Raw genomic sequence first — 57,671 nt, forward strand, 5'->3', positions numbered from 1 at the left:
CGAAACGGCGGGCTTCCGGCTTGACCTTCAGAACGGAACCTTCCCAGCAGAACAGCCCCAGACGGTGCAACTCGTCCAGCTGTCTAAACGAGTCTTCCAGATCTGCAATCGGCGTATCATAAGCCGCGCAGAGCGACGACACATCAGCCTCGAAGTCCGTCATGATACGTTCAATCAGGGCCCCGCGCAGCCTGTCATCATGGCTGAACGCCTTGCCTTTGATGATCGGCAGGGTCCCGGCTTCAATCGACCGCATATAACCACCAATATCCGGTGCATTCTGAGCGTAACCCTGTGGCAGTTTGGAAATGGCAGACGCACCAAGGGCAATGAGAGCTTCGGCGTTATCCGTCGTATAGCCCTGGAAATTTCGTTTCAGAATGCCGTCCTTGTGCGCAATGGCCATCGGATCACTCGGATGAGCAAAGTGATCAAGGCCAATCGGCTCATAGCCTGCTGCCATCAGTTCAGACCGTGTCACTTCTTCCAGAGTGAACCGCATATCGGTATCAGGCAGAGCATCTTCTGTGATCAATTGCTGATTCTTCTTGAACCAGGGCACATGTGCATAGCCAAAGACCGAGATGCGCCCGGGCGCCATATCAGTGGTAATCGATACCGTTTCCCGGATTGTTTCAGCAGTCTGATAGGGCAGGCCATACATCAGGTCGAAATTGATATCGGTGATTCCAGCCTGCCGCAGAAGCTCGACAGCACCGCGCACAACACGGATCGGCTGAAGACGCCCAATCGCGTCCTGAACTTTTCTGTCAAAATCCTGAACACCCAGGCTGACGCGATTGATCCCTGCCTTGACCAGTCGTTCGACCAGTGGCGGGCAGACGGTGCGGGGGTCCAGTTCAATGGCATGCTCGGCATCATCAAGAAATGAGAAGCGGGCCTTCAATCGCTCAACAACGGACAGAAAGGCCTCATCAGGCAAAATGCTGGGCGTTCCACCACCCCAGTGCACATGGGATACAGGCATCTTATGGGGCAGGGAATCTGCAACCAGATCCACCTCGCGAGCAAGGCTCTCCGCATAGGCGAACAGCGGACCATCACGACGGCTGGCCTTTGTATGGCAGCCGCAATAGTGGCAGATCGTGCGACAATACGGCACATGAAGATAGAGTGAGACCGGTTGCTGTGGCTGCAGATCAGACAGCCATCCCGCCACCGTTGCGGCATCCACATCCGGCCCGAAATGCGGGGCGGTGGGATATGAGGTATAGCGCGGAACTGCGCGCGTCCCCAGTGCTTTCCATTCCTTGTTCATGGACGCACCATAGTCCCATCTACGCACAAAATATTTGATCCGTGTCAAATACGTAATGTCACGAATATGAGACAAGTTTGGAGGCGTTCCAAATGGGATGCGACGTTGCGCCACTACCGACTCAGGGTACAATTTGATTTAAGTCAACGATGCGACATCACGAACACCGTAGGTCGGCAGGATATTTCCCACAACGAGTCTCTAAGAGACGGGGCGGAGTATGACACACGCACAAACCAAAACATTTTCGCTCGAAGAAGGCGGCTTTGCGGCTTTCCTCGCGCTCCTGGCACTGGTCCTTGTGATTATGTCAGGAAAATCCGTAGACGGTGTGATGGGTTTCCATGCAGCACTTGGTGCTCTCATGGCGGCCATTGGTGCCTTCTACATCATCAAATCTCATTTCGACGGAAAACCGGATCTGTCGGGATATAATGAAGGCCCGATCAAGTTCGCAACACTCGCCGCCGTTTTCTGGGGCGTTGCCGGATTTACCGTTGGTTTGATCATCGCCTTGCAGCTTGCCTTCCCGGCACTGAATCTTGATCTGCCTTGGACCACCTTCGGGCGCGTTCGCCCGCTGCATACCAGCGCAGTGATCTTTGCCTTTGGCGGCAACGTTCTTCTGGCTTCGTCCTTCTATGTGGTACAGCGTACCTGTCGGGCGCGTATGCCAGGCCGCATCGCTCCGTGGTTCGTTATTCTCGGCTATAACGCGTTTATCGTAATCGCAGGCACGGGTTACCTGTTGGGTGCAACACAGTCCAAGGAATATGCAGAACCGGAATGGTATGCTGACCTGTGGCTGACCATCGTCTGGGTTGTTTATCTGCTGCTGTTCCTCGGTACCATCTGGCGCCGTAAGGAGCCACACATCTACGTGGCGAACTGGTTCTATCTGGCCTTTATTGCGACGATTGCCATGCTGCATATCGTCAACAATCTGGCGATTCCGGTTTCTATCTACGGCATCAAATCCTATCCGGTCTTTGCCGGTGTACAGGATGCACTGGTGCAGTGGTGGTATGGTCATAACGCTGTGGGCTTCTTCCTGACAGCCGGCTTCCTGGCCATCATGTACTACTTCATGCCGAAACGGGCTGAACGGCCAGTCTATTCCTACCGTCTCTCCATCGTGCACTTCTGGGCGCTGATCTTCCTGTATATCTGGGCTGGTCCGCACCATCTGCACTATACGGCTCTGCCGGAATGGGCACAGACACTGGGCATGACCTTCTCGATCATCCTGTGGATGCCGAGCTGGGGTGGCATGATCAACGGTCTGATGACGCTCTCCGGCGCATGGGACAAGCTCCGTACTGATCCGGTTCTCCGTATGATGGTGGTCTCCGTTGCCTTCTACGGTATGTCCACGTTCGAAGGCCCACTCATGTCTGTTAAAGCTGTGAACTCTCTCAGCCACTACACAGACTGGACCATTGGTCACGTGCATTCAGGTGCTCTTGGCTGGGTTGGCTACATTTCGTTCGGTGCCATCTATTGTCTGGTTCCATGGCTGTGGAAGAAGAAAGAGCTCTACTCCCTGAGGCTGGTGAACTGGCACTTCTGGGTCTCCACGATCGGTATCGTTCTCTACATCACCGCGATGTGGGTCTCCGGTATCCTTCAGGGTCTGATGTGGCGCGCTTACGACAAGCTTGGCTTCCTTGAGTATTCTTTCGTGGAAACAGTCGAAGTCATGTATCCGTTCTATGTCATTCGTGCTCTGGGCGGTCTGCTCTTTGTGCTTGGCTCTCTCATCATGGTCTACAATGTCTGGATGACAATCCGTTCTGGTGAGAAGTCTGAAGCCAAAGATGCCTACCCAGCTCTGGCACCAGCGGAATAAGGAGGGAAGAAACCATGTCTCTCTGGGTCAAACATAAAATCCTTGAGAAAAACTCCATTCTGCTGCTGGTTGGCATTCTGATTGTTGTGGCAATCGGTGGTTTGGTGGAAATCGCGCCGCTCTTCTATCTGAAGAGCACCATCGAGAAGGTTGAGGGCATGCGCCCTTATACCCCGCTCGAACTGGCCGGTCGCAACATCTACATCCGGGAAGGCTGCTATACCTGCCATTCCCAGATGGTGCGTCCGATGCGCGACGAAGTGGAGCGTTATGGCCACTTCTCACTGGCCGCTGAGTCCATGTACGACCACCCATTCCAGTGGGGGTCCAAGCGTACAGGGCCGGATCTGGCACGTGTTGGCGGTAAATATTCCGATGAATGGCACCGCGAACACCTGATCAACCCGCGCGCCGTTGTGCCGGAATCCATCATGCCGGGTTATCCGTTCCTGATGGAAGCGAAGCTCAGCGACAGACTGATCACCGATGATCTGAAAGCCAACCTTGCAATCGGTGTTCCGTATACCGAAGACCAGATCGCATCAGCCAGACAGGACCTTCGGGCCCAGGCCAATCCGGATGACGACAATGTGGATGCATTCCTCGAGCGCTATCCGAATGCGACAGTCGGTGATTACGACAACAAGCCTGGTGAATTGACGGAGATGGATGCCCTGGTGGCGTATCTCCAGGTTCTTGGCACACTCGTGGATTTCTCGATCTACGACGACAAAGCCAATCTGCGCTAGGAGGATATGATGACTTATTCAGACGTATCTGCTTTCGCACAGACCTGGGGTCTTTTCTATTTCGTCATCCTGTTTGCAGCTGTTGTGGCCTATGCACTTTGGCCGAAAAACCGCAAGCGGTTTGAAGATGCTGCACATATCCCGCTGAGGGAGGACTAATCATGGCAGATCAAAAAAAGGTCGACGAACTGTCGGGTGTCGCCACCACCGGTCACGAGTGGGACGGCATTGAAGAGCTGAACAACCCATTGCCACGCTGGTGGCTGTGGATGTTCTATGTCACGATCATCTGGGCATTCCTGTACTGGATTGCGATGCCATCCTGGCCGCTGGTTTCCAGCTACACCACTGGCATTCTGGGACACTCCCAGCGCGCCAATGTGCTGGAAGATGTGGCTCAGGCAAAGGCCGCCCGGTCAGAACTTGGCCAGGGCCTGATCAACGCGTCTCTTGAAGATATCCAGAACACGGCTGATCTTCTTGAGTTCGCTATGGCCAGCGGTTCAGCTGCCTTTGGTGACAATTGTGCGCCATGTCATGGTTCAGGTGCCCAGGGCTCAAGAGGCTTCCCGAACCTGAACGATGATGACTGGCTCTGGGGTGGTGATCTGGATTCAATCCATGAAACCATCCGTGTCGGCATCCGGTCCGGTCATGACGAGGAACGCTCCGGTGACATGACAGCCTTTGGTCGCGATGAAATCCTGGAAAAGGACGAAATCCAGACCGTCGCAGCCTATGTCCGCTCCATGTCCGGTCTTCAGACTTTGTCTGACGAGCAGAAAACAGCAGGCGAAGAACTGTTTGCTGACAATTGTGCCGCCTGCCACGCTGAAGACGGAACCGGCGAAATCGCTCTTGGTGCACCAAACCTGACAGATGGTATCTGGCTCTTTGGTTCATCCATGGACGATGTTGTTGAAACCATCACCAATGGCCGTAAGGGCGTTATGCCAGCCTGGGATACACGCCTGGACGAAGTGACCGTCAAGTCTCTGGCAGTCTATGTCCACAGCCTCGGCGGTGGTCAGTAAACTCTGCTATTCTCTCCCGGCGCGGCATCTGTTGCGCCGGGGGCAATAACAATAAGGCGATAGAGAGGAAAACCTCCGCGCCACCCAGGGGGAAACAGGGTCATTCAACCAAAAGCGTTCGGTGCAGCGAACGGTATGACACAGGAAGCCGGTTATGAGTGCGGATGCCCAACAATCCAGCCCCGACGATGATGATATTGTTCTCTACGAGAAACGAAAAAAAGTCTTTCCCCAAAGCGTCAAGGGTTTCTATCGAAACATTCGCTGGTCCTTGATGGCCATCACGCTGGGTATCTATTATCTCACACCGTTTATTCGCTGGGACAGGGGCCCCAATGCGCCAGATCAGGCCGTATTGATCGATTTTCCGGGCCGTCGGTTCTACTTCTTCATGATCGAGATATGGCCGCAGGAGTTCTACTACCTCACGGGCCTTCTCATCATTGCTTCTATGGCCTTGTTCCTGATGAACGCCCTGGCAGGCCGAATCTGGTGCGGTTATCTCTGCCCGCAGACGGTCTGGACAGATCTGTTTTATGCTGTTGAGCGCCTGGTTGAAGGCGATCGGCGTGAGCAGATGAAGCTCGACAAGGCTCCATGGACCATCAAGAAGGTCGGGGAGAAAGTCGTAAAGCACGGTCTCTGGCTGATGATTGCCTGGTGGACCGGGGGCGCGTGGGTGCTTTACTTCGCCGATGCACCAACGCTTGTTCGTGATCTCGCCACAGGTGAGGCACCATTTGTTGCCTATCTGTGGATCGCTATCCTGACCTTCACCACGTATTCCCTGGCCGGGCATATGCGGGAACATGTCTGCATCTATATGTGTCCCTGGCCACGCATTCAGGCTGCTCTGACAGATGAATGGGCGCTGAATGTCACCTATCGCTATGACCGTGGCGAACCCCGTGGCAGCCTTAAATCCGCTGAAAAGCGTCTGGCCAAAGGCGAACCGGCCGGAGACTGTATCGATTGCCGCCAGTGTGTGGCGGTGTGTCCTACAGGCGTGGATATTCGTGAGGGACTACAGCTCGGCTGTATCCAGTGCGGTCTCTGCATCGACGCATGCGACACCGTCATGGACAAGGTAGGCAAGGAACGCGGGCTTATCGCCTGGGATACGGACATCAACACCGAACGCCGCGAGGAAGGCAAAGAGCCGATCTATCGCCCGATCCGACCTCGGACAATCATCTATATGGCGATTATCGGCCTTGTCGGCGCGATGATGCTGGTTACCCTGTTCACCCGGTCATTTACGCATATAAGTGTTCTGCACGACCGCAATCCACTCTATGTGCAGCTGTCGGATGGCGGCATTCGGAATGGCTATACAATTCGCCTGATCAACAAACGGCTCCATGAGCGGACCTTTGTGCTCAGTGCGGAAGGCCTGCCGGGTCTCAGGGTGGAAGCTGTGGGTATTCAAAGCAAGGTAGGCGGCTGGCCTGCCATCAAGGTTGATCCGGCGACAACGCGAGAAGTTCGTATTCTGCTGTTCTCACCAACCAGCAACCTGCCAAAATCAACTGACATCCGCTTCCGTATTACAGATATTCAGCAAGCGGAAAGTGCAACAGCCGACGATTACTTCAAGGCTCCTTAATACAGAAAAGCGGTTCGGTTCAGGGGCTGCCGGGCCCCGAACCGCTTCGTTCCGAGGAGGGACACATGACGACAGTCAACAAGGTCAAAGAACCTAAACCGATCACCGGCTGGACGGTTCTATACTGGATTCTCGGGTTCTTTGCGGTCATTTTCTTGGCCAATGCAATCTTCATTTATCTGGCTCTGGGCAGTTTTCCCGGAGTAGAAGTCGACAGCGCCTACAAGGCAGGCCAGCACTATGATGATGATCTGGCTCAGGCTCGCGCGCAGGACGAGCTTGGCTGGTCGGTTGATGTATCCTTTGATCGCACCAGTAATGGCCGTGGTTCGCTGTCAATCAAAACGGCAGACAAAGCCGGAAAGCCTCTGTCAGACCTGCAAGGCACCGCCATCCTCAAGCATCCCACGACCGAGATTGCGGACAAGCCTATTGAGCTGACAGCAGCTGGGAATGGTGAGCTGTCTGGTATTGCCGAGGATGTTGCGCCAGGCAACTGGATCCTGGAACTGACCCTGACCGACAAAACGGGCAATCAGTTCAAGTCCCGCAACAAACTGTTTGTTCGTGAGCAGTAAAAGGCCGCTGTTCCATGTCGGATCACGTCATTACCCGCGATTGGTCTGCTTATACCCGTACTCCTGAGGCGGATATCAGCGAGATTGACCTTGCGGTAGAGGGTATCCATTGTGCTGCCTGTATCGCTCGGATCGAGCGCGGCATCGGCGCACTGGATGGCGTGCGCAATGCGCGGCTGAACTTCACCAGCCACAGGCTTACGGTTTCCTGGGATTCTGATCGTCAGCAACCGGAACAGTTTCTCACCACCCTGACGAAACTGGGTTATGAGGCTCAGCCGTTTGATCCGAACCGACAGAAAGACAAGTCAGACCCGGAATCCCGCCGCCTGATGCGGGCGATCGCTGTCTCGGGTTTCGCCGGCATGAATGTCATGCTGCTGTCCATTTCAGTCTGGTCTGGCAATGTCAGCGATATGCTGCCTGAAACACGGGCCTTCTTTCACTGGATTTCAGCCGTCATTGCCATCCCGGCAACGCTGTATGCAGGACGGCCGTTTTTCTCAAGCGCCTGGGCCGCTGTTCGCTCACGGTTCCTGAACATGGATGTGCCGATTGCCATCGGTGTCCTTCTGGCACTGGGGCTTTCTATCTATCAGACCATCCACCACGCCAAGCATGTTTATTTTGACTCAGCTCTGATGCTGCTGTTCTTCCTTCTGGTTGGCCGGTTTCTCGATCACAGCATGCGGGGCAGGGTCAGGGTTCACGCCGAGAACATCGCGGCTCTCCGGTCAGATGCAGCCAATGTCATCGGAGAACACGGTGAACTGATCGAACGGCCTCTGTCCAAAGTCTCGATGGGAGACCGCATCCTGGTGCGCCCGGGCGACCGAATTCCTCTCGACGGTCAGGTGCTCAACGGGGAATCGGAAATCGACCAGAGTCTCGTCACCGGTGAGACCCAGCTGGCCCGGATTTCTGAAGGCAGTCAGGTCTTTGCAGGCACTGTAAACGGGGCAGGGGCCTTGACCCTGAGCGTAACAGCAGAAGCCGGGCAGACCGTTCTTGACGAGGTCAATCGGCTTCTTGAGACAGCCGCACAGAACCGGTCCCGTTATGTGCGGCTGGCCGACAAGGCTGCAGCGCTTTACGCGCCGCTCGTCCATGCCGCCGCTGCACTGACCTGCATAGGCTGGCTCGCCATAGGTGCCGGGTGGGAGAAGTCTCTCATCATCGCAATTTCAGTTCTGATTATCACGTGTCCATGCGCTCTGGGGCTTGCGGTACCAGCCGTGCAGGTGGTGACGTCGGGTCGCCTCTTCCAGCATGGAATTCTGCTGAATTCAGGCGATGCCATCGAAAAACTGGCGGCTGTGGATACCGTGGTTTTTGATAAGACCGGTACGCTGACAAGGCCAAAAGCCGAAGTTATCAATCTGGATATGACGCCTCCCGAATACCTCGACAAAGCCATCAGGCTCGCCAAAGCCAGTCGCCATCCACTGTCACTTGCGCTGGCGGAATGCCGTCCGATGGATGAGGCCGAAGCGTATCAAAATGTCACTGAGATTACCGGCAAGGGCGTGGAATGCACCGTCGATGGTGAGATTATGCGGCTTGGACATCCAATCTTCTGTAATCTGGAGGCAGCGGGTCAAAGCCTTTCTGAGACGTATCCCAATGCATCCCTGATTGCGTTCCGGCACGGAGAAGAGACGGCCGTCTTTGCTATCGAACAACAGCTTCGTACCGATGCGCTTGAAACAATAAATGCGTTGAAGGAACGAGGATATCAGCTCGCGATTCTCTCAGGCGATCGCCAGAGCCCGGTTGACCAGATTGCCAATCACTTGAAGATTGAAAACCGGCATTTCGGCCTTGATCCGAAACAGAAGGTTGACTGCCTAGCTGAGTTGGCACGGGATGGCAGAACAACACTGATGGTGGGTGACGGTCTCAACGATGCGGCAGCACTTGCGGCAGCCCATGTTTCCCTGTCACCTGTGACCGCGACCGATCTGGCTCAGACATCCTCAGATGCCGTGTTTCTTGGAGAACGGCTGGCACCGGTCAAGCATGCGCTTTCTGTTGCGATCAATGCCCGGCATGCGATGGATCAAAACATGGCACTGGCTGTCGTGTATAATATTGTTGCTGTACCCTTTGCCGTACTGGGCTTTGTGACGCCTCTCGTTGCAGCTCTTGCCATGTCCGGTTCGTCTCTTGTGGTTACCGCCAACGCACTCCGGTTGAAGTGGAAACGATGAACGCTCTGATTTACCTGATCCCAATTGCCGTCGGTCTGGGCCTTCTCGGTCTCGCGGCCTTCCTCTGGTCTCTCCGGGCCAACCAGTATGATGATCTGGAAGGTGCTGCATGGCGGGCAATTATGGATGATGATGACGGACCTTCTGACGGCAAATAGAGCCTTTATTCGATGGCCCTGACTACCTATGTTGGACACACAACAGTCAGGCAGGGATATCACCGCAATGCGCTATCTACACACTATGGTTCGTGTCCGCGATCTGGATGAATCACTCGATTTCTATTGCAACAAGATGGGGCTGGTGGAAACCCGCCGCTGGGAAAATGAGGGCGGTCGCTTCACTCTGGTTTTCCTGGCAGCATCAGATGATGTGGATGCGGTGAAAAACGGTCAGGCTCCGGCGCTTGAGCTCACCTATAACTGGGACACGGAAGACTATCAGGGCGGTCGCAATTTCGGCCATCTTGCCTATGAGGTGGATGACATCTACGCCACCTGTCAGGGACTCATGGACAAGGGTGTTACAATCAATCGCCCGCCAAGAGATGGCCGGATGGCCTTTATCAAATCTCCCGACGGTATTTCCTTTGAATTGCTGCAGAAAGGCGATGCCCTGCCAGCCAAAGAACCATGGACCAGCATGGAGAATACCGGAAGCTGGTAAGGTTCAGACCGTGTCTCTCTGGAGCGTCAGCAAAGCATCATAGAGCGCCTGAGCGGGTGTCCTGCCGGACACCTCTTTCCTGAGTGAAATCGCAAGCTTGGACTGGGGCAGGGGCGGCAGGTCACCTGATATCACATCCGCTTCCCCTCCGAGCATGGATGCAGGTAGAGCTGATATCGCCATGCCGGACTGAACTGCGGTTCTTATGCCGATGTGAGAGGGGCAGGTCACGACCACCTCGTAGGCAATGCCGGCATTTTCCAGCGCGTGACTGATCGTTTCCCGGTAGAGACAGGGAACAGGCCCAACGGCGATGGGCACGGCATCATAATCCGCCTGTCTGAAGCCATCGGGCACACACCAGCTCAGTGGTTCAAGCAGAAGCGCTGGGCCGGAGGGCTCATCAGCCCGACAACGGATCAGAACCAGATCAAAGTCACCCGCTTCAAACCGGGCCTGTATCTGACGCGTCAATCCGATCTCGAAATCCACATGAACTTTTGGATGCTCAGCAGAAAACCGCTTCAATGCGGCTGCAAGAACATCATTGAAACCGTCATCGGCCGCACCCACACGAATAACGCCGCGCAACTCATCAGACCGATAACTCTGCCAGAGATCATCCGCCTGCCGAACAAGGGACGCCACATCCTTGTACAGACGATCACCTTCCGGCGTGAGGTCGCAAAATGCCCGGTTTCTGCGAAACAGGCGCGCGCCTATCTGATCTTCCAGACGTTTGATCTGATGACTGACCGTTGACTGGGTCAGAAACAGACGATCAGCCGCAGCTGTGAACCCACCACAGTCGACAATCGCAACAAAGGTTTTCAGCAGCTTGAAATCCCACATCGGCTTTCATGTCAAAAATTCATCTATCAAGGAAATATATTTCATTTTTCATCATGAAAAAAGCCATCTAGCTTCAAAAAGAACAAATCAAACACTCCGATACAGGATCGGAACAGATCTGCAGGATAGCGACAATGGCGACCAATACCGATGACATGCTGCACGTGATGGAATGGCATAATGGCGACAAGGATTACTCGCCATTTTCCGATGGTGAAATGAACCGTCGACAGAACGATGTCCGCAAATGGATGTCAGAGAACGACGTCGATGCCTGTCTTTTCACCTCCTATCACTGCATCAACTATTACTCAGGCTGGCTCTACTGCTATTTTGGTCGCAAATACGGCATGGTGATCACCGAGAAGGATGCCACCACCATTTCCGCCGGTATTGATGGTGGCCAGCCATGGCGCCGCAGTCACGGTTCAAACATTACCTACAGTGACTGGCGCAAGGACAACTTTTTCACCGCTGTCAGAAACCTCGTCGGCAATGCCAAACGCATCGGTATTGAGTTCGACCATGTATCGCTCGACTATCGCGACCAGATTGCTGCGGCTCTTCCCGGTGTTGAGCTGGTCGATGTCGGGCAGCCATCCATGTGGATGCGCACGATCAAATCACAGGAAGAACTGGTCCTTATCCGCGAAGGTGCCCGTATCTGTGATCTCGGCGGTGAAGCTGTCGCTGCTGCCGTAAACGCCGGTGTTGCCGAACACGAGGTTGCCATCGCCTCGACCAATGCAATGATCCGGGAAATCGCCAGATCCTTTCCGTTCGTTGAACTGATGGATACCTGGACCTGGTTTCAGTCGGGTATCAATACAGACGGCGCGCATAATCCGGTGACAAACAAGATTGTCCAGTCAGGTGACATCCTGTCGCTGAACTGCTTCCCGATGATCTTCGGTTATTACACAGCACTTGAACGGACCCTGTTCTGTGAATCAGCCACGGATGTAGAACTGGATCTCTGGGAAAAGAATGTTGCGGTTCATCGGCGGGGTCTGGAACTGATCAAACCGGGTGCACGGTGTTCCGACATTGCTTCAGAACTGAACGAGATGTACCGGGAGTGGGACCTGCTGAAATACCGTTCCTTCGGCTATGGTCACAGCTTCGGCGTTCTGTCTCACTACTATGGCCGGGAGGCCGGTGTGGAACTGCGTGAGGATATTCACACGATTCTCGAACCTGGAATGGTCGTGTCCATGGAGCCGATGATCATGATTCCGGAGGGCCAGGCCGGGGCAGGAGGGTACCGCGAACACGATATCCTGATCGTTCATGAAGACAATGCGGAAAATATTACCAAGTTCCCGTTCGGTCCAGAATACAACATAATCGGCTGAAATCCGGGCCTGAACAGACCACATTAACTGTTCAGGCCTTTTCTTTTCTCACAAGGTGGCCAAGGGGTGTTGAAAAGTGATCAAAAACTGTGTTGAATGCCCCAACAAGATAACAAATAACGATAAGAGGCTGAAAGCACGTCAAAAACACGGGACCTTCAAAACCATATAGATCTCGTAAGAATTAATTGTTTTGGCCGCAAACAAATCACAAAAGATCAGGCCAAACACGTGGGAGGTAATGCACAAGTATGACCGGCACTCAGCCGAATAATGATGCTATCGTTCGCTTTGAAAACGTTCAGAAAAGCTACGATGGCGAGATTCTCGTCGTAAAGAACCTCAATCTTGATGTCGCACGCGGGGAATTCCTTACAATGCTGGGCCCTTCCGGGTCGGGCAAAACCACCTGCCTCATGATGGTCGCCGGTTTTGAAACCGCTACACATGGCGAGATCGTTCTCAACGGACGTCCCATCAACAACGTGCCTCCACATAAACGTGGCATCGGCATGGTCTTCCAGAACTACGCACTGTTCCCTCACATGTCTGTCGGTGAAAACCTTGCTTTCCCGCTTCAGGTCCGTGGGATGTCAAAAGCTGATACCGAGCAGAAGGTAAAGCGCGCGCTGGAGATGGTGCAGCTGGGCGATTTCGTTGGTCGTCGTCCGACACAGCTTTCCGGTGGTCAGCAGCAGCGCGTAGCGCTTGCCCGTGCTCTCGTTTTCGAACCGGAACTGGTTCTGATGGATGAGCCGCTCGGCGCGCTCGACAAGCAGCTTCGTGAACACATGCAGTATGAGATCAAACATCTGCACGAAAATCTGGGCATCAGCGTTATCTACGTAACCCACGATCAGAGCGAAGCGTTGACCATGTCCAATCGCGTTGCTGTGTTTAACGATGGCATTATTCAGCAACTTGCACCGCCTGATGATCTCTACGAACGTCCGGAAAACTCGTTCGTGGCGCAGTTCATCGGCGAGAACAATACGCTGCGGGGCAAAGTGGAAAGCGTTGACGGTAATCAGGCCAATGTGGTTCTGGAAACCGGCCAAAAGGTTGCAGCTCTGGCTGTCAACTGCGGCGGAGTGGGTGAAACCACCCAGCTTTCAATTCGTCCGGAACGGGTTGTGATTGGCGACGACGCTGATCAGAACACCCTGTCCGGAACGGTCGTCGAGCTGATTTATCTCGGTGATCATATTCGTTGCCGGATGGAGGTAGCCGGGAACGAAGAGTTTGTCGTCAAGGTTCCAAACAATCACGCTCACACCGTCTTGAATGTCGGTCAGGAGACCAAGATTGGTTGGTTCACTGAGGACTGCAGGGCACTGGACGGATAAAATCCGTCCAGCGATCCGCATGCCCGAAGCGGATCCAAATCCCGAAAAAATCGGGTTCATTCATAAGGGAGAGAGTAATGAAGCTCACCAAACTTGTAGCCGGAACAGCCGTTGCCGCACTGATGGCATCGACTGCAATGGCAGAAGACATGACGATTGTGTCCTGGGGCGGGGCATATTCCAAATCACAGCTGAAGGCTTATCACGAGCCTTACATGGCGAAAAATTCTGGCGTGAACATCATCAATGATGAAAGCTCCGCTGAAGCCGTGGCCAAGTTGCGCGCCATGACAGAAGCTGGCAACGTCACATGGGATGTGGTCGATGTTGTTGCATCTGACGCCATCCGTCTGTGCGATGAAGGCCTGGCGCTTGAAATCAATCCGGACAAGGATCTGGCCAAGGCTCCGGACGGTTCATCCGCTGCGGACGACTTCGGTGATCTGCTTGTTTCATCCTGCTTCATTCCTCAGATCGTTTACTCAACCACATTTGGTTACCGGTCTGACGTTGCAGCATGGAATGGCAAAGAGCCACAGGATGTCTGCGCAGTCTTCGATGTTGAAAACTTCCCGGGCAAGCGTTCCCTTGAGAAGCGCCCGATCAACAACATGGAATGGGCACTGCTCTGTGACGGCGTCGAAAAAGACAAAATCTACGACGTTCTGTCCACAGATGAAGGTGTAGATCGCGCCCTCGCCAAACTCGGCTCCATCAAGGACCATGTCGTATGGTGGTCTGCTGGTGCTGAAACACCACAGCGTCTGGCTGACGGCGAAGTCGTAATCGGCTCCACCTATAACGGTCGTCTGTTTGCTCTCATCGAAGAGCAGAAGCAGCCGGTTAAAATGCTCTGGGACGCACAGGTATTCGACCTTGACGGCTGGATCATCCCGGCTGGTCTGTCTGAAGAGCGCAAGAAGCGTGCACTGGATTACATCCACTTCGCAACCGACACCCAGCGTCTTGCTGACCAGGCCAAGTACATTTCCTATGGCCCGGCCCGTAAGTCGTCTGCACCGCTTGTCGGCAAGCACGCTGACCTCGGCATCGAAATGGCACCACATATGCCAACCGATCCGAACAACTCCAAGAACACCTTCCTCTATAACTACGAGTGGTGGGCGGACAACCGTGACGATCTGGATGCAAAATTCCAGGCTTGGCTGTCCAAGTAAGTCTTGATCAAGACGAGAGAGAAGGGCGGTTTCGCCCTTCTCACCCCAATAAGAAACTCCACCTTACGAGGATCGGATGACAGATACGGCAACGCCTGACGGGCCGATGCTCGCCGCAGATGGCACACCTCTCAAAGCAAGTCTGGCCCGCGCTCTCAGACGAGAAAAGCTGCGCGCCCTTATGCTGATTGCTCCGCTGCTGGTTTTTGTTGCAGTGACCTTTATCGCTCCAATCGGCAATATGCTGGTGCGATCAGTTGATAACTCCATTGTCCCGGAAACTCTGCCGGAAACCGTTGTCGCGATCCAGAAATGGGATCCGCTGTCTGGTGAATTGCCAGATGAATCTGTTTTCGCCGCCATGATTGCTGACCTGAAGGTCGCATCAAAGGCAAAGACGCACACACGCGTCGGCTCCCGGCTGAACTATGAACAGCCAGGCATTGCCAGCCTGTTCCGCAAGACCGGTCGTAGGGTCAAGAAATTTGACGACAGCAACGCAAAGGATCAGTTGCTGAAAGCCGATAAGAAATGGGGCAATATCGAGGTCTGGCAGACCATCCATCGCTTCTCCGGAGAATACACATCCGGCTATTTCCTCGCCGCTGCTGATGCGGAAAAAACAGCGGAAGGTGTCCAGTTCCTCGATGAGGATGATCAGATTTACCTTTATCTGTTTGGCCGGACGCTTTTCCTGTCCATCACGATTACGGTAACCTGCCTTCTGCTCGGCTACCCGATCGCCTGGATTCTGGCCAATCTGCCGCTGAGAACATCCAACCTCTTGATGATTCTGGTCTTATTGCCGTTCTGGACCTCACTGCTCGTGCGGACCTCCGCCTGGATTGTTCTTCTCCAGCAGCAGGGTGTGATCAACAACACACTGGTCTGGCTTGGCGTGCTTGATGATCAGAACCGGCTTGAAATGATGTTTAACCAGACCGGTACGATCATCGCGATGACGCATATTCTGCTGCCATTCATGATCCTGCCGCTCTACTCCGTGATGAAATCGATTCCACCCCATTATGTCCGCGCTGCCAAATCTCTCGGTGCAACGGACTGGGTGGCCTTCTGGAGAGTCTATTTCCCTCAGACCGTACCGGGAATCGGAGCGGGTGCGATCCTCGTATTCATTCTGGCCATCGGCTACTACATCACACCGGAACTGGTTGGCGGAACATCGGGTATCTTTATCTCGAACCGGATTGCCTATCACATTTCCTCATCCCTGAACTGGGGACTGGGCGCAGCACTTGGCTTGATCCTGCTGGTTGCTGTTCTGATCCTCTACGCCGCTTACGACAAGATCGTTGGCATCGATAACGTGAAACTGGGATAGAATCATGTCTGGGCTTCCTCCATATGCATCGACAGGACAGCGCGTCTGGTACTACACGTTCCGTGTTATCTGTGCTTTCCTGTTCATCTTTCTCATCACACCAATCCTGATCATCCTGCCGCTCAGCTTCAATGCGGAAGACTTCTTTACCTTCACGCAGAAGATGCTGACGCTGGATCCGGAGGGGTATTCTCTCAAACACTACAATGACTTCTTCACGAATTCCGACTGGCAGCGTGCCATGTGGAATTCGCTGAAGATTGCGCCTCAGGCTGCTATTTTGTCGACCGTACTCGGCACATTGGCTGCCATTGGCCTCTCGCAAAGCCATGTGCCTTTCAAAGGGCCCATCATGGCCATTCTGATCTCGCCAATGATCGTGCCCCTGATCATCTCTGCGACTGGCATGTTCTTCTTCTACTCATCCATCGGCCTGCAGGGTACGCAGGTGGGCGTGGTTCTCGCCCATGCGGTGCTGGGGACGCCATTTGTGGTGATCACGGTGACGGCAACCCTGGTCGGTTTTGACCGCTCTCTGGTCCGTGCCGCGGCCAATATGGGGGCAGGGCCTGTCAGAACCTTCTTCAAGGTTCAGATGCCGCTGATTCTGCCGGGTGTGATTTCAGGTGGTCTGTTTGCCTTCATCACCTCATTCGATGAAGTGGTGGTGGTGCTGTTTGTCGGTTCTGCCGGCAGCAAGACCCTGCCATGGCAGATGTTTACCGGGCTGCGTGAGCAGATTTCACCAACGATCCTGGCGGTGGCGACCATCATGGTCACCCTGTCCATCATCCTGCTGACCACGCTTGAAGTTCTCAGACGCCGGTCAGAACGCCTCCGCGGGTTATCCCCAAGTTAGGCGATTATCAAAGCACCATTTAAAAGCCGCCGATTTCGGCGGCTTTTTTCGTTTCATAAGCGTCTTGAGTAGCTTACACGGCTATGAAATTGAGATCAGATCTTCCGAGTGGTGGAAAACTATCGATTTCCTGGTTGACGAGACCGGCAGAAGAAACTAAACAAACGCTCACACGGCGCGGGTGCCCTTAGCTCAGCCGGTAGAGCAACTGACTTTTAATCAGTAGGTCGAAGGTTCGAACCCTTCAGGGCACACCATCCCTCCCTTAAAAATTCAAGCACGTTTGGTAATGCGTCAGCGCTCGGCCATATGCTTACCTGCGCTCAACGACGTTTGGGAAATGTCGCCAGAATAACTCCGCCCATCACCAGGCAGATACCAATAGCATGGTAGGTCTCGAAGGTTTCTCCCAGAAACAGAACGGCCATTAAAATGCCGTAGGGCGGCAGCAGATACATAAAAATGCCCGTGGTCGACGGTCCCACCACCTTGACGCCAATCTGGAAGGTCAGAAAGGCGAGAATGGATGATATGGCGACAATGCCAGCCAGCAACAGCCAGGCTGTCCCGTTTGTCGGCAAGGCAGCGGTATAGACCAGCTCCATCGCCATAAATGGTGCAAGGGTGACGAATCCGGCAAGGCAGACTGCCACAAACAGTGGCACGGTCGGAATATTCTGCAGACCATCACGCTTGAGAACAAGCGAGTACAAAGCCCAGGACAAGGCCGTCAGCACAAAAAAGAGGTCTCCTGCATTGAATTGCAGGGCGAGGAGGCGGGCGAACTCTCCATTGAGGACAATATAAAAGACACCCAGCAGCCCAAGGACAATCCCGATGACCTCGCGAACAGATATGGCACGCCCCCGCAAGAGCCAATCCAGCAACAGGATCATCACGGGAGAGGCTGTATAGATCAGGGTACCATTTGTGGCGGTCGTATAGCGCAGGGCGTAGTAGACAATCGCGCCACAGATCCACATACCCAGAAAGCCGCCAAAAAGCAGCCAGGGCCACTGAGCCTTTAGCTGATCCCTGTTTGCCTGAAACCAGGGCCAGGCAAGAGGCAGCAGGACAAGACCGGTTATACCCCATCTGAGCGCGGCCAATGTCCACGGCTCGAAATAGGTGACCGCAACACGACCGAAAATCACATTACTTGAGAAAAACAGCGGCATAAGGACCAGAAGCCCATAGACACGCCAGCCGGACGCGGTGAAAGACATGGAAAACTCGGTGGATCTGAACAAAAGACAGACGGCTAGGAAGCCGCGTTACTCGCTGTCTGTCAACCCGGCTGTTCTGGTGCCCTTCAGAGCCTGGCCATGATAGATGGTGGCCGCACAGGTCAGGCCTTCCTGACGCAGTCGGGCACAGACGGTCGCAGCGGTTACAGCATTGCGGAACGGTCCGGCAAGAAGCCGCAGACTAAGGCGGCTATCTGTATCTTTTAATGCTGCACGAGGGGCAAGGTCCTCAAGCGGCGCCAGTTTCCGTTCAGATAATCGCTTCCACTCGTGCTCAAGAGAGGCCAGAGACGAGAAACCACCCAGATCAACGGCAAACTGTGATCGCCCGGCAATCACATCGTTGTCTGGAAGGTCATTCGTGCCACTTGATGCCCCGGGAATGGATGCCGCATCAACGGTTTCAGGCGGATTGATCGGAAATGGCAGCTCTTTCGAAACAACATCTGCCTGCTCGCCACGGCCGGACGTCGCACGTGGCAACCGGTCTGTTGTTGCGAGGTTATTTGATGTTTCAGCAGTCGGCGTCCTTGAGATCGAACCCGTAACTTCGCCCACAAGAGATTCGAGCCGCGCAATCCGCTGGTTGAGAACCGTATTCTGCTGCCGGAGAGATGCACTTGTCCGTCTGAAGGCTGCGATTTCACGTTTCATCTGTGCCGCCTGCTTCTCAAGTGCTGAAATCACATTTGAGGAATCAGTCGGGATGGACCCGGTCTGGATCGTATCAACAAGACCATCGGGAGGAATCTGGACAACAACCCGCTCGAGCGGAACAGAACGGACAAAGGTCTGATAAGCGCCAAAGGCAGCTACAAGAGAAAGGCCAGCGGCAAGCGTCCATCCGGTCACAACAAAACCAGACAGATTTGCAGGTTGGCTGTCATCCCTGCGTCTGTTTGATTGCGCCATCCTGTTCGCCTTCACACTTTGCGATTCTCATTGAACTTAGAATAGAGAATGCAAAGGCATCTATTAAGGTCCAATTAACGATAAATCGAACTTTTGACGCCCAGTGCATTCTTTTCTGTCATCACCAATATGAAAGGATCACTTGATCTGAAACCGCTTTCGGGCCAATGAAAACCCAGCATCAAGGCCCAACACCATGGCAAGGGAACGCTCTCACATGTCAACCAGCCGCAAAACCCTCGCAATTGTTCTGGCCGCGGGGCAGGGAACCCGGATGCGATCCGAAAAGCCGAAGGTCCTGCATCAGATCGGTCATTTGTCCATGCTGGGCCATGTGCTGAAAGCTCTTTCGGATGCCAGCGTCGACAAGACAGCTGTGGTCATTGGTCATAATGCAGACCTGGTCCGGACGGACATCGCAGCCAATGCACCCGATGTAGATGTGTTTGAACAAACAGAACGGCTGGGGACGGCTCACGCAGTTCTGGCGGCACGCAAGGCGATTGAAGCCTTTGACGGGGACCATATTCTGGTTCTCTACGGCGACACTCCACTGGTTACAGCTGATACACTGCAGGCTATTTCAGACGGGCTTGAGGACGGTTCTGATGTGGTTGTCACCGGCTTCCATACAGACGAGCCCGGCAAGTATGGCCGCTTTATCATGGATGGCGAACGGCTGATGGCGATCCGTGAGGCAAAGGACGCGACAGAGAGCGAACTGGCTATCACCTTCTGTAATGGCGGGTTGAAGGGCTTCACAAGAGAGCATTGTCTTTCCATTCTTGATCGGATCGACAGGAACAACGCGCAAGGTGAGTATTATCTCACCGACGCAGTTGAAATTGCCAACGAGATTGGCCTGTCAGTTTCAGCTGTTCCGATTTCTGAAACAGAAGTGCTCGGCGTCAACGACAGGGCCCAACTGGCCCGTGCTGCTGATCTGTTTCAACAGCGGCGGCGAATGGATGCAATGGTTTCAGGTGTCACACTGGAAGCACCGGAAACGGTCTTTTTTGCCTATGACACACAGCTGGCAATAGATGTAACCGTTGAGCCCAATGTGGTGTTTGGCCCTGGTGTCTCTGTCGGGTCCGGCAGCCAGATCCGGGCTTTTTCCCATCTCGAAGGAACACGCGTCGAGACCGGTGCCGTTATCGGTCCCTATGCTCGTCTGAGACCCGGAACAGTGGTCCATAACGGCGCGAAAATTGGTAATTTTGTTGAGACCAAGAAGACCACGGTCGAACGCGGTGCCAAGATCAACCATCTGTCCTATGTGGGAGATGCCCGCGTGGGAGAGGCTGCCAATATCGGCGCAGGCACCATCACCTGCAACTATGATGGCGTGTCGAAATATCAGACCAATATTCGTGCCGGAGCCTTCATCGGATCGAACTCCGCGCTTGTTGCGCCGGTCACCATAGGCGAGGGCGCTTTTGTGGGCAGCGGCAGTGTCATCACCGATGATGTACCGGACCATGCGCTGGCTCTTGGGCGTGGACGACAGGTCGTCAAACAGCGCTGGGCATCCGCTTTCCGGGCCAAACGCAAGAACTGACTCCTCAGCCTCGGAACAGGGCAGACTGTCATATTCAGAAATCTGATTTGATTCCGAGCTTTCGGCAAAAACGACTAAACAACGTCCGTTGAATAACAGCGTGAAGGATTCTCTGAATGTGCGGCATCGTTGGCATCATCGGTAAGGAACCGGTTGCTCCTCAGCTTGTGGACGCTCTGAAACGGCTGGAGTATCGCGGGTATGATTCCGCAGGCATTGCAGCTCTGACAGATGGAACCATTGATCGCCGCCGCGCTGAAGGAAAGCTTCGGAATCTCGAGGAAACGCTGTACAGAGATCCACTGGAAGGCACAATCGGCATTGGCCATACACGTTGGGCCACCCATGGCGCCCCTACAGTTCACAATGCTCACCCACATATGACGTCTGACGTGGCTGTGGTTCACAATGGCATCATTGAGAACTTCAGTGAGCTCAGAGCTGAGCTGTCGGCAGACGGCCATTCCTTTGAATCCGAGACCGACACCGAGGTGGTTGCTCATCTCCTCAACCGCGAAATATCCAGAGGGCTTGATCCTGTTGAGGCCGTACGCCTGGTTCTGCCAAGGCTGGACGGCGCATTTGCCCTGGCGCTTGTCTTTAAAGGGCATGACAATCTGATGATTGGCGCCCGGCTTGGCAGCCCGCTTGCTGTTGGTCATGGAACGGGTGAAATGTTCCTCGGTTCCGATGCCATCGCTCTGTCACCATTCACCGACCGGGTCACCTATCTTGAAGACGGCGACTGGGTGGTTCTGAGTGCTACTGAATGTCAGATCTATGACATTGACGGACAGGCCGTGGAACGGGCGCTTCAGACTTCGTCTGTATCCTCCCAGATGGTGGACAAAGGCAATCACCGGCACTTCATGCACAAGGAAATTCATGAGCAGCCGGAAGTCATTTCACACACGGTTTCCCATTATCTTGATCTGGCCTCGGGCACCACACGTCTGCCGGCTGACCTGCCGTTTGACTTCAACGCATTGAGCCGGATCACGATTACGGCCTGTGGCACAGCCTATTATGCAGGGCTTGTGGCCAAATACTGGTTCGAACGTTTTGCCAGACTGCCGGTTGAAATCGATGTTGCGTCCGAATTCCGGTATCGCGAACTGCCTCTGCCTGAGAATGGCCTGGCCATCTTTATCTCCCAGTCCGGCGAAACTGCCGATACGCTTGCTTCTCTGCGCTATTGCAAAGAGAACGGTCAGCACACGGCTGCAATCGTCAACGTGCAGGAATCAACAATTGCCCGGGAATCCGATGTGGTTCTGCCAACTTATGCCGGGCCGGAGATCGGCGTTGCCTCGACAAAAGCCTTTACCTGTCAGCTTGGGGCCCTTGCAGCACTGGCCGTGGCTGCCGGTCGCGCACGCGGCAATCTGACTGAAGATGATGAAGCCAAGCTTGTGCGTGCACTGAGTGAATTGCCACGCCTTGCGATCCAGGCACTGAAGCTGGAAGATGAGATTGAGAAGCTGTCACGCTCGCTCACCAACGCGCGGGATGTGCTCTATCTCGGCCGCGGAACCAATTACCCACTGGCTTTGGAAGGCGCTCTGAAACTCAAGGAAATTTCCTATATCCACGCAGAGGGTTATGCCGCTGGCGAGTTGAAACACGGTCCTATCGCGCTGATCGACGAGACAATGCCGGTTGTCGTCATCGCGCCGTTTGATCGCGTGTTTGAGAAAACTGTCTCCAATATGCAGGAAGTGGCCGCCCGTGGTGGCAAGATCATTCTGATCACCGATCAGAAAGGCGCAGAGCAGGCTACAATTGATGCGGTGGAGACTATCATCCTGCCGGATATGCCATCCACAATCGCTCCACTGATCTATGCGATCCCGATCCAGCTGCTCGCCTATCACACTGCGGTTTTCATGGGAACGGATGTGGACCAGCCACGCAACCTGGCGAAGTCTGTCACCGTCGAATAACTGCAGAATCCTGCAGCGAACGTGGTTTTCTCATCATGCAGACAGTCAATGTCGAGTTGAGACCCGACGCGACATACTTTCGACAGGATAGGCTTTAGAACGAGAGATCTGTCTTCCTGTCCAAAGGCCAGCTATCTTTCACCTATGAGATATCTTCTTGTCCTGCCACTCGCGGTTCTGGCTCTTGCCGGTTGTGAAACACGTTCAAAGTCTCCGAAGACGAGCCCGGAGCCTTCATTCTCCTCAACAACGGTTACCTATCCAGCAGGAGCACCAAGGATCGCATCTGACTTCCACAGCCATATCGGCGTCAATGGTGGAAGACGAAAGCAGATCCACCTGGGTATCGATATCAAGGGAAAGGTCGGTCAGAAAATTCTGGCCGCAGCTGATGGTGTTGTTCTGGAAGCATCAACTGAATCCTGTTGGGGTCCAACGATTGCCGTTGATCATGGTACCGGCGTGGATGGCAAGACAATCATCGCGCTCTACGGACATGTGGGAGACGCGCTCGTCAAGGCAGGAGACCGGATCAGGCGCGGCCAGCTCATCGCTAGGCTGTCGGATAACCAGAATGACTATCACTGCATCGGCGGTGCACGCCATCTGCATTTTCAGCTCGGTCAGGAATACAGACGTAAATCAGACAAAGGCACGAACTGGGGCTGGGGTTATTATCTCAAAGGCGGTCCGAAAGACATGCTGAACCCGCACAATTACTGGGCAGACGGTCCCAACAGGGTAACCTGCTTCCGTAAAGGGCAAACCTTCAAGCCGGGCACACTCACATATCCTGTTCCCTGCCTGTAGGCTTCAGGCTGTCGGCCGCGACAGAATAAACGTGGCCGCCCCGGCCATAACCGCAAAAACCACCATCCCCAGCAGAAGAGACGGGCTGACCGTAACCACGAAAATGATGAAGCCCGAGACAATGCCAATTATGGCAATGGTCTTGGCGCGAGAGCCAATTGCACCGTTCTCACGCCATTTCTTCACGGGTGGTCCGAACATCGGATGATTCAACAGCCAGGCCTCAAAACGGGGAGAGGAGCGCGCGAAGCAGGCGGCAGCCAGGAGCAGAAAAGGCGTCGTAGGCAGGACCGGCAGGACAATACCGAGCAACCCTGCTGCGACAGCCAGAAAACCGATACATAAAAAAACGATCCGCATCATTCAGCCTTTATGTCAGACAAAAGCGGCAAAAATCCTTGGGGATTAACTCCGTGGCACAGTTTTATCTCGCCACCAATAGACATTCGAGATAGTGTCGGGCTCCTGATTGAACAAGATCCAATAAGCACTACGTTATCAGAACCGGGTGTAGATCAATCCAGCTGAAAAGTGACGCGTCAACGGCCCATGAGTAAAAACGATACAACAAAAATAGGGTTCAGCACCCGCGTTCGGAACTATTTTCTGACCGGCCTTGTGATTGCCGCCCCCATCTCGATAACTGTCTATCTGACCTGGACTTTCATCCGCTGGGTTGATGACTGGGTAAAGCCATGGCTGCCGCCAATCTATAACCCAGACAATTATCTGCCATTCTCTCTTCCTGGCGTGGGCCTGATAACGGCATTTCTGGGCATAACACTTCTGGGTTTTCTCACAGCCAATCTCGTTGGCCGATCGATTCTCCAGTATGGCGAGATGATGCTCGGACGCATGCCTCTGGTCCGGAATATCTACAGCGCATTGAAGCAGATTTTCGAGACAGTTCTGTCCGAAAGAGGGCAATCTTTCCAGAATGCAGCGCTGATCGAATATCCACGCAGAGGCCTCTGGGCAATTGTTTTCATTTCCACAGAAACAAAAGGCGAGATCCTTGCCAAGGCCAGTGATGGTAATGGAGAGGACTTTGTCAGCGTCTTCCTGCCAACAACGCCGAACCCCACATCCGGCTTTCTGCTGTTTGTACCAGCCAGGGATGTGAAGGTGCTGGATATGTCTGTCGAAGAAGCTGCCAAACTGATCATCTCAGCTGGTCTGGTCAGTCCGGATTACGAGGAAGAGGCAGATTCCGGTGTATTGGACACGCCACCTCATATGGTTTCTGAAAAGGTCAGTATCGGTAACGGCTGACAGCCTTTCATACAGCAGTACGGTTATGGGAGAGGGGAATGGATCGTTTCTCTGATCTGACGCGCCGGATCGCCGGTCGCACCACAAATGCCTGGCATATCTACCACCAGGCCGTTCACCGCCAGATGAAGGGTGAGCGCGTGATCAATCTCGCTGTTGGAGATCCTGATCTCGAAACGCCCGATCTCATAAAGCGCAGCGCAAAAGCCGCGCTTGACGCAGGCTATACGCATTATGAGGAGCCAGCAGGCAACCCGATACTGAGGCAGGCGATTGCGGCCTTTCAGTCAGATTTGAGCGGCCAGAGCCTCGCCGAGGAAAATATTTGCGTCTTCTCCGGTGGGCAAAATGCGCTGTTTGCTGCAGCTCTCTGCCTGTTTGATGCCGGTGATGAAGTTATAGCGCCAGACCCGTGCTATGTAACTTATGAAGGGGTGATCCGGGCCAGCGGCGCACAGATGGTGCAAGTGCCCCTCGATGCTGCAAGCGGCTTTTCCCTCGATATTGCCGCTATGGAAAGTGCGATTACGCCCAAAACCCGTGGACTTCTTGTCAACTTCCCGAACAACCCCACAGGAGCCGGCATTGGCCCTGATGAGGCTCGGGAGCTGGTCGCACTGGCCCGCCGCCATGACCTCTGGATCATCTCCGACGAGGTCTACGCGACAATCCTGTTTGACGGCGATTTCACCAGCCCAACACATGTTGCAGACGGATATGACAAGATTGCCGTGGTCAATTCCATGTCCAAGTCCCATGCCATGACCGGCTGGCGCGTGGGCTGGCTGGCGGGACCAGCCGACCTGATCCTCCATGTGACTGCCTTGTCATCCTGCATGATCTTTGGCTGCGCTTCATTCTCCCAGCAGGCAGCCCTGACGGCTCTGACTGAAGGGCTCGGAGAGATTGAAACGTTCCGGCAGATCTTCAAGGCTCGTCGGGATGCCTTCTGCGATATACTTGAAACCATCCCCGGTCTTGGTGTGTTCCGGCCCGTCGCCGGGATGTTCATCATTCTTGATATCGCTGCATCAGGCCTGTCCCCGACAGATTTCGCCCAGACACTGCTCGACGAGCACGATGTGGCAGTTCTGCCCGGACCTGCCTTCGGCGACAGCCTCTCAACTCATGTGCGTGTCAGCCTGATGGCAGACGAACAAGCCCTGAAGGAATCTGCCCGGAAAATCGGTCTGGTGATGAGTAAAACCAGCGCTTAATCAGTCCTGTTTGCCCGTTCTCCAAAACAACCGGAAGAACCAGAGCGTCAGGGCAGGGTCAGCGACAAGTGCCAGCCACAGATAGGGACCAGTGTCTAAGGTTAGAGCGGCCCATGCTGCGGCTAGTGCCTGCCCGCAGAACCAGGTGGCAAAGCCCAGCAAAAGGGCCCGCTGGAACGCAATATTGCGAAAGGCGCAGATAGTCAGCACCAACAGCGCCGCACTCGCGGAAGCCCCGTAGCGCTTCAGTGTAACGTCAGCGGCATCCTCCGGAGCTATGCCCAGCAGAGATGCAGTCCATTGAGCGGGGAAGAAGCCAAACAGCAAGACCGCAGCCCCAATACCAAAGCCACCAAACAAGAGCGAGTATTTCACAAGCACGACAGAATCCCCTGACGGATAGCCCCTGATAGGCAACACTTAAGGGTGTTCGAAGCGCACCCGTTTGGCAAGCTTGCCCTTAGACGAATATTTCAAGTGAAATGAAATAAAACTAAGGGTAGGAAAATGGCTAAGTTTTCATTAGAAAAATCATGTCAATCGAAATGACTTAGCCGGAATGTAAAAGCCGTATCGTTTCATCCCGGCGGAACAGATAGAGCAACATGCGCAGAGCCTTGCCGCGTTCGCTCTCCAGAGATGGATCCTTCATCAGGATCAGACGCGCATCGTCGCGTGCTGCTTCCATCAGCTCCCCATGGAACTCTGCCAGAGCCATACGAAAACCGGGCATACCCGATTGGCGGATACCAAGAACATCACCCTCACCACGCAATTTCAGATCTTCTTCAGCAATGCGGAAGCCGTCTTCCGTCTCTCGCATCACAGACAGGCGGGCTTGCGAGACCTCGCCAAGAGGCGTCTTGTAGAGCAAAAGACAGGTAGAGGACGCACTGCCGCGCCCCACACGTCCGCGCAGCTGATGGAGCTGGGCCAGGCCAAACCGTTCCGCATGCTCGATCACCATAATCGTCGCATCCGGCACATCAACGCCCACCTCAATCACCGTGGTGGAGACGAGAACGCGAATATCACCGGTCTGGAACCGTCGCATTTCCTCATCTTTCTGTTGCGCCTTCATGCGTCCGTGCACCAGACCAACCTGATCTCCCAGCAGAGGCTGCAGGGCAGCAAAGCGGTCTTCAGCAGACGTCAAATCAATGAGTTCCGATTCCTCCACAAGCGGGCAGACCCAATAGATCTTGGCACCTTCAGCAACAGCACGTGCCACGCGATGCATCACTTCCTCGACCCGGTCCAGCGATACGGTTCGCGTTTCAATAGGCAGACGCCCGGCAGGCTTTTCCATCAGTTTTGACACATCCATATCGCCGAAATAGGTGAGAACCAGCGTCCGTGGAATCGGCGTTGCAGTCATCACCAGAAGGTCAGAATCCTGTCCCTTGTTACTGAGTGCCAACCGCTGATGAACACCGAAACGGTGCTGCTCATCCACCACTGCCAGCCCCAGATCCCTGAACGCCACATCGGACTGGAACACAGCATGTGTCCCGATCAGAATATCAAGCTCACCCTTTTCAAGCTGGTTCAGGATCCTGGTCCGTGCACTGCCTTTTTCACGCCCTGTGAGAACAGCAACCGACAGCCCGGCCGCCTCACAAAGCGGTTCCAGAGATCGCATATGCTGGCGTGCCAGGAGTTCCGTTGGCGCCATCAGGGCAGCCTGTGAACCGCTTTCCACCACAGCAGCCATCGCCATCAGGGCCACCATGGTCTTGCCAGACCCCACATCACCCTGAACCAGCCGGATCATCTTCCTGTCGCTGGCGAGATCGGCTTCAATCTCCTGAATGGTCTCGGACTGACTTCCAGTGAGACTGAAGGGCAGGGCAGCAAGGATCTTGTTCTTGATGTGCCCCTCAAACCGGCGAATCTTGCCACGGGTTACCCGCATGGTCTGCCTGACAAGCCCCAATGCCAACTGGGAGGCCAGATATTCGTCATATGCAAGGCGCTTCCAGGCAGCAGAACCAGGATCAAGGTCGTTCGCATCTTCTGGCCTGTGCAAATGCGCCAGAGCGGCAGCAAACGAAAGCGCCCCATTTCGTTGAAGCCAGGCCTGATCCTGCCACTCCGGGAAGTCCGGCACGCTCTCAAGCGCTGCCCTTATTGCCTTGCCGAGAACCTTGCCTGAAATACCCTTGGTCAACGGATAAACCGGCTCAATCAGGGGAAGCGCGTGAAATTCTTCTTCCGTGACCATGTGATCAGGATGCACCATCTGTGGTGCGCCGTTAAACCACTCCACCCGACTGGACACATACCGCGTCTCCCCGACAGGCAACGAACGTTCCAGCCAGCTCTGCTTTGCATGGAAGAAGACCAGTGTGATTTCGCCCGTCTCATCATGGGCAGAAACCTTGTAGGGAACGCGTGGCAAGTGGCGCGGTGTCGGCTGGTGCCGATCAATCCGCACTTTCAAGGTCACAATGGAATTGTGAGGAGCCTGCGCAATACCTGGCTGCCTGCGCCGGTCCACAAGGCCGGACGGCATATGCAGCATGAGATCAATCAGTGTCGCAGGACCACTTGCTTCCTGACCCAGCAGGAGCTTCGACAGGGTCAGTTCAATCTTGGGACCAACCCCCTGCAGCACCGAGATCGGTCGAAACAGATCATTCAACAGGTCCGGGCGCATGGGCTAATCCTTGATTGTCGTGATCAAATAACCGATCGGGTGCTGACAGCGGCGCGTATCATGCGTATATCTTCGCCCGACCAAATCAGTTGAGATTGATCCGAGAGTCATACAATGTTCGGCACCACACGCTCAAGCGACGGTTTGGATGATCGTCGCAAACGTATTCTCTACAGGGCCTGGCACAGAGGCACCCGCGAAATGGATCTGTTCCTGGGTCGCTTCGCGGATGTGGCGCTGGAAGCCATGACCGATGAAGAACTGGATGTGTTCGAGACATTGATGAATGCGGCAGATCAGGATCTCACCACATGGGTAACGGGCAAGAACCCGATCCCGCCGACTTATGATACGCCGCTGTTTCATCGCATTCTGGATTTTGCCAAGGCCAATCCCGTAACGGACTGATTGACTTCCATGACGATTGCTCTGCCGCAGGACCTGTTTCGGATTTCAAACGGGATCACCTTCTCAAGCGTTCCCGATGGGGCCGAAGCGCGCATGCTCGCCCAGCTGGCTCTGCATGGCCGGGGCGCGTGCTTTGTTGCGCGCGACAGCCAGCGAACCGCACAGATAGCTCAGGCCCTCAGATTCTACGCACCAGAGCTGACTGTTCTGGATTTCCCTGCCTGGGATTGTCTGCCCTATGACCGTGTGTCACCCAACGCCGACATCATGGCACGGCGCATGACCACGCTCAGCCGTCTGTCGGAGAATGAAAACCTGCCGGACAATCTGATTATTCTCACAACGGCCAATGCAATCATCCAGAAAGTTCCGGGGCAGAGCGCAATCAGGCAACGGGCCTGGTCAGCGGCAGCCGGAAATGTCATCGAGATGGATGATGTGGTCCGCTGGCTGGAGGATAATGGCTTCACCAGAACTCCAACCGTGAGGGAAAGTGGAGAATACGCGGTCCGTGGTGGCATTCTTGATCTCTTCGCGCCGGGGAAACCAGAGCCGATCAGGCTGGATTTCTTCGGTGATACACTTGAATCGATCCGCACCTTTGACGCGGAAACCCAGCGGACAATCGGCCAAGTTCCAAGCGTAGACCTGATTGCTGCCGGTGAAGCCATCCTTGATGAAGACTCAATCAAACGGTTCAGGCGCGCTTATGTGAAGGCCTTTGGCGCAGCCCAGAAGGATGATGCACTCTACCAGGCCATTTCAGAAGGCCGCCGCTATGCGGGTATGGAGCACTGGCTCGGTTTCCTTAGCGATGATCTGGTTCCATTCTCAACCTTCCTTGGGGAAAGACCAATCATCCTTGATCACCTGGGAGAAGACGCCGTTGCTGAGCGGCTGGATCAGATCAAGGACCATTATGAAGCCCGGCTCGATTCTCTGGAGCGGGATCAGACCGGCCTTGTCCCTTACAAGCCGGCGCCGCCAGAGAGCCTCTTTCTGCGCGAGGAAGACTGGAAAGCGCTTCTGGCGGACCATCCCAATGTTACCCTCTCTCGATTGGCCGTACCGGAGACTAACGATCGCCCGGTTCATGATTTCGCCGGACGGCAAGGCCGATCCTTTGCAGCGGAGCGAACCGCCGGTGACGTCAACGTCTTTGACGCACTGATTGAGCACCTCTCAACGCTGAGGAAAACCGGCTCCCGTGTGATTATCGCCTGTTGGTCTGAGGGAACCCGAGAGCGTATGGCTCAGGTTCTGGCAGACCATGGCCTTGAGCGCCTGAAGCCGATTGATAGCTGGGAAGGTCTGGACAGCCTTGAGAAGGGCATGACAGCTCTTGCAGTTCTGCAGGTGGAAAGCGGATTTCTGTTTGACGGAACAGCAGTTATTGCGGAGCAGGATATTCTCGGTGACCGGCTGGTTCGACAACGTAAAAAACGCAAAAAGGCCTCTGAATTCCTCACCGAAGCCACATCGCTCTCGGAAGGAGACCTGATCGTCCATGTGGAACACGGTGTCGGACGCTTTGTCGGCCTGAAAACCATTGAAGCTGCAGGCGCACCCCATGACTGTCTTGAACTGGTCTATCATGGCGGCGACAAACTGTTTCTGCCGGTTGAAAACATCGAACTGCTGTCCCGCTATGGCTCGGAAGATACAGAAGCCCAGCTCGATAAGCTTGGCGGTGTTGCCTGGCAGGCCAAGAAAGCAAAACTCAAGCAGCGCATCCGCGAGATTGCCGATAACCTGATCAAGGTAGCTGCAGCCCGTGCCCTGAAAACCGCTCCCAAGATCCTTGCACCGGAAGGTGTCTATGACGAATTCGCGGCGCGGTTCCCGTTCGAAGAAACCGACGATCAGCTCAATGCTATCGATTCCATCTTTGAGGATCTGTCCTCCGGTCGGCCGATGGACCGCCTGATTTGTGGTGATGTGGGTTTTGGAAAGACCGAGGTTGCTCTCAGAGCTGCATTCCTCGCTGCCATGAGCGGCAGGCAGGTTGCCGTTGTAGTGCCAACCACTCTGCTGGCCCGCCAGCACTATCGCACATTTGCAGAACGGTTCAGCGGCCTGCCCATCAATGTGGCCCAGGCCTCACGGCTGGTGGGTTCCTCGGAGCTCTCCAAGACCAAGAAAGGCGTAGCAGACGGCACGGTAGATATTGTCATCGGCACCCATGCACTTCTTGGCAAATCCATCTCGTTCCGCGATCTCGGGCTTCTGATCATTGATGAAGAGCAGCATTTCGGCGTCAAGCACAAGGAACGTCTGAAAGAGCTGAAGTCCGATGTGCATGTACTGACCCTGTCAGCGACGCCAATCCCCCGGACGCTGCAGCTGGCCCTGACCGGGGTGCGTGAGCTGTCACTCATCGCAACGCCCCCTGTGGATCGCCTGGCCGTACGAACCTTCTTCTCGCCTTTTGACCCTCTGATCGTTCGCGAAGCCCTGCTGCGTGAGCGTTATCGTGGGGGGCAGTCTTTCTATGTCTGCCCCAGGGTTTCCGATCTGGCAGAGACCAGAGCTTTTCTTGAAGAGCACGTGCCTGAAGTGAAAGTGGCTGTAGCCCATGGCCAGATGCCGGCAGGGGAGCTCGATGACATCATGAATGCCTTCTATGAGGGCAAATACGATGTCTTGCTGTCCACGACCATTGTGGAGTCCGGGATTGATATCCCGACAGCCAACACGCTGATTGTCCACCGCGCCGACATGTTTGGTCTCGCACAGCTCTATCAGCTGCGCGGGCGTGTGGGACGATCAAAGGTCCGGGCCTATTCCCTGTTCACCGTTCCGGCCCGCAAGAAGCTGACCGTGACCGCAGAGCGTCGCCTGAAAGTTCTCCAGTCACTTGATACGCTTGGCGCCGGGTTCCAGCTCGCAAGTCATGATATGGATATTCGCGGGGCGGGGAACCTGCTTGGTGAGGAGCAGTCCGGCCATATCAAGGAAGTCGGTTATGAGCTGTACCAGCAGATGCTGGAAGAAGCCGTAGCCAGCCTGAAGGCCGGTGACGGGTTTGAACTTGAAGAGCAGTGGTCGCCGCAGATCACTGTCGGCACACCGGTAATGATCCCGGAAGTCTATGTGCCGGATCTCCAGCTGCGCCTTGGCCTCTACAAACGCCTGTCTGACCTGACGGAGCCAGGCGACATTGATGCCTTCGGAGCCGAGCTGATCGATCGTTTTGGACCTTTGCCGGAAGAAGTCGACCATCTGTTGAAAATCGTATTCGTCAAAGGTCTTTGCCGCAAAGCCAATGTGGAGAAGATCGATGCCGGTCCAAAGGGTATCGTCGTCACCTTCCGGAACGGCGAATACGCCAACCCGGTTGGTCTTGTGCGCTTTATTACAGAGCAGGGGACCCTGGCCAAAATCCGTCCGGATCAGAAATTGGTTCTCATGCGCGACTGGCCAACGCCAGAGAAACGACTGAAGGGAACAGCCGTTATCCTCTCTCGCCTCGCAAAGATGGCAGAAGAATCCGACGCTGCCGCGTAAGAACCAGGCTCTTACTACTGTTCGGATGCAGCCTTGCGGATCATTTCCGCAAGAGCCTGCGGGTCTTGCGCACCCATAAGGCCGAATTTCTGATCCGCAATAAAGCAGGGCACACCGGTCACGCCTATCTGTTGTGCATGACTGACCTGGGCTTTCACCGCTTCAAGGTCCTTGTCACTTTCGAGCAGATCACGAACCAGGACACCATCCATGCCCACATGCTCTGCTGCAGCGACCAGCACATCATGCTGGGTGAGGTCTGCGCCCTGTTCAAAGAAGAGCTGAAACAGATGTTCGACCAGTGCATTTTGCTTGCCGGTGGACTGTGCCCAATGGATCAGGCGATGGCAGTCGAGCGTATTGGGAGATTTCTCGATTTTATCGAAGGCAAAGTCGATCCCTTCGTACTGTCCGGCTTCCTCAATACGTGCGTAAACCTCACGAGCCCGGGCCTTACCGCCAAACTTGTTGCTCAGATAAGTCTGCCGGTCCATGCCTTCTGAAGGAATTGTCTGGTCAAGCTGATAAGGACGCCACTGGACGTCAACCTGAATATCGTCAATCTGATCAAGCGCCTTTTCCAGACGTCGCATACCCACATAACACCAGGGGCACATCACATCAGAGACAACATCCAGCGAAACTGTTTTCATCATTCTTCTCCCAGCCTGTTGGCTCGACATATAGTAAGCTCATTTCAAGGATACAAATCGCGTTCCTGTTATTTCTGCCGAAGATCAGCCTTTTTTAAGGAAATTACCTCATAATTATTCTTGAAATCTTGGAGAGAACTACTGGGTAAGCAGAGATCTGTTCAACAGATTCGAGATTGTGTTGGGGGAACAAATGCAGTCCGTCGATTCCGGAAGCATTTCAGGGAAAACACCTGAACTGAAAGATGGCGAATCCGCATCCTTTCAGGAACGAAGACTGGGACGAGCTGTCGAGGCTCTTACTGCCATCTCTGCTCCCAGCAAATCCAGCGCTGATTTCTTCGCAACATGTGTTCAACAGCTGGCCAAGGCCTATGGAACACGTTTTGCCTTTATCGGGTTGTTTGATGAAAACGCCCAAAAGACACAGGTTACGACCATAGCGGGTTTTGCCAATGGCGAGCTTATCCCGTCTGTGACCTATCCGCTTTATGGCTCTCCCTGTCAGGATGTTCTCTGCGTCAAGAAAGTTTTTATCCCCGATGGTCTGATGGAACGCTATCCTGAAGATGAACTTCTGATCGAGATGAAACTTGAGAGCTATTTTGGCTCTGCCCTGACGGATCCTTCTGGTGAGCCGATCGGACTGGTGATTATTACAGATACGGAGCCGATGTCGCCGGACAGCTGGAATGATCCGCTGCTCGATCTTTTTGCAGACCGGATCTCATACGAACTGGAGCGCGCGCAGGCAGAAGAAGAACTGCGCCTGGCCGCCAGTGTTTTTCAGGGCAGCCATGATGGTGTGCTGATCATGGAGCCTGACTGGACGATCCGGAAGGTCAATCAGGCTTTCGAGGACATGACGGGCTGGACCGAACGTGAAGTGCTCGGTGAACATGCTCTCTTGCTTCGATCGGAACGTCACGATGACAAGTTCTTTCGCGACAAGACCATACAGCTTCTGAAAACCGGATTCTGGCGGGAGGATGTCTGGATTACCCAGAAGAACCGGAAAATCTTGCCCGTACGCTGCTCTGTCACAGCAGTGAAGGACCCGGTCAAGGATCAGATTGTTCATTACGTCATGATGATCACTGACATTTCGGAAAAGAAATATGCCGAACAGCGTATCCAACGCCTGGCTTATTTTGACACGATTACCGAGTTGCCCAACCGAACCCATTTCATCGAGAGACTGAACCGGACCCTTGGCAAGAGCAGAAACACAGAGCGTCCTCTGTCTGTCATGCTGCTTGATCTTGACGGGTTCAAAGCTGTCAATGACCGTCTGGGGCATAGCGGCGGTGACAAGCTTCTTTCAGCTGTTGGCGATCGCCTGCTCAGTCTGTCTTCCGAAGACTGCTTCTGCGCGCGCCTTGGTGGAGATGAATTTGCTGTACTTTTCCAGTCACCAGACCAGAATCGCGATTCTGTGGACCAAATGGCCGCAAGCATCGTTCAGCTGCTCTCTGAGCCCTATATCCTTGATGGAGAAACTGAAACTGTATCCGCCAGCATCGGCATCGCCTGCTATCCAAAGCATGGCAAGGATGCCCAGAGTCTGATGCGCAATGCCGATCTCGCGACCTATCATGCCAAGGCACAGGGGCGAAATCGTTTTGAGCACTACCATGACGAACTCTGTGAGAAGGCTGAAAAGGCTGCCGCATTGCAGGCCCTGCTGCGCTGTGCCATTTCAAAAGACCAGTTCCGTATGGCCTATCAGACCAGACATTGCGTCGGGACTGGAAAACTGATCGGCTCTGAAGCACTTCTGCGTTGGCAGCTGGATGATGGCGCTCATATCAGCCCGGCACAGTTCATTCCGATTGCCGAGGAAACCGGCCTGATTGAGCCAATCGGCGATTGGGTTTTAACAACGGTTTTCCATCAGCTGTCTGAATGGAACAGGGTGGGGGTCTCCTCTGGCATGACCTCTATCAACGTGTCAGGGCGCCAGCTCCTCAGCCCCGAGTTTTCATCCAAACTTGCCAGTCTCGTCAAAGAAACGGGTGTTGCCCCTGGACAGGTCGAGCTTGAGATTACCGAAACCTGGCTTATGGAAGACCCCAATCGGTCCGTAGACCTTTTGCGCAGCCTCAAGGCGATGGGTTTCAAACTGGCCATTGATGATTTCGGTGTTGCCTATTCGTCCATGAACTATCTGAAGCACTTCCCGATTGATACGATCAAGATTGACCGGAGCTTTACGCGGGACATCAACACCGAAGAGAACAGTCTCGCAATCATATCGGCCATCGTTGCCATGGGGCGTAGTCTTGGGCTCAACGTGCTGGCTGAAGGCGTGGAAACAGAAGCCCAGCTTAAGACGCTCCACTCAACCGGATGCGATGAATGCCAGGGCTACTATTTCTCCAGGCCCATGGCGGAAGAAGAATTCACAGCGCTTCTGAACAATGGTCATGCAGTTATGCCGAAGCGCAGCCTGCTCGGCTCATAAGTGTCTCAGGCGTATCCCCGGGGACGGCAATCGCATAGCCTTCCTCAATGTGATATTCCGCGCCACCATCATTACGTTGCAAGGAATCCAGGCTGGCCTGCAGGATTGAATAGAGCCGCGTGGAAACCTGCTCCAGATTCGAGACTTCACGTTTTCTGATCGCCACCAGAACTTCCTGATTTTCAAGGCGTGTATGACAGAAATCTACTGTCCGGGTCAGCAAGGGCACCATTCCCAGACACTGGTTCAGAACTGCCCTGTCCCAGCCATCAGGGTCAACATCATTCATATCCGGCGCGACGGCAAACCTAAGCAGGCAGATATTTTCTTCAACCTGGAGGCATCGGGACAGGTATGCTTCAAAGAAAGTGTCACACTCGTCTGGCAGATCTGATGTTTTGAGGCTTTCCAGAAGAGCGCGTTCAATCCGGTAACGGTGGGACAAAATAGAAATAACCGCAACAAGTTCTGATGCCGGAAGCGTACTCGGAAACACATCAATCCCCGCATCAGGCGTTATGTCATCAGCATCTGACAGAATAATAACGGGGCGGGTTACATGACGCATATCGCGCTTCAGAGTTCCAACCAGCTCGACGGCATCAAGGCCTGCCGTTTCCGATAAGAGAAGACAATCAAATGACTGACGTGCCGCAAGGTCTGAAACCTGGTCCGGCGTCATGGCCGTGATCACATCGGGACTGTCATCTTGCTCCAGAATGTCTTTCGGGTAGGGTCCCAATGCCAGAACAGACGTCTTGTCACGCTGAGCTGCAGCCGTTGGATCTAAAGCCTGCTGCTGCCCATCAACAATCGCCTGTCGGAAGAGCATCTCGTCAAGAAGCTCCAGATGACGGCGGCACTGCCGGACAAACCAATTCAGCCGGGACGGTGACAATCCGCTCGGCAACCAGAACCAGTTGTCATTTTTGTCCCGGTCAAGATCGCGTATCCGTCGCGTCAGGATAATGCCGACAAACGGATTCCGATCCATTGCCGGAGCAACCGATGTGAGATCACCGACAAGATCATCGGTCAGTGCTGTAGCATCAACAACAACCAGATCGGATGAAGCGATGTCACGAAGGCACCCATCCTGACGAGCGTCTTCAGCACTGTAACGCCTGACATCATCGCTGTCGGCACCGAGTGTGGCAGCAACTTCATCACTGACACCAATACAAATGGTTTTTCCAGCCACCGGCATCACATCCTTCAGGCGCTGAACTGTCGGGTAAGGGCAGGGCGGACCACCGTCCCGTCTTCGGTTCGCGGAATTTTCCTGATGGCCCGAATAGAAGCAGGGGAGAGATGCGCGTCCAGTTCAATCTGGTTGATGTGATCTCGCAGTTCCTGCTCATCAAATTCACAGCCGGGTTTCAGAACCACGGCAAGATGCAGGCGATCACCCAGAATAGGATCCGGCTGGCTGAAGAGAGCAGCATCCTTGAGACTGAAATGATCTGCAATGGCTGCTTCAGACGCTGAAGCATGAACCGGGACACGTCCCATAACAAATTCACCGGACAGAACACCCGTGGGATGAACACCGGCATCTTCCACGCTGACGAGATTGCAGCCAATGCCGGTGCGGATGTATCCATCCTCATTCACATGGCTTTCATCAAGTCCACCCTGTCGGTTGAAGGCGCCCTTTGGTATAGCCGGACCACGACAGCAGAATTCTGCATCCCCCCGACCAAGCGCAACAGTGTCAGACCCCGGCGCCAGAGGAACGAGAGCCGTTTGCAGAAGGGGGACCATCCCGGATGACCTGCTGCCTGTCACATCGCCAACCGGAAGAGGCGCGGGATTGTCCGGCTGGTCCTCAGCGCGCGAAGAGACAATCATCGTCCACTCACCCAGCACAGTGACATCGGAGACCCTGTATCCCTTTGGCAGAGGTTCCGGCTGATCATGACGTCCGGGCCAGATAAGAGACAAGCCGAGATCCTCCCCGTCGTCACGCTCTTCGAGAAGCCCACCCAACGAGGCTGGCATGACCACATGAGAGGCTTCCGTTTCCCGCATCCGGCCAACAAACTGCCCGCCACTGGTAAAATGTCCCAGCTCCAGAACACCGGCAGACAGCAACCAGGGAAGAATAACCGGCCCCAGGCCGCCCATCAGACCGGGGTGCATAATGCTGAAAATTCTAGCCTTCTGCTCAATCCGCGCTTCCAGAAGGTGCTGGACACCTGTCGAGATCCACTGATTATGGCTACGAGGAATCAGAATGAGAGACCCGTCTGACGCATACTGAGGAGACAGGGTAGCCACGTGATCCGCTGGAAGATCCTTCCGCTCTATCGGCGCTTCCATCCCGGCCAGGTCACCATCCCGGGCAATATCATCCAGAGGCACCAGACCATCCGGCAGGTCTTTGCCAAAGCCAAACACAAAGCGCACATTGAACATCTCCGCAGCCGCATCGCGTGCTCGAAGGGCAGGGGTATCATCTTCAATCCGGGTACAGGTTATAATCGCCTTGGCGCTGGCCTCATCAATCAGGGTTTTAAGAGACCGGCCACGCAAGCTGAGAGAGACCGGAACCGCAATAAGTCCGGCCCGGAAGCAGGCAAACAGCGCACAGTAGAAATCAACTGTATTGGGTAGCTGGATGACAACCCGATCATCTGCTTTCAGTCCGAGGGAAGACATGAAAACAGACAGCGCCTGGACGCGGCGTTCAAGCTGGCGATAGCTTATCACTTCAGGCGGCATGCCATTCCAGTGTTCCCTGTCGGGGGAATCTCTCAGCGCCACCTCATCCGGGTTTGTTGCAGCATTCTTCCGCAGGATGATATCCAGTGGAACGCGCCCCCAAAGTCCGGCTGCAATATTTGCCTCTGATTCAGCCTTGTCATTCAGGATCATGATGTTCGCCCCTCACTCGTGACCCGCAATCTTTTCTTCACTTTGCCCACCATGTCATCGGTTGATAGCCATAGGCCGACGTCTGTTTAGGTCGTCCGATCCGGGCGGAACGGGCGACCCACTGTTCCCCTGCATGGAACAGCGGCACAACATAATATCCGGAGATCAGCACCCGATCGAGAGCACGTACAGCCGCTATAAACTCTTCCTCGCTTACAGCATTGAGCAAGGCATCGATCATCGCGTCAGCCGCAGGGTTTCGGACACCAGCCATGTTGAAAGAGCCCTGCAGGTCCGCGCTGTCGCTCCGCCAGCGGAAATTCTGCTCATTGCCGGGAGACAGAGATGCCGCATAGACAAACTGGATCATGTCAAAGTCAAAACTCTGACGCCGACGCTGATATTGCGCCGAATCCACGGTCCGGATCGTCATTTCGATTCCAAGCCGTTTCAGAACCTGCGCATAGGTGAGGGCCAGCTTTTCCTGCTCTGTCGACACAGCCATAAACTCGAAAGCCAGCGGTTCACCACTCACCTTGTGAACAAGCCGATTGGCCTTGCGGACATAACCGGCACTTTGAAGCAGAGACAGAGCAGTCCGCATATTCCGCCGGTCGCGACCACTGCCATCTGTCCGCGCCACCCGGTATGTGCCATCCATCACTTCGGGTGTGACCGCGTCGGGGAAATCCTTCAACAGAGCTTTCTCACCAGGATCAGCCGCCCGTTCCAAAGCGGACAACACAGAGCCATGGAAGTAACTTTCCGAGCGGGTGTAAAGGCCAAAATAGAGATTCTTGTTGATCCACTCAAAATCAAACAACAGAGCCAGGGCCTGTCTGACTTTTATGTCCTGAAAAACCGGTCTCCGTGTATTGAACACGAAACTGGCCATCGGCTTTGGCGTCCTGCTGGTAAAGCGATCCAGAACAACCCGGCCATCCTTGACAGCAGGAAAGCCATATCCATCAGACCAGCGTCCAGGGTCGCTTTCCGCATTCAGATCAAACAGGCCTTTCTTGAAGGCTTCAAACCGTGCCGAGCCGTCCCGATAATAATCGACAACAATCTCGTCGAAATTCGAAAACCCGCGCCGCACGGGCAGGTCTTTGCCCCAATAATCTGGGTCACGTTTCAGGATAATCCGTTTCCCCGGGTCAACACTGTCAACCTTATAAGGGCCGCTACCGGGAACGGCATCAAACGAGGTCTGGTCAAAGTTCTCCACGTCAATGGCATGTTTCGGCAGGACCGGCATCAATCCGATCAGCAGCGCCAGCTCCCGATCCGCCTTGCTGAAACGAAACAGAACCGTGTGCGTATCCTCCACTTCAACGCGCTCAACATTGCTGTAATAGATCCGGTAGTTCCCACGCCCTTTGGTTTTCAGGAGCTCAACCGTAAAAGCAACATCATCAGCAGTAATTGGCGTCCCGTCGGCAAAGCGGGCCTCGGGGCGCAAGCGGAACCGGATCCAGCGTCTGTCAGCAGCAGTTTCCACGCTTTCTGCCACAAGCCCGTAGAGTGCAAAGGCTTCATCACGATTACGCGCCAGAAGGCTGTCATAGACATTACGCCCGTACAAACCATCCCACAGCCCGCGAGGGGCCACACCTTTCGTAATGAACGGATTGAGGCTGTCGAACGTGCCAGTCATGGCATAAACAATGCGTCCGCCCTTTGGCGCATCAGGATTCGCATAAGGAAAGTGGGTAAAATCGGCGGGGAGCTTTGGCTCGCCATGCATGGCAATACCATGTGCGGGACCGTATGTTTCCTCGGAAATTGCTGTTCCCGCGGAAGCAACCATAAAGGCTGAAATAACAAGCAGTCTTAAAAACAGCATATGACCCAACCGGTTAGCGTACTGTCCAGAGAGAATCCGAGTGACCTTGAAGCGAGCTTATCAGATTCGCACGATCCGCATGTATTCCTCTGTAATCATGGGCAAAATCAGGCTCACAGGCTTTTCAACAAGATTAGCTATGGAAATTGTCAGGAATACGCGATATTGAGGCCGGGTTCGCATGCTCTGAAAATCGCGCCACCCTGTTGCCGCAATTGACGTGCATCGAGCCCTGAAGTGATACAGGCAAACACTATGGTATGCCCGTATCAGACTTACTTCCGTCGGAATTCAAGGAACAGTGTTTCTATGACAAATATCACAACGACCGTTTCCCGGCTCACCGCAATCTTCTCCGCGACGCTTATGGCTGGCGCGTTTGCCGCCGGAACGGCTGCTGCTCAGGAAGCTGGTGCTCCGGGCTGGACCAAAATCTGTAACGTTGATCAGAACAGCAAGAAAGAGATCTGCCTGACAACGCGAGAACTGCGTGCCCAGACAGGCCAGTTTCTTGCCTCTGTCGCGATCCGCGAGTTCAAAGGTGAAGCACGCAAGAGCCTGATCATTTCCGTTCCTCCTGGAATGTTGCTTGTACCAGGCCTGCGTTACCAGGTTGATGCCAACAAACAGGGCTCAGCCAATTATGGCATCTGCTTCCCGAACGCTTGTTATGCTGAAAAGGTCATTGATGACAGCTTCATTACCCAGCTCAAGAAGGGCAACAAGCTGGTCATCACCGCCCTGAACCAGCGCGCCAAGGGTCAGAATTTCGAGCTGTCTCTCTCCGGTTTCACTAAGACCATTGAAGGTGACCCGGTCGATCCGAAAGTTCTGCAGGAACGCCAGAAGAAACTGCAGGAAGAACTGCAGCGCCGCGCTGAAGAGCAGCGCCAGAAACTTCTGCAGCAGCAAAACGCACAGTAAGACTAGCGTCAATTACGAGAAAGCCCGCCAATCCGGCGGGCTTTTTTTCGTAAGAGGACAAGCATGCAGTGTTTGGTTTTATCTTTTAGACCCACGCCGTTACAAACACAAAAACACTGCAGGAATCAGCCGAAAATATCTATGATATCGCTTTGGGGGAAGCAAATGACGACACAGCAGGACGAAAACCGCTTCGAGAGCCGTTTTATCAGAGAGCAAGATCCGAAATCAGATCATTTCCTGTTTGATCTACCGCCAGACTGGTGGAGTCGTCCACACGAATATCACTGGGCTTTCCAGTTTGCCGAGGCTGGCCAGACCGTGTTGGATGCAGCCTGTGGCCTGGAACATCCACTTAAGTTCAAACTTCATGACCAGGGCTGCAATACACACGCCTGCGATTATGACCCGCGCCTGCAGGACCAGGACCTGATCGCCGGATATCTCGAGAAACTTGGTGGCAAACCAGTCTCCAGACACTATTTCTCGGAAATCGCGTTTCAGAATTGCGTTATCGAACAAACGCCATATGCGGATAATCAGTTTGATCGTGTTTTCTGTATCTCAACGCTGGAACACGTGAAAGATGCTTTTAAAAGACGCCCGGTTCTCTGGCCCTTCCGACCACTTCTCAAACCATTTTTCAGATATAATGTCGAAAACGGGCTGAAGGAGTTTGCACGGATCACCAAACCCGGCGGCCTTGTTGTGCTCACAATGGACGTTCCACGCGTCAATGTGAACTATCTCGATCTGATCATGAAGAACAGCGGACTGGAATTTGCCGGGCCAGTCAACAGGCAGTTGCCTGCCGACGCCATCCGCAGCCCTGATGGCAAACTCACCTGTTTCCGCTGTGTGCTGGTGAAGAAATAGAATCGGGGTAACGACAAAGCCCGCCAATACGGCGGGCTTTTTTGCGTTAAGAGGACAAGTTCTAATTCAGAGTATGCGCGTAAGAGATGAAGTCACCGTCTTCATCTTCAGCGAAATACTCAGGAAGCTGCGGGTGCCTCAAGGGCTCGCCGGTTTCATCTTCCATCAGATTCTGTTCGCTGACATAGGCGATATATTCCGTTTCCTCATTCTCAGCGAGAAGATGATAAAACGGCTGTTCTTTCGACGGACGGATATCTTCGGGGATCGCCTCATACCATTCATCGGTATTGGCAAATTCGGGATCCACATCGAAGATAACACCGCGAAAGCCGAAATGACGGTGCTGAACCACCTGGCCAATCCGGAATTTCGCGATGCGTGATTTCTCTATCATTGTCTGTCTTTCAGGATAAAACGAGGATCCTTACAGGCCATGACCGGCCGCATCTGTCAAGCATCCTGACGTATTTTTCCTGCTACTGAATCACAAACCATATTGCTCTGCAAGATCAGGGTCTTTGCTGGCGACAATCCGGGCCAGATCGACGATCACCTTGGCCTGTTTCCAGGTTGCGTCATCCTGCATCTTCCCATCAATCATCACCGCACCTGTTCCATCAGGCATGGCATCAAGGATCTTCTTTGAGAACAGCACTTCTTCCGGCTCCGGGCTGAACACCCGCTTGGCAATATCGATCTGGGATGGATGCAAGGACCAGGCCCCCAGACAGCCCTGCAGGAAAGCATTTCTGAACTGCGCTTCACAGGCATCCGGATCAGAGAAATCACCAAACGGACCGTAGAATGCCTTGATACCGGCCGCCATGCAGGCATCAACCATCTTGCCCACTGTATAGTGCCAGAGGTCCTGCTGGTATCCGGTCCGTGCGGCCTCACCATCAGCATCTGCGAGCACAGAATAGTGGGGGTGGCCACCGCCAACACGGGTTGTTTTCATGCCCCGCGATGCTGCAAGGTCGGCAGGTCCCAGGCTCATGCCGTGCATACGCGGACTTGCATTGGCAATAGCCTCAACATTCTTGACACCTTCAGCCGTTTCCAGAATGGCGTGGATCAGGATGGGCTTGGTCACCTGATGTGCCGCCTCAAGCTGTGCGAGAAGCTGATCCAGATAGTGAATATCCCACGGGCCTTCCACTTTCGGCAGCATAATGACATCGAGTTTGTTGCCGATCCTGCCGACAATCTCGGTAATATCATCCAGCACCCAGGGGCTGTTCAGGCAGTTGATCCGGGTCCACAGGCCGGTGGAGCCAAAATCATTGTCTTCTGCCATCTGAATGAAGCCTTCGCGGGCAGCAAGCTTCTGATCCGCTGGAATGGCGTCTTCAAGATTACCCAGAATCACATCCACCTTGCTGATGAGATCAGGAACCTTTGCCCGCACCTTTTCGATATGCGGCGGAACGAAATGGATCATGCGCTCCAGGCGAACGGGAAGCTCCCGATAGGGCTGGGGGGCTCCAATGGCCAGAGGGGCATAATAGGACCGCGGTTGACGCATCATTGAACTGAACTCCGGTAAGGCACAAGACTGGCCCACCGTGATCGGTTCAGTGCAGCGCCGCAATGGGTCGTTTGGAGAATATGCGGCCTGGCACTTGGTCTCCTCCGGGAAACCGGCTTTACTCCCGGGATGTACGGACTGATTCTGCAGGAATTTATCACCCATGCTTGAGGTTCTCGGACTGGCCCTGCCGTTTTTCGGTCTGATCTTCTTGGGATTCGGGGCAGGCAAGATCGTCAAACTGCCCCTGGAAGGCTTGGCCTGGATGAACGTCTTCATCGTCTACGTGGCCTTGCCTGCACTGTTTTTCCGTCTTGTCTCACAAACCCCGTTTGATCAGCTGACAAACTGGGCCTATTTCGGCACCACAACATTTGCGACCTATATCGCCTTTAGCCTGTCTTTCTGTGTTGCCCTGCTCATGACACGCGGTCATATCGGAGAATCGACGGTACAGGGTTTTGTCGGTGCCTATGCCAATGTGGGTTATATGGGCCCCGGTCTGACACTTGCCGCACTTGGCCCTGCAGCAGCGGTTCCCACGGCCCTGATCATCTGTTTTGACAACATTCTGCATTTCACAATGGCACCGCTGCTGATGTCGGTTACGGGAGAAAGCAGGCAGAGTATTGCCGCAACCTTGCTGTTGACAGCTCGCCGGGTCTTGCTTCACCCTTTCATATTGGCAACGATTGCAGGCGGCCTGGCGGCCTATTTCCGTCCGGATCTGCCAGATGCTCTCGACACGCTCATTACACTGCTGAGCAATGCAGCAGCTCCGGCCGCCCTGTTTGCGCTCGGCGTGACCGTCGCTCTTCGTCCTCTGAAACGTGTTCCGGTGGAGCTGCCCATCCATCTGGTGATGAAACTCATTCTTCATCCGCTGATTGTCTATGGTCTATTGCTTTATATTGGCGATATTGAACCGGTCTGGATCTATACGGCAGTTCTCATGGCCTGCCTGCCACCAGCCGCCAACGTTTTTGTAATCGCACAGCAATATGGCTTCTATATAGAGCGGGCATCCAGCGCCATTCTGATCGGAACCGTACTGTCCGTTTTCACGGTCACCGGGTTTCTCTATCTCATCCGTGCCAATATCCTGCCGGTATAAGAAGACAAAGCAGGCCGGGGAGGGCCTTATATGACGTCGCAACCGCTATCCGGTTTGAAGGTTCTCGATTTCAGCACCCTTTTGCCTGGCCCCCTGGCAGGCCTGTTCCTTGCGGAAGCCGGGGCCGACGTGATCAAGATCGAAAAGCCGGGCGGTGAAGATATGCGCTTCTATCCTCCGCTGCACAATGGTCGATCCATTGCCTATGAGTTGCTCAATCGTGGCAAGACCATTCAGGAAATTGACCTGAAAACCGATGAAGGACGAACAGCCGCGCTGACCCTTGTCAGAGAGGCCGATATTCTGGTCGAGCAGTTCCGCCCCGGCGTCATGAAACGTCTGGGACTGGACTATGACAGCCTGAAAGCCATCAATCCAAGGCTCATCTACTGTTCGATTACAGGCTTTGGCCAGAACGGCCCACGACGGGACGAGGCGGGCCATGACCTGACCTATCTGGCCCGGACGGGCCTGCTGGCCCTCGCCAGAGGCAATTCAGACAGCCCGATCGTTCCACCTGCTCTTGTTGCGGATATTGCCGGCGGCTCTCTACCAGCCTTTTCCAACATCCTGCTGGCTCTTCTGCAGCGGGCCAGAACAGGCGAGGGAACCTATCTCGATATCGCTCTGGCTGAAGGTTGCTTTACGTTCCAGGTCTTTGCCCAGGCCATCGTGGCCGCTACCGGTGCAGCACCAGAAAATGCAGAATGGCTTTTGACTGGAGGCTCTCCCCGCTATCAGATCTATCCCACCAGTGATGGCGGGCTGATTGCTGTTGGTGCATTGGAAGAAAAATTCTGGACCAGATTTTGCGACATTATCGGCCTTGGCACTGACCTCAGGTCAGATGGTGCCGATGCCCAACTCGTCAAACAGACGATTAGAGAAATTATCGGCAGTCAGACCACCGCATACTGGACAGAGTGCCTGAATGAAGTCGATTGCTGTGCAGTACCTGTGACACCATTGCATGCCGCGATGGAAGATGATCACTTCAGACAACGCGGCCTGTTCGAACACAGTCTCACGCTGCCTGATGGCCAGGTGATCCCGGCACTGTCTGTCCAGATCGATCCGGCATTCCGTCGAAGATAGTGCGGGTCAGCCAGCAGATTTTCGCTCTGTAAGCCGCTCGACCAGAGACCGCACACCAAGGCCCGGCTCCACACCTTCCCGCATCATGAAGCGGCGCAACGGTCCGACGGAACGGGCCAGTGCAAGACCGGCAGACCGCCCAAATTGCACAGGCAGGAAGTCCGTCAAAAGAGAACGGTTCAGCATATGAACCCCATTCGTCCGGGTTTTCACATCCGACTGTCGCTTGCGATCAAACGCCTCAAGCACATGAGGTGCACCGGCATCACCCGTCGATAAGGACAGAGCCTTGATCAGATCAGCAATATCCCGAATGCCAAGATTAAGCCCCTGAGCGCCGATGGGCGGGAAGACATGTCCGGCTTCGCCAATCAGTGCGATCCGGTTTGTCCCGAACCGCTCTGCCGTCATGCCGGAAAGCGGGTAAGTCTGGACCGGGCTTGCAAGCTTGAACTGGCCCAGCACACTGCGCCCCCGCTGCTCAAGCTCTGCAATCAGGAGCTCCTCAGACAGGTTTGCAAGACGGTCTGCATCTTCCGGTCTGACAACACAGACAAGGCTCGACAGGCCATTATCAAGCGGGACAAGCGTAAAAGGTCCCGTCTCGGTGTGAAACTCCGTCGACATGTCAAAATGCGGCTCGGTATGCTCAAGATTGAGAACCAGTGCACACTGGTCATACGACCATTCCCGAATGCCAATACCAGCCGCATCACGGGCAGGGGAACGCCTGCCGTCAGCCCCGGCAACCAGGTGAGCCTCGACAGTTTTTCCCGAACGCAGCGTCAGACGAACACCATTGGCACCAATATCGAGGCTTTCGGTCCAGTCATCCAACCAGTCAACCGCATCATGATCTTTCAGAAGCCGCCGCAGGGCTTCCACCAGATGACGATTACGAATGTTATAGCCAAATGCCTCAAGGCCGATCTCTGCTGAATCGAAACTCACCGACGGTGCCCGGATCAGCCGTGCCGTGCCATCCAGGATCCGCATAATCCGCAAAGGAGCTGCGTGGGGGGCAATTTCATCCCATGCATCAAAGTCTTTCAGAATGGAGACAGAACCTGCAAGAAGAGCCGTTGTCCGCTCATCCTCCACAGGAGCCTGCGGGGCAATCAGGGCAACACGATAATTGTTTTTCGCAAGCCCCAGCGCAGTGATCAATCCGGCAGGGCCTCCACCAGAAACAGCGACGTCATAGACACCCATCCACTCACTCCAGTCACATGCGGAAACGGCAAACAACCATCCAGATCCTGATTGCTGCTCTATCCGAGATACGAATGAGGATCAAATCATAGATTTGTCGCAGTTTCAGATAATCATGCCATAAATGCAGCTACAGACCTGAGTCTGTAGCTTCAGAAGCAGGGGGAAAAGCAAGCTTGTAAGCACTTGATCAAAGATCTAGAATGTAACAACAGTTTCATTCTGAAGGTCAGATTTTCTGCTTTTTTGTAACAGTTTTGCGAATAAGGATGGCTTAACAGGGCCATTTCCGGTTATCACTATACCTTCGTAGAAGATTCATTCATCGCAGTGCAGCGGTCATTGCAGTCACAAACCGACACCCCGCCTCGCTTTCACGCGAGCAGATATCGTCGACAGATCGGACAGGCCCTTTGAAGAAAATGCAGCTTGCCAAAACCGATATGCAGAAAGCCAGCGCGTTTCTCATTCACATCCTCACGGCAACCGGAGCGCTTTGGGCCCTTCTGGCTATGGTTGCCGCTGCCCGTGGAGAATGGGTGGAAATGTTTGTATGGCTGGGTGTTGCCTTGTTTGTCGACGGGATTGACGGTCCTCTGGCGCGAAAGTTCGAAATCTCAGAACGCCTGCCGCGCTGGTCCGGTGATGCGCTGGACTATGTGATTGACTATGCGACCTATGTCTTCGTGCCGGGTTTTGCCCTGTTCTGGTCAGGCCTCCTGCCTGACAATGTGTCTGCAACAGCAGCCGCCGGAATCATTACGGTTTCAAGTGCCATCTACTTTGCTGACACCGGCATGAAGACTGAAGGCAAGTTCTTCCAGGGTTTCCCTGCTGTCTGGAACGCTGTTGTCTTCCTGTTCTTTGTTTTTGAACCGTCACAGCATGTTGCACTTGGTCTGGTGGCATTTTTCGGGCTGCTGCATTTCCTTCCTGTCTGGTTCATTCATCCGGTTCGAGTAAAGCCGTTAAGACCGCTGACGCTTGCAGTCACCGTAGCCTGGGCTGTTTTCGCCACACTTGCTCTGTTCAAAGGCATGATTGCGGATTCAGAACTGCTCGCACAAGGCATTGCGCGAGATATCGCTGAGATTGACGTTACTGCCAGCTTTGTGAAATTCGGTCTTGCGGCAACAAGCATCTATCTCGCATTGATCGGTCCGTTCCTGCAGGGCGTTCAGATCTACAAGCGACGCGTCCGCAAAAAGAAACCGGATGCCTGACCGCAGCGCGGCATAACTTCATCATATCCAGTAAGACCCTCCTTCAGCAGGTCACGACATTGTGGAGATGCCTGGTACGAGCAAGGGTATTCCACCACTTTATCAGACGTGGATAAATAAGGTTGCCTTGCAGACGAAGCCGGGTTAGGAGAAGCGCCCCCTCAGGGTTCACCTGTCCTGCGCCCTGATTTCCATTCATTCAGTAATGTTCCCATCGATAGAACGGGAACAGAATGGACGGAATGTATGGGACTGAACCCTCAGCAAGGTCTTGCCCCATGAGCGCACACACTCTCGCCATCGATTTTGGAACATCCAACTCAGCGGTCGCGATTTCCACGCCGGATGGTATCCGCCGAATTAAACTGGAAGGGATGTCTGACACCCTGCCAACCGCTGTGTTCTTCCCAACAGGTGGCGGCGCATTGAAGATCGGCAATGCAGCCACAGATGCCTTTATCAATGGGGCAGATGGTCGTTACATGAGAGCCCTGAAAAGCGTTCTGGGTCAGCCTCTGGCTCACGAAAAACGGCTCATCAGCGGACGCTATCACACCATAAGCGGTATTATCACCGACTTCCTGACCACGTTGCGTGAGCGCTCTGAGCAGGAAACGGGGCAGCGCTTCACCAAAGCGCTTTCCGGCAGGCCGGTTCACTTCCATTCCGCCAATGCTGACAAAGACAAGCAGGCGGAAGATGATCTGCGCGCCTGCTATCTGGCAGCAGGCTTTGATGAAGTCTCCTTTCTGGCAGAACCCGAAGCCGCAGCAATCGCCAGTCATAATCAGGCCGGTGGCTGCGACCTCGGCCTGATCGTCGATATCGGCGGGGGTACGTCCGATTTTTCGGTCTTTCGCAGCCACAATGACAGGCCGGAGATTATCGCCAGTCACGGCATCCGCCTCGGCGGTACAGATTTTGATCAGGCCATCTCAGTCGCTCACGCCATGCCGTTGCTCGGTCTTGGCGGACAATTGCAAAGACCCATGGGTGCAGGGCTTCTGCCTGTTCCCAAAGCTCCCTATATGGACCTGGCCACATGGTCACAGATCCCGTTTCTCTACACACCGGAAATGCGTCGCATGGTGGCCGACATGATCCGGCATGCTGTTGAGCCCCAAAAGATGATGCGCCTTGGCGATGTGATCGAAATGGAACTCGGACATGATCTGGCATTCGCCGTCGAGCACGGCAAAATTGACGTCAACAACACCCGAGAAACCTGTCCCATTGCACTGGGTTTTATTGAGGCAAACCTGTCACAGGCTCTGGCTCCAGAAGGTCTTGATACAGCGCTCGACCAGCACAGCACCCAATTGCGGCAGGCCGCCAGTGATACGCTGACCATGGCAGAGATTGAGCCGGAACAGATTCAGCAGGTCATTCTCGTGGGTGGATCAAGTTTGATGAATCTTGTTTCAAGAGAAATGAAATATCTTTGCATCAACGCAGAGATGGCTCGCTCTGAAGCCTTTACAGCCGTTGTAAACGGTCTCGCACTGGCCGCGTAAAAGCATCCAGAAGTCCGGTTCATTTCATTGATCACACATCACAACCACACCTAACCGGTGGTTAGCTATTTTCATCTTGGCTTTGGAGCCATTTATAATAGGGTTCTGGTAATAAAGCACCAGACCTTTAGCCTGACTTGGCGGCAGTGCTTTAAGAGTTTGTTTCTAAGCGAGCTTTTATCTGAAAAATCTATCAACTTTTCAGAAGCACGCTGTAGTGTCAGAACCCTGATTTATTTGGGATAGACTCGAAATAACGCTTATCAATGGAAGCCGGTTTTCATGAACAGAACCCTTGAAATCCTTGAGCAACTGATCAGGTTTGACACGGTATCGGCAAACTCCAATCTTAAGCTGGTCAGCTGGGTCGAAGCCTTTCTGAAGGACTGCGGGTTCAAGGTTCAGCGCATCCCGTCACCCTGCGGAGAGAAGGCGGGGCTATATGCCGAACGGGGACCTGCGGGGCCAGGTATCCTGCTGTCAGCTCATACAGATGTGGTTCCGGTCGCCGGACAGGAGTGGACCCGCGATCCCTTCCGTCTGACACAGGAAGACGAACGCCTCTATGGTCGCGGCACCACAGATATGAAAGGCTATGTGGCCAGCGTGCTGGCCGTTGCGGAACGGGCATCACAGGCCCAACTGTCTGAGCCGCTGAAGATCGCTCTATCGTATGATGAAGAAGTCGGTTGCGTTGGCATTCGTGAGATGCTCGACAGACTTGCTCCGATGCTGGGCAAACCCCGCGCCTGTTTTGTCGGGGAACCGACGGAGATGCAGGTCGCTGTCGGCCACAAAGGCAAGGCCGCCCTGCGAGCCACATGCCACGGTCAGAATGGTCATTCAGCGCTGGCCCCTGAGTTTGTCAATGCGCTTCATCTGGCAACGGACTTCATAACAGAACTCAGAGCTCTTCAGGACGACCTGGCTAGAACCGGCGCACATGACGCGGCCTATAGTGTGCCCTACACGACAGTGCATGTTGGAAAACTCACCGGCGGTCTGGCGCTTAATATCGTCCCAGATCAGGCCGAATTGCTCTTCGAATACCGCCATCTCGCTGCTGACGATCCTGATGATATTCTAAATCGGATCAGATCCGCTGCAGAACGTGTCAGTCAGCAGTATCGCACACGCTGGTCAGAAGCGCGTATAGAGGTGGATCAATATAATGCTTATCCAGGCCTCGATACTGAGGTAGCAAGCCCGGTGATCTGTCACGCCCAGAAACTGGCCCGGCGGAATGACACGACCAAGGTCGCTTTTGGCACTGAAGCCGGATTCTTTGACCGGCTGGGCATTCCCACGATTGTCTGCGGTCCCGGATCGATGGAGGGGCAGGGACATAAGCCAGACGAATATCTCTCGCTCAGTCAGCTTAATGCCTGTGATGCCATGATGGACCGAATCCTTGAGGATCTGCGTCAATAACAGCAGGCCCCATTCCATGTTAGCCGCACCCCAAGCAAGGCTTTAGAAAATGATATTTATCGCCCGTCAAGAACGCCTCTAGACTGCAATCCATGTTGATACTGCGATCCATCGGTCGGAGTGTGCTAAGGGGATGAAACATGCCGATTGAGAAAATTGACACGCTGGTTGTTGGTGCTGGTCAGGCGGGTATCGCCGTAAGCGAACACCTGAGCAATAACAATGTCCCCCATCTTATTCTCGAGAAAAACAGGGTCGCCGAAGCATGGCGCTCCGGTCGCTGGGACGGGTTGGTTGCCAATGGCCCGGCATGGCATGATCGTTTTCCAAATCTCCAGTTTGAAGACTGCGACCCGGACAGCTTCCCCTCAAAAGAACGGGTTGCAGATTACCTCAACGACTATGCGAAGATGATTAAAGCGCCCATCAGGACCGGTATTGAAGTGACCAGCGCCAAACGTCTGCCGGGTCAGGGCGGTTTTCTTGTCGAGACCTCTGATGGCTCCATTGAAGCAAACCGGATTGTCGCTGCAACGGGCGCTTTTCAACATCCGGTCATCCCGCCTGTCGTTCCTTCAGAAACTGCAGTCGAGCAGCTCCATTCATTCTATTACCGGAATCCCCGGCAATTGCCGGACGGTGCGGTTATGGTCGTCGGGGCCGGATCATCCGGCGCACAGATCGCTGATGAGCTCAACCGTGCGGGTCGCAAAGTCTTCCTGTCTATTGGCCCGCATGATCGTCCACCACGCAGCTATCGCGGGCGCGACTTTGTCTGGTGGCTGGGCGTTCTCGGGCTTTGGGATCTCGCGGCAATGGAGCCAGGCAAAGAGCATGTCACCATATCGGTGAGTGGTGCTTATGGCGGCAGAACCATGGATTTCCGACGCCTGGCAGGTGAGGGAGTCACACTGCTTGGCATGACACAGTCATTTGCTAATGGCACATTGAGCTTTGCTGAGGACCTGAAGGACAATATCGCGAACGGCGATGCTGACTACACAAAGATGCTGGATGCAGCAGACGCTTATGTGGCCCGGACGGGAATAGACCTGCCGGAAGAGCCGGAAGCCCGGAAAACGTGGCCGGATCCGGATTGCCTGACCAACCCGATCAAAGAACTGAACCTGGCCGAAGAAGGCATTACGTCCATCATCTGGGCAACAGGGTTCCGCCAGGACTTCAGCTGGATGCATGTGGATGCCTTCGACGATCGCGGGGCGCCGGTGCACCAGCGCGGTGTTTCTTCAGAACCGGGGATCTATTTCCTCGGGCTCCCCTGGCAATCCCGGCGTGGCTCAACCTTTATCTGGGGCGTCTGGCACGACGCCAAGCACATCGCTGATCAAATCGCGATCCAGCGCATGTATCAGGATTACCGTGCGCCTTCCGAGCGCAACAGCGAAGCAGCAGAATAACCTTACCGTCGAACAGGACATGGACATGGCGCATACCAGAATTCGCAAATTCAACACCAAGGATACCTATCCAGAGCAGAACCTGGACAATGACCTGTGTCAGGCGGTTGTCACCCATGGCGGCAAGACTGTTTATCTCCGCGGCCAGTGCCCACAGAACCTGGATGACGCGGTGAATATCGACAGCCATGATCCGGTCGAGCAAACCCATAAGGTGATGCAGAACATCAAACAGCTGATTGAAGAAGCCGGTGGCAGTATGGAGCACCTGGTCAAGGTGGTGGTTTATATTACCGATGTACGTCACCGGGAAGCCGTATACCGGACCATGGGTGAATATATCAAAGGCGTTTATCCCTGTTCCACCGGTCTTGTGGTTCAGGCTCTAGCCCGACCCGAATGGCTGGTAGAAATCGACGGAACGGCCGTCATTCCAGACTGAACGCAAACTGAAACCGGATCTGATTGATGACCTTTTCTCTCGTCGCACGATGTGCTGAAACCGGCATGTTCGGCCTTGCCATCTCATCCTCATCACCGGCCGTGGCTGCCCGTTGTTCGTTTGCCCGGGCCGGGGTAGGGGCCGTTGCTTCCCAGAATGTCACAGATCCGAGCCTCGGTCCGCTGGCACTTGATCTGATGGAACAGGGCCTTTCGGCCCCGGAGGCCGTGGAGCAGGTTCGCCAGCAGGGCAGGTTCATTGAGTATCGTCAGGTTCTCGCCGTGGACAGCCAGGGCAGAACCGCAATCCATTCCGGACCGAATTCGCTGGGAATCTGGACACAGGCACAGGCCGAGAACGTCGCTTCAGGCGGCAACCTTCTGGCAAATGACGGCATCCCTCAGGCGATCGTCGACGGGTTCCTGTCCTCAGACGGCCATATCGGAGACCGGCTGATTGCCGCAATGCATGCCGGGCTTGCTGCCGGGGGTGAGGCCGGACCGGTTCACTCCGCCGGTATGAAAATCGTCGACAAAGTAAGCTGGCCCGTTGCAGACCTGCGCTGTGACTGGACGGAAGACTGCCCGATTGAAGCCATCGCCACGGCCTGGGACGTCTACAAGCCGCAGCTTGACGCCTACATCCAGCGCGCCCTGGACCCGCGCGAGGCACCATCCTATGGCGTTCCGGGGGATGAATGAGGATAGTAGCAAGACCGATAAAACAGGTTTGAAACAGACAAACACGCTGATCATGATATTTTTCCCCAGATCGAAAATCAGGGCTTGAAAAAAAGAGCCTTAGATCGCATAAGGGCTTTGCTGGAGGGGTGGCCGAGTGGTTTAAGGCACCGGTCTTGAAAACCGGCGTGCGTGAGAGCGTACCGTGGGTTCGAATCCCACCCCCTCCGCCACTATTTCACTCACGGCAGTTTCGCTTTGCTCAACGCCTCCGCGGGGGCGACCTGACCGGTCGGCGGCCAGTCCGCCTTACGAACCTTCTGGGTTTGGAATGTTCCCGTGATGCTCCGTCTTTTTTCACTCACAGCAGTCAGACCTCGCTCAACATCTCCTTGGATCTGCCTTTCCTAGAGCTTGCTCATTCAGAGCTCCTGAAACTGTTTGTGTTTGGTCACCAAACAGTCTTACAGAGCACAATCCCTAAGGAAACCACACCTCAGCTCAATACTGAAAGGAACAGGATTTACAGCAGCTTCACGCTCTTCCATTCGCAAATTACAACATGCTTAGTGGAATTATTATTGCCAACAATACAGGTTGATGAATCAAATAAATCAGTAAACTTCGTTTTCCAAGCCATACAATTGATTGAACGCATGCGTTGTTCTTCGGAAGGATGCACCATTGACTGATATTTTCTTGTACCAAGCAAAATTTAGTAATTGCCATTCCAATTAATGTTAGACCTAACCAGGGAAATACCGGAAAAAAGTCGTTACTAGCAGGAGGCGATTCAGAGAAGCCAATCCATGCAAACCAGCGTGAATCAAACGCAGATGTTGAGTAGTAAAAAGGCAGCAAAAATACAATTACTCCAGCGATCAGCGTGATATGCATCGACAAACGCAAGAAGGCCAACCCAACCAGACTAGAAACCGTAATTGAGTGTAATATTCCGAAGTATATAAAGCTGGTTGGAAAAGTGATTAATGTCAGTAGCGAAATTGCGAATGCGGCGATCAGTAAGATTGATATCCGCTTTATGTATGCAATCAAATTCAAATGATTGGGGTGTGCCAGGACCAGATTTATGCCAACAACCAACATAAAGGTCCCTGCCAATATCCGTCCAAAACCTAGCCAAATTGGATGAAAAGCTAATCCTGCAACAAAACCAACAAACTCCAAATCCCAAACCAAGTGAAATAACACCACACCAAGTATCGCCATACCCTTTAGTGCATCAATTTCATCTATTCTATAATTCATAAAAATAATCCATTATAAAATAATAATATATTTAATTAATTATGCGATCTTTAAATATAAAATATTAAATTAATTTAGTCACAATTTAGACACAAATTATCATGTAGAGCAAAATCACTATTATTTAGGTAGTAACGATAATCAATATAATAGAAATTATAACACTGACTTCTTTTTAAATCAAAAAAGGAAAAAATAGCCTCAGCATCCGCTTTAGACGTTAGTTCATTATATGCCTTTGCTATATGGGGATAATATCCTCTGGCGACGGAGGACAGCATCTCAACGCACTACGTGGTGTCGTGTTTCCTCCATCGAGCAATCCACCCCGCAAACTGCATTGAAGCTTTCGCAGCATTCACTCTCTCATGGCAGCCCTGGCGCAATATAGGCTGTCTTTGCACCAATAGCCCTGACCCAGTCACGAACGCTTTGCGCAATGGACTCTGGACCAATCAAAAGGGGGAAGTGCAGTTATTCGTCACTTCCCAAATGTAGAAGCCGTTCCTGTGCGCTATAACCAAAGGGGAGGAGATCGATACAGACACAGAAACGGCTTCACATTTTTGCGCCCCGAAAGACGCAGGCTTGGGAGGCTTCAGAGAAGCCGACCTTATAAAAGCATGAACCATGCCAGCTTTGGGAAGCGGGATATCCCATTGTTTTACAACAATTATACTATTTTACCGCATCACCTCACGGCTTCCTGACCGCCTGCAAAATGCACAATTGCTCAAGATTTGTGCGTTGCACACAAACACTCCCTGACGGACAGAGTGCCGGTCAATCGAAACTGCTTGCACCGTGTTTTTTCAGGCGTATGATGGCGGCACATTGTGAGGTTGAGTCCCCGGCCTGGCTGGAATCTCTGCGTTTAAACGCATGTTAAGGCGTTTCATGTAGTGTGAATGGTCAGCAGGGGATTGCTTGGCCCGTTGGGGAACAGGCCAGCACCGCTTGAAGACAACGATCTTCAGTGTATCGAGTAGGCGGGATGACAGGGTTTACAAACATGACGGGACGCCACGAAAAGGCAGGGAAAGCGCGTGTGCCAGCGCTTCGTTCAGCACTGGCTGTATTGGCCTGTGTTTCTATTGCAGCCTGTTCATCAGGTCCCAAGGTGGCATCTGTCGACAAGAAATACGGCGTAACAGCCAGTCCTCGTGTTGTCGCCGCCAACAAGAAAATCCCGCGTGGCGGAGGCAGACGTCAGGTTGGCAAGCCTTACAAGATTGCCGGGCGCTGGTATCATCCGAAAGAAGATCCGAATTACAGCCGTGTCGGACAGGCCTCCTGGTACGGAGAGGCCTTTCATGGCCGCCTGACGGCCAATGGCGAAATTTTCGACATGAACACGCTGACGGCAGCCCACACCACCATGCCGTTGCCGTCCTATGCCCGCGTCACCAATCTGAGCAATGGCCGTTCGGTCATCGTTCGGGTGAACGACCGCGGACCGTTTGCCCATGACCGCGAGATTGACCTGTCCAAGCGCACTGCTGAAGTGCTGGATTTCAAACACAAGGGCCTGGCCAAGGTCAAAGTCGAATATGTGGGACAGGCTCGTCTGGATGGTCAGGATCAGGCCTTCCTTCTGGCATCAATCCGGGGGCCGGGTCAGAAACCGGCCACATTGTTCGCCGGTCTCCATACGGTGCCGACCGGGCCGGTTCCAACACCTCCAACACGGCCTTATCTGGTGGATGGCAACCCGTTTGATCCGTCCGTATACACAGCGCTCGCCTCAAGAGAGCCCATCGAACGGACCCGTCTGGCATCCTTCGATCCCTATAATGCGGATGGGGTCGACGAACCGCTTGTTCGCACGGCAGGGCTTTATTATGCCGCACCGGCTCGCGTGAGCGATGCCCATCAGGTGATGGATGAAATGGTCAGGGAAACAAGGGCATTTCAGACGTCTTTCTGCGCGCAGACTTCTGTTCAGCGGTTTGTAAAAGGCGAAACCTGCCAGTAATCCATTCTGCCGGGTCATCTCATTGCGGCGCAAACGCAATCGTGAGCATAGCTTGCGGTTGTCCTGATAGCTCAGGCCTGCTACTCCTTACCCTAAGGGAGGTTGGTTATGGGCAAAAAAGCTGTTTTGCTAGAGCACATTACAACACAGGCGATCACAAGAATGCTTGTCGCAGCAGCCATTGTCATGATGTCTGCAACACTTGCTCTTTCTCAAACCTTCAGCACCCGGGCCAAACACGCGTTTCTCTACGATGTGGACACGGGCACTGCTCTTTTCACCAAAGATGCAGATGCGCCCATGCCACCAGCCAGCATGGCCAAGCTGATGACTGTGGCCGTCGTCTTCGACATGCTGAAAAAGGGCGAACTCACTCTGGATGATGAGTTTCTCATTAGTGAGAATGCCTGGCGACGGGGCGGTGCCAGCTCCGGCGGTTCAACCATGTTCGCCAAGCTGGACAGTTCTGTCAGACTTGAAGATCTGCTGCGCGGCATCATCGTGCAATCAGGAAATGACGCCTGCATTGCCGTTGCTGAAGGCATTTCCGGCAGTGAGTGGAGCTTTGCCGACCGGATGAATGAGCTAGCCAAGGAAATCGGCATGACCGGTTCCCAGTTTCAGAACTCCACCGGCCTGCCTGATCCTGCGCAATATGTCACCGCGCGTGACCTGGCCACCCTGGCAG

49 protein-coding genes and 2 tRNA genes (2 of these 51 running past the window's edge) are annotated in these 57,671 nt (G+C 54.1%); 36 read left to right on the plus strand and 15 right to left on the minus strand.

Going from position 1 to position 57,671, the window contains the following annotated elements:
• A protein-coding gene (hemN, locus tag RA157_RS15035; RefSeq protein ID WP_350333941.1) for an oxygen-independent coproporphyrinogen III oxidase crosses the window boundary here: on the minus strand, nt 1-1,306 show its 5' portion. Its footprint begins 71 nt before the window's first position; the window shows 1,306 of its 1,377 coding nt (coding positions 1-1,306); it begins with the start codon at nt 1,304-1,306; the stop codon falls past the left edge of the window.
• Nucleotides 1,307-1,499: 193 nt separating this feature from the next.
• Here hemN and ccoN point away from each other — a divergent pair, with 193 nt between their 5' ends.
• The 9 genes from ccoN (at nt 1,500) to RA157_RS15080 (ending at nt 9,971) form a co-directional block, all read left to right on the plus strand.
• Nucleotides 1,500-3,128: a cytochrome-c oxidase, cbb3-type subunit I gene (gene ccoN, locus RA157_RS15040; RefSeq protein WP_350333942.1), complete on the plus strand. Its 1,629-nt coding sequence runs from the start codon at nt 1,500-1,502 to the stop codon at nt 3,126-3,128.
• 14 nt (nt 3,129-3,142) lie between these two features.
• A complete protein-coding gene (gene ccoO / locus RA157_RS15045) occupies nt 3,143-3,877 on the plus strand; it encodes a cytochrome-c oxidase, cbb3-type subunit II (protein WP_350333943.1) in 735 nt (244 codons plus the stop codon).
• 6 nt (nt 3,878-3,883) lie between these two features.
• On the plus strand, nt 3,884-4,036 hold the full coding sequence (locus RA157_RS15050) for a cbb3-type cytochrome c oxidase subunit 3 (protein ID WP_350333944.1): 153 nt from the start codon (nt 3,884-3,886) through the stop codon (nt 4,034-4,036).
• 2 nt (nt 4,037-4,038) lie between these two features.
• Nucleotides 4,039-4,911: a cytochrome-c oxidase, cbb3-type subunit III gene (gene ccoP, locus RA157_RS15055; protein ID WP_350333945.1), complete on the plus strand. Its 873-nt coding sequence runs from the start codon at nt 4,039-4,041 to the stop codon at nt 4,909-4,911.
• A gap of 154 nt (nt 4,912-5,065) precedes the next feature.
• Complete coding sequence (gene ccoG / locus RA157_RS15060; protein ID WP_350333946.1) at nt 5,066-6,517, plus strand: cytochrome c oxidase accessory protein CcoG; 1,452 nt, start codon at nt 5,066-5,068, stop codon at nt 6,515-6,517.
• 65 nt (nt 6,518-6,582) lie between these two features.
• Nucleotides 6,583-7,095 carry a FixH family protein gene (locus RA157_RS15065; RefSeq protein ID WP_350333947.1) on the plus strand — a complete coding sequence of 171 codons (513 nt, stop codon included), beginning with the start codon at nt 6,583-6,585 and terminating at the stop codon, nt 7,093-7,095.
• A 14-nt stretch (nt 7,096-7,109) separates the two neighbouring features.
• Complete coding sequence (locus RA157_RS15070; RefSeq protein WP_350333948.1) at nt 7,110-9,305, plus strand: heavy metal translocating P-type ATPase; 2,196 nt, start codon at nt 7,110-7,112, stop codon at nt 9,303-9,305.
• Nucleotides 9,302-9,463, plus strand: a complete 162-nt coding sequence (ccoS, locus tag RA157_RS15075) for a cbb3-type cytochrome oxidase assembly protein CcoS (protein WP_350333949.1) — start codon at nt 9,302-9,304, stop codon at nt 9,461-9,463. The genes RA157_RS15070 and ccoS overlap by 4 nt, the downstream gene beginning before the upstream one ends.
• Nucleotides 9,464-9,530: 67 nt before the next feature.
• Complete coding sequence (locus tag RA157_RS15080) at nt 9,531-9,971, plus strand: VOC family protein (RefSeq protein WP_350333950.1); 441 nt, start codon at nt 9,531-9,533, stop codon at nt 9,969-9,971.
• Between the two features lie 3 nt (nt 9,972-9,974).
• On the opposite strand, the gene RA157_RS15085 is transcribed toward RA157_RS15080, so the two are convergent.
• Nucleotides 9,975-10,823 (minus strand): LysR family transcriptional regulator, encoded by an 849-nt coding sequence (locus RA157_RS15085; protein WP_350333951.1) that lies wholly within the window; start codon nt 10,821-10,823, stop codon nt 9,975-9,977.
• A 134-nt stretch (nt 10,824-10,957) separates the two neighbouring features.
• On the opposite strand from RA157_RS15085, the gene RA157_RS15090 reads away from it, so the two are divergent.
• The 6 genes from RA157_RS15090 to RA157_RS15115 all read left to right on the plus strand — a co-directional run bounded on the left by RA157_RS15090 (nt 10,958) and on the right by RA157_RS15115 (nt 17,160).
• Entirely contained in the window at nt 10,958-12,178 is a 1,221-nt protein-coding gene (locus RA157_RS15090) for a M24 family metallopeptidase (protein ID WP_350333952.1), read from the plus strand.
• A gap of 251 nt (nt 12,179-12,429) precedes the next feature.
• Complete coding sequence (locus RA157_RS15095; protein ID WP_350333953.1) at nt 12,430-13,524, plus strand: ABC transporter ATP-binding protein; 1,095 nt, start codon at nt 12,430-12,432, stop codon at nt 13,522-13,524.
• A gap of 77 nt (nt 13,525-13,601) precedes the next feature.
• Nucleotides 13,602-14,702, plus strand: a complete 1,101-nt coding sequence (locus tag RA157_RS15100; RefSeq protein ID WP_350333954.1) for an extracellular solute-binding protein — start codon at nt 13,602-13,604, stop codon at nt 14,700-14,702.
• Between the two features lie 76 nt (nt 14,703-14,778).
• Entirely contained in the window at nt 14,779-16,044 is a 1,266-nt protein-coding gene (locus tag RA157_RS15105; protein ID WP_350333955.1) for an ABC transporter permease, read from the plus strand.
• A gap of 4 nt (nt 16,045-16,048) precedes the next feature.
• Nucleotides 16,049-16,903, plus strand: coding sequence for an ABC transporter permease (locus RA157_RS15110; RefSeq protein ID WP_350333956.1), 855 nt, complete (start codon nt 16,049-16,051; stop codon nt 16,901-16,903).
• 181 nt (nt 16,904-17,084) lie between these two features.
• A tRNA-Lys gene (locus RA157_RS15115) sits at nt 17,085-17,160 on the plus strand.
• Nucleotides 17,161-17,226: 66 nt separating this feature from the next.
• Here the strand turns inward: RA157_RS15115 and RA157_RS15120 are convergent.
• Nucleotides 17,227-18,129: a DMT family transporter gene (locus tag RA157_RS15120; protein ID WP_350333957.1), complete on the minus strand. Its 903-nt coding sequence runs from the start codon at nt 18,127-18,129 to the stop codon at nt 17,227-17,229.
• 48 nt (nt 18,130-18,177) lie between these two features.
• Nucleotides 18,178-19,062 (minus strand): SPOR domain-containing protein, encoded by an 885-nt coding sequence (locus tag RA157_RS15125; protein ID WP_350333958.1) that lies wholly within the window; start codon nt 19,060-19,062, stop codon nt 18,178-18,180.
• Between the two features lie 217 nt (nt 19,063-19,279).
• On the opposite strand from RA157_RS15125, the gene glmU reads away from it, so the two are divergent.
• From glmU to RA157_RS15140, 3 genes are all read left to right on the plus strand, one after another.
• A complete protein-coding gene (gene glmU / locus RA157_RS15130; RefSeq protein ID WP_350333959.1) occupies nt 19,280-20,623 on the plus strand; it encodes a bifunctional UDP-N-acetylglucosamine diphosphorylase/glucosamine-1-phosphate N-acetyltransferase GlmU in 1,344 nt (447 codons plus the stop codon).
• A 116-nt stretch (nt 20,624-20,739) separates the two neighbouring features.
• Nucleotides 20,740-22,566, plus strand: a complete 1,827-nt coding sequence (glmS, locus tag RA157_RS15135; RefSeq protein ID WP_350333960.1) for a glutamine--fructose-6-phosphate transaminase (isomerizing) — start codon at nt 20,740-20,742, stop codon at nt 22,564-22,566.
• A 144-nt stretch (nt 22,567-22,710) separates the two neighbouring features.
• Nucleotides 22,711-23,376 carry a M23 family metallopeptidase gene (locus RA157_RS15140; RefSeq protein WP_350333961.1) on the plus strand — a complete coding sequence of 222 codons (666 nt, stop codon included), beginning with the start codon at nt 22,711-22,713 and terminating at the stop codon, nt 23,374-23,376.
• A 3-nt stretch (nt 23,377-23,379) separates the two neighbouring features.
• On the opposite strand, the gene RA157_RS15145 is transcribed toward RA157_RS15140, so the two are convergent.
• Nucleotides 23,380-23,736, minus strand: coding sequence for a YbaN family protein (locus RA157_RS15145; RefSeq protein WP_350336218.1), 357 nt, complete (start codon nt 23,734-23,736; stop codon nt 23,380-23,382).
• 189 nt (nt 23,737-23,925) lie between these two features.
• Here RA157_RS15145 and RA157_RS15150 point away from each other — a divergent pair, with 189 nt between their 5' ends.
• Nucleotides 23,926-24,648, plus strand: coding sequence for a DUF502 domain-containing protein (locus tag RA157_RS15150; protein WP_350333962.1), 723 nt, complete (start codon nt 23,926-23,928; stop codon nt 24,646-24,648).
• A 38-nt stretch (nt 24,649-24,686) separates the two neighbouring features.
• Nucleotides 24,687-25,865, plus strand: a complete 1,179-nt coding sequence (locus RA157_RS15155; protein ID WP_350333963.1) for a pyridoxal phosphate-dependent aminotransferase — start codon at nt 24,687-24,689, stop codon at nt 25,863-25,865.
• On the opposite strand, the gene RA157_RS15160 is transcribed toward RA157_RS15155, so the two are convergent.
• Together RA157_RS15160 and recG are read right to left on the minus strand one after the other, a co-directional pair.
• Nucleotides 25,866-26,246 carry a hypothetical protein gene (locus RA157_RS15160; protein WP_350333964.1) on the minus strand — a complete coding sequence of 127 codons (381 nt, stop codon included), beginning with the start codon at nt 26,244-26,246 and terminating at the stop codon, nt 25,866-25,868.
• Between the two features lie 169 nt (nt 26,247-26,415).
• Nucleotides 26,416-28,524: an ATP-dependent DNA helicase RecG gene (gene recG, locus RA157_RS15165; RefSeq protein WP_350333965.1), complete on the minus strand. Its 2,109-nt coding sequence runs from the start codon at nt 28,522-28,524 to the stop codon at nt 26,416-26,418.
• Nucleotides 28,525-28,638: 114 nt separating this feature from the next.
• Between recG and RA157_RS15170 the strand changes: the two genes are divergently transcribed.
• Nucleotides 28,639-28,932 carry an FAD assembly factor SdhE gene (locus RA157_RS15170; protein WP_350333966.1) on the plus strand — a complete coding sequence of 98 codons (294 nt, stop codon included), beginning with the start codon at nt 28,639-28,641 and terminating at the stop codon, nt 28,930-28,932.
• Between the two features lie 9 nt (nt 28,933-28,941).
• Nucleotides 28,942-32,439, plus strand: coding sequence for a transcription-repair coupling factor (mfd, locus tag RA157_RS15175; RefSeq protein WP_350333967.1), 3,498 nt, complete (start codon nt 28,942-28,944; stop codon nt 32,437-32,439).
• A gap of 14 nt (nt 32,440-32,453) precedes the next feature.
• Here mfd and RA157_RS15180 read toward each other — a convergent pair whose 3' ends face one another.
• Nucleotides 32,454-33,095, minus strand: a complete 642-nt coding sequence (locus tag RA157_RS15180; RefSeq protein ID WP_350333968.1) for a DsbA family oxidoreductase — start codon at nt 33,093-33,095, stop codon at nt 32,454-32,456.
• A gap of 190 nt (nt 33,096-33,285) precedes the next feature.
• On the opposite strand from RA157_RS15180, the gene RA157_RS15185 reads away from it, so the two are divergent.
• A complete protein-coding gene (locus RA157_RS15185) occupies nt 33,286-35,556 on the plus strand; it encodes a bifunctional diguanylate cyclase/phosphodiesterase (RefSeq protein ID WP_350333969.1) in 2,271 nt (756 codons plus the stop codon).
• On the opposite strand, the gene RA157_RS15190 is transcribed toward RA157_RS15185, so the two are convergent.
• From RA157_RS15190 to RA157_RS15200, 3 genes are read right to left on the minus strand one after another with little or no spacing between them, the layout of a single operon-like run.
• Entirely contained in the window at nt 35,525-36,757 is a 1,233-nt protein-coding gene (locus RA157_RS15190) for a hypothetical protein (RefSeq protein WP_350333970.1), read from the minus strand. The two genes, RA157_RS15185 and RA157_RS15190, sit on opposite strands and share 32 nt — an antisense overlap.
• 14 nt (nt 36,758-36,771) lie before the next feature.
• Nucleotides 36,772-38,433: an AMP-binding protein gene (locus RA157_RS15195; protein ID WP_350333971.1), complete on the minus strand. Its 1,662-nt coding sequence runs from the start codon at nt 38,431-38,433 to the stop codon at nt 36,772-36,774.
• Nucleotides 38,434-38,470: 37 nt separating this feature from the next.
• A complete protein-coding gene (locus tag RA157_RS15200) occupies nt 38,471-40,279 on the minus strand; it encodes an extracellular solute-binding protein (RefSeq protein WP_350333972.1) in 1,809 nt (602 codons plus the stop codon).
• Nucleotides 40,280-40,588: 309 nt separating this feature from the next.
• Between RA157_RS15200 and RA157_RS15205 the strand changes: the two genes are divergently transcribed.
• Together RA157_RS15205 and RA157_RS15210 are read left to right on the plus strand one after the other, a co-directional pair.
• Complete coding sequence (locus RA157_RS15205) at nt 40,589-41,203, plus strand: invasion associated locus B family protein (protein ID WP_350333973.1); 615 nt, start codon at nt 40,589-40,591, stop codon at nt 41,201-41,203.
• 165 nt (nt 41,204-41,368) lie between these two features.
• A complete protein-coding gene (locus RA157_RS15210) occupies nt 41,369-42,079 on the plus strand; it encodes a class I SAM-dependent methyltransferase (RefSeq protein ID WP_350333974.1) in 711 nt (236 codons plus the stop codon).
• Between the two features lie 61 nt (nt 42,080-42,140).
• On the opposite strand, the gene hspQ is transcribed toward RA157_RS15210, so the two are convergent.
• Together hspQ and RA157_RS15220 are read right to left on the minus strand one after the other, a co-directional pair.
• On the minus strand, nt 42,141-42,476 hold the full coding sequence (gene hspQ, locus RA157_RS15215) for a heat shock protein HspQ (protein ID WP_350333975.1): 336 nt from the start codon (nt 42,474-42,476) through the stop codon (nt 42,141-42,143).
• A gap of 90 nt (nt 42,477-42,566) precedes the next feature.
• A complete protein-coding gene (locus RA157_RS15220) occupies nt 42,567-43,607 on the minus strand; it encodes an HpcH/HpaI aldolase/citrate lyase family protein (protein ID WP_350336219.1) in 1,041 nt (346 codons plus the stop codon).
• 166 nt (nt 43,608-43,773) lie between these two features.
• On the opposite strand from RA157_RS15220, the gene RA157_RS15225 reads away from it, so the two are divergent.
• Both RA157_RS15225 and RA157_RS15230 read left to right on the plus strand, forming a co-directional pair.
• Nucleotides 43,774-44,724 (plus strand): AEC family transporter, encoded by a 951-nt coding sequence (locus RA157_RS15225; protein ID WP_350333976.1) that lies wholly within the window; start codon nt 43,774-43,776, stop codon nt 44,722-44,724.
• Between the two features lie 30 nt (nt 44,725-44,754).
• The gene (locus RA157_RS15230) at nt 44,755-45,819 is read left to right on the plus strand and encodes a CaiB/BaiF CoA transferase family protein (protein ID WP_350333977.1); all 1,065 of its coding nucleotides are present in this window, start codon (nt 44,755-44,757) and stop codon (nt 45,817-45,819) included.
• A gap of 6 nt (nt 45,820-45,825) precedes the next feature.
• Here RA157_RS15230 and RA157_RS15235 read toward each other — a convergent pair whose 3' ends face one another.
• Entirely contained in the window at nt 45,826-47,031 is a 1,206-nt protein-coding gene (locus RA157_RS15235) for a UbiH/UbiF family hydroxylase (RefSeq protein ID WP_350333978.1), read from the minus strand.
• Between the two features lie 422 nt (nt 47,032-47,453).
• On the opposite strand from RA157_RS15235, the gene RA157_RS15240 reads away from it, so the two are divergent.
• The 7 genes from RA157_RS15240 to RA157_RS15270 all read left to right on the plus strand — a co-directional run bounded on the left by RA157_RS15240 (nt 47,454) and on the right by RA157_RS15270 (nt 53,972).
• A complete protein-coding gene (locus RA157_RS15240; RefSeq protein ID WP_350336220.1) occupies nt 47,454-48,254 on the plus strand; it encodes a CDP-alcohol phosphatidyltransferase family protein in 801 nt (266 codons plus the stop codon).
• A gap of 278 nt (nt 48,255-48,532) precedes the next feature.
• Nucleotides 48,533-49,768: an Hsp70 family protein gene (locus RA157_RS15245; RefSeq protein ID WP_350333979.1), complete on the plus strand. Its 1,236-nt coding sequence runs from the start codon at nt 48,533-48,535 to the stop codon at nt 49,766-49,768.
• Between the two features lie 282 nt (nt 49,769-50,050).
• Nucleotides 50,051-51,199 carry an acetylornithine deacetylase gene (gene argE, locus RA157_RS15250; protein ID WP_350333980.1) on the plus strand — a complete coding sequence of 383 codons (1,149 nt, stop codon included), beginning with the start codon at nt 50,051-50,053 and terminating at the stop codon, nt 51,197-51,199.
• Nucleotides 51,200-51,339: 140 nt separating this feature from the next.
• A complete protein-coding gene (locus RA157_RS15255; RefSeq protein WP_350333981.1) occupies nt 51,340-52,617 on the plus strand; it encodes a flavin-containing monooxygenase in 1,278 nt (425 codons plus the stop codon).
• Between the two features lie 25 nt (nt 52,618-52,642).
• Nucleotides 52,643-53,059, plus strand: coding sequence for a RidA family protein (locus RA157_RS15260; RefSeq protein ID WP_350333982.1), 417 nt, complete (start codon nt 52,643-52,645; stop codon nt 53,057-53,059).
• A 26-nt stretch (nt 53,060-53,085) separates the two neighbouring features.
• Entirely contained in the window at nt 53,086-53,760 is a 675-nt protein-coding gene (locus RA157_RS15265; RefSeq protein ID WP_350333983.1) for a DUF1028 domain-containing protein, read from the plus strand.
• 122 nt (nt 53,761-53,882) lie between these two features.
• A tRNA-Ser gene (locus tag RA157_RS15270) sits at nt 53,883-53,972 on the plus strand.
• Between the two features lie 322 nt (nt 53,973-54,294).
• On the opposite strand, the gene RA157_RS15275 is transcribed toward RA157_RS15270, so the two are convergent.
• A complete protein-coding gene (locus tag RA157_RS15275; protein ID WP_350333984.1) occupies nt 54,295-55,008 on the minus strand; it encodes a heparan-alpha-glucosaminide N-acetyltransferase in 714 nt (237 codons plus the stop codon).
• Between the two features lie 1,012 nt (nt 55,009-56,020).
• Here RA157_RS15275 and RA157_RS15280 point away from each other — a divergent pair.
• Both RA157_RS15280 and RA157_RS15285 read left to right on the plus strand, forming a co-directional pair.
• Nucleotides 56,021-56,983 (plus strand): septal ring lytic transglycosylase RlpA family protein, encoded by a 963-nt coding sequence (locus RA157_RS15280; RefSeq protein ID WP_350333985.1) that lies wholly within the window; start codon nt 56,021-56,023, stop codon nt 56,981-56,983.
• Between the two features lie 162 nt (nt 56,984-57,145).
• On the plus strand, nt 57,146-57,671 hold the start of the coding sequence (locus RA157_RS15285; RefSeq protein WP_350333986.1) for a D-alanyl-D-alanine carboxypeptidase family protein. The gene runs 608 nt beyond the window's last position; only the first 526 of its 1,134 coding nucleotides appear in the window; the start codon lies at nt 57,146-57,148; its stop codon lies off the right edge, out of view.

It is taken from the genome of Coralliovum pocilloporae, assembly GCF_030845175.1.
Taxonomy (GTDB): domain Bacteria; phylum Pseudomonadota; class Alphaproteobacteria; order Rhizobiales; family Cohaesibacteraceae; genus Coralliovum; species Coralliovum pocilloporae.

Bases quoted from the DNA above. Each gene is read 5' to 3' on its own strand.
- ccoN (WP_350333942.1), top strand. From the start codon at position 1,500: ATGACACACGCACAAACCAAAACATTTTCGCTCGAAGAAGGCGGCTTT.
- ccoO (WP_350333943.1), top strand. From the start codon at position 3,143: ATGTCTCTCTGGGTCAAACATAAAATCCTTGAGAAAAACTCCATTCTG.
- RA157_RS15050 (WP_350333944.1), top strand. From the start codon at position 3,884: ATGATGACTTATTCAGACGTATCTGCTTTCGCACAGACCTGGGGTCTT.
- ccoP (WP_350333945.1), top strand. From the start codon at position 4,039: ATGGCAGATCAAAAAAAGGTCGACGAACTGTCGGGTGTCGCCACCACC.
- ccoG (WP_350333946.1), top strand. From the start codon at position 5,066: ATGAGTGCGGATGCCCAACAATCCAGCCCCGACGATGATGATATTGTT.
- RA157_RS15065 (WP_350333947.1), top strand. From the start codon at position 6,583: ATGACGACAGTCAACAAGGTCAAAGAACCTAAACCGATCACCGGCTGG.
- RA157_RS15070 (WP_350333948.1), top strand. From the start codon at position 7,110: ATGTCGGATCACGTCATTACCCGCGATTGGTCTGCTTATACCCGTACT.
- ccoS (WP_350333949.1), top strand. From the start codon at position 9,302: ATGAACGCTCTGATTTACCTGATCCCAATTGCCGTCGGTCTGGGCCTT.
- RA157_RS15080 (WP_350333950.1), top strand. From the start codon at position 9,531: ATGCGCTATCTACACACTATGGTTCGTGTCCGCGATCTGGATGAATCA.
- RA157_RS15085 (WP_350333951.1), bottom strand. From the start codon at position 10,823: ATGTGGGATTTCAAGCTGCTGAAAACCTTTGTTGCGATTGTCGACTGT.
- RA157_RS15090 (WP_350333952.1), top strand. From the start codon at position 10,958: ATGGCGACCAATACCGATGACATGCTGCACGTGATGGAATGGCATAAT.
- RA157_RS15095 (WP_350333953.1), top strand. From the start codon at position 12,430: ATGACCGGCACTCAGCCGAATAATGATGCTATCGTTCGCTTTGAAAAC.
- RA157_RS15100 (WP_350333954.1), top strand. From the start codon at position 13,602: ATGAAGCTCACCAAACTTGTAGCCGGAACAGCCGTTGCCGCACTGATG.
- RA157_RS15105 (WP_350333955.1), top strand. From the start codon at position 14,779: ATGACAGATACGGCAACGCCTGACGGGCCGATGCTCGCCGCAGATGGC.
- RA157_RS15110 (WP_350333956.1), top strand. From the start codon at position 16,049: ATGTCTGGGCTTCCTCCATATGCATCGACAGGACAGCGCGTCTGGTAC.
- RA157_RS15120 (WP_350333957.1), bottom strand. From the start codon at position 18,129: ATGTCTTTCACCGCGTCCGGCTGGCGTGTCTATGGGCTTCTGGTCCTT.
- RA157_RS15125 (WP_350333958.1), bottom strand. From the start codon at position 19,062: ATGGCGCAATCAAACAGACGCAGGGATGACAGCCAACCTGCAAATCTG.
- glmU (WP_350333959.1), top strand. From the start codon at position 19,280: ATGTCAACCAGCCGCAAAACCCTCGCAATTGTTCTGGCCGCGGGGCAG.
- glmS (WP_350333960.1), top strand. From the start codon at position 20,740: ATGTGCGGCATCGTTGGCATCATCGGTAAGGAACCGGTTGCTCCTCAG.
- RA157_RS15140 (WP_350333961.1), top strand. From the start codon at position 22,711: ATGAGATATCTTCTTGTCCTGCCACTCGCGGTTCTGGCTCTTGCCGGT.
- RA157_RS15145 (WP_350336218.1), bottom strand. From the start codon at position 23,736: ATGCGGATCGTTTTTTTATGTATCGGTTTTCTGGCTGTCGCAGCAGGG.
- RA157_RS15150 (WP_350333962.1), top strand. From the start codon at position 23,926: ATGAGTAAAAACGATACAACAAAAATAGGGTTCAGCACCCGCGTTCGG.
- RA157_RS15155 (WP_350333963.1), top strand. From the start codon at position 24,687: ATGGATCGTTTCTCTGATCTGACGCGCCGGATCGCCGGTCGCACCACA.
- recG (WP_350333965.1), bottom strand. From the start codon at position 28,524: ATGCGCCCGGACCTGTTGAATGATCTGTTTCGACCGATCTCGGTGCTG.
- RA157_RS15170 (WP_350333966.1), top strand. From the start codon at position 28,639: ATGTTCGGCACCACACGCTCAAGCGACGGTTTGGATGATCGTCGCAAA.
- mfd (WP_350333967.1), top strand. From the start codon at position 28,942: ATGACGATTGCTCTGCCGCAGGACCTGTTTCGGATTTCAAACGGGATC.
- RA157_RS15180 (WP_350333968.1), bottom strand. From the start codon at position 33,095: ATGATGAAAACAGTTTCGCTGGATGTTGTCTCTGATGTGATGTGCCCC.
- RA157_RS15185 (WP_350333969.1), top strand. From the start codon at position 33,286: ATGCAGTCCGTCGATTCCGGAAGCATTTCAGGGAAAACACCTGAACTG.
- RA157_RS15195 (WP_350333971.1), bottom strand. From the start codon at position 38,433: ATGATCCTGAATGACAAGGCTGAATCAGAGGCAAATATTGCAGCCGGA.
- RA157_RS15200 (WP_350333972.1), bottom strand. From the start codon at position 40,279: ATGCTGTTTTTAAGACTGCTTGTTATTTCAGCCTTTATGGTTGCTTCC.
- RA157_RS15205 (WP_350333973.1), top strand. From the start codon at position 40,589: ATGACAAATATCACAACGACCGTTTCCCGGCTCACCGCAATCTTCTCC.
- RA157_RS15210 (WP_350333974.1), top strand. From the start codon at position 41,369: ATGACGACACAGCAGGACGAAAACCGCTTCGAGAGCCGTTTTATCAGA.
- hspQ (WP_350333975.1), bottom strand. From the start codon at position 42,476: ATGATAGAGAAATCACGCATCGCGAAATTCCGGATTGGCCAGGTGGTT.
- RA157_RS15220 (WP_350336219.1), bottom strand. From the start codon at position 43,607: ATGCGTCAACCGCGGTCCTATTATGCCCCTCTGGCCATTGGAGCCCCC.
- RA157_RS15225 (WP_350333976.1), top strand. From the start codon at position 43,774: ATGCTTGAGGTTCTCGGACTGGCCCTGCCGTTTTTCGGTCTGATCTTC.
- RA157_RS15230 (WP_350333977.1), top strand. From the start codon at position 44,755: ATGACGTCGCAACCGCTATCCGGTTTGAAGGTTCTCGATTTCAGCACC.
- RA157_RS15235 (WP_350333978.1), bottom strand. From the start codon at position 47,031: ATGGGTGTCTATGACGTCGCTGTTTCTGGTGGAGGCCCTGCCGGATTG.
- RA157_RS15240 (WP_350336220.1), top strand. From the start codon at position 47,454: ATGCAGCTTGCCAAAACCGATATGCAGAAAGCCAGCGCGTTTCTCATT.
- RA157_RS15245 (WP_350333979.1), top strand. From the start codon at position 48,533: ATGAGCGCACACACTCTCGCCATCGATTTTGGAACATCCAACTCAGCG.
- argE (WP_350333980.1), top strand. From the start codon at position 50,051: ATGAACAGAACCCTTGAAATCCTTGAGCAACTGATCAGGTTTGACACG.
- RA157_RS15255 (WP_350333981.1), top strand. From the start codon at position 51,340: ATGCCGATTGAGAAAATTGACACGCTGGTTGTTGGTGCTGGTCAGGCG.
- RA157_RS15260 (WP_350333982.1), top strand. From the start codon at position 52,643: ATGGCGCATACCAGAATTCGCAAATTCAACACCAAGGATACCTATCCA.
- RA157_RS15265 (WP_350333983.1), top strand. From the start codon at position 53,086: ATGACCTTTTCTCTCGTCGCACGATGTGCTGAAACCGGCATGTTCGGC.
- RA157_RS15275 (WP_350333984.1), bottom strand. From the start codon at position 55,008: ATGAATTATAGAATAGATGAAATTGATGCACTAAAGGGTATGGCGATA.
- RA157_RS15280 (WP_350333985.1), top strand. From the start codon at position 56,021: ATGACGGGACGCCACGAAAAGGCAGGGAAAGCGCGTGTGCCAGCGCTT.